The sequence below is a fragment of the Streptomyces melanogenes genome (assembly GCF_014649795.1).
Lineage (GTDB): Bacteria > Actinomycetota > Actinomycetes > Streptomycetales > Streptomycetaceae > Streptomyces > Streptomyces noboritoensis.
Genome location: NZ_BMTS01000042.1, coordinates 1 through 44,174, shown reverse-complemented (window position 1 = coordinate 44,174; position 44,174 = coordinate 1). Strand labels below are relative to the sequence as shown.

Below are 44,174 nucleotides of genomic sequence, written 5' to 3'. Positions count from 1 at the left end.
AGGTCGAAGAACAACTCGAACCAGCCCGCGCGGTGTTCCTCGGCCCCACTGCCCGTACCGTCGGCCGCCCCGGCGTCTGTCATGTCGCTCACCCGCCCACTGTGAGTATCGCGCCTGACGCAATGAACCGGGCACGCCGAACTCAGCAGGCGGAACGCTCAAGCGGGCCAATGCCCAACGCCCCTGAAACGGCCGTGCCCGACGGAGAAGGTGGCTGCGTGGGCGCAGAACCATTTTGCGGCTGTCTCGTTGAACCATCCGGTTCCCCTCATGGTCAAGGGGCCTCGCCGTCGCGAGGCCCCTTGACCATGCCCGTCGGCCCGCCCCTTTTCAGACGTTGGCGGCATGGGAAATCCGGGCCGGATCGGCTGGCAGCAAGCGGTCGTGCAACCGAACTTCGATGGCACAGGCTCAAGAATCGATGGCACAGGACAGATGGGATGCGACGGGATACCGGATGAGGGTGGTGAAGTCGGCCCGGGACGCGGTTCCGGTCTTTCGACCGGCCCGTTTCCCGGAGCCGCTTCCCGAACTGGGCATGCGACTTGGCACCGCACCCGGCTCTCCACAAGCTTCGAGGGGCTTGTGTCGGGGTCCCGGAGGAAGGCGGCCCGGACACGCAGGAGGCGGGTGTCGGCGACGCACCTTCAGACGCACCGCCGTACCACCGGATGGCAGGGAACCCCCGCCCTGTCATGGACGGGGGTCCGGACTCGACGGGTCAGCGCGCGATCATGTTGCGCATCTGCCGGACGTAGGGCCCGTCGTCGATCATCAGCCACACCGTCGCCTTCTCGCCCGGCTGGATCTTGCGGTCCAGTCCGAACTGGTACTTGGTCAGCTTCAGTGTCACGTGCTGTGTCTTGTTGTTGCACACGACCTGCTTGCTCGGCAGCCACTGGTTGGCGTCCGTGGCGGGCCTGCCGTTGACCATCGCGGACAGCCCGACGTTGATCTCGCGCTTCTTTCCCGGCTTGCACCGGTAGGCGAACTCCACCGTCGTCGGAGCGGTCAGCTTCGTGGCGGCGATGAACTCCGGCCCGGAGAACGCCTTCCCGGCGGCCGACGCCGGGAGTGCGGTGGCGGCAACGGCTGCGGTGGCCATCGCGGCGGAGACGGCGATCTTTCCTATCTGCATGGCTTCCCCCTCTTTCGTCGATCGGTCAGTCACGGCCCCTGCCGGGGCCGTGGTGCACGAGGAAACTGTACGGACCGAGGGTCCCCGGGCCGCGGCCGGTGTCCGCTGGTCGGCCCGCTCCCCGGGGCATCGCGCACCAGCAGGGCCGGACAGTCGGCCCAGCGGTAGCCGTTGAGGTGCCGCTGGGAGGCGGTCATGTCCCGCAGGGCGAAGGAAGAGGCCCCCGCCGTCTGGGGAGAGTCTGCCGGGTAGGAGCGCGCCGTGGCCAGGCCAGGCAGAAGGACAGATGTCCGGCGCCTCGGCGCCGGTGTCCTCGATGAAGAGAGCTCGACGAGCCGTGGTACCGGGCGACGGGCGGACCTCGACCGGCTCGGCATGAGGCGGCAACATTGCTCGGCCGTGACAGGATGAGGCCGGTGGCGCCCCGAACCCCACCTGGGCTGAGCCTTGGCGTCACGGCCACGCCCCAGGCTCGCCGTTTCCCGGTCGACGCGACGCGGGTGCGGTCCGCCTCCCATGGCCGCAGCGTTCAGCCGAGTTCGCGGTGCTCGGTGACGTAGTAGTCGGCCTCGTCGTCGATGGCGTTCTTCATCCAGTCGATGTGGCACTCTGCGGGGTGTCCGTCTGCGGCAAAGACCGCCGCGTGCGCGACATCGGCATGCTCCTTCACGGGCCGTACGCCATTTCGTGACGAGCTGACCGAGGGTCGGCAAGTGCTGGGGATCTGCCTGGCTGAGCGGACGCCCCCGGTCGTCGAGGTGGATTGCTTTGACGATCTTCGCGTTGTCGATGGTGAGCCGGAAGTTCCCGGTGCCAGGGCGTTCCCCCGACGTGGAGAACATACGGAAGGTATACCGGTCCGGCTCGGCCCACCCGGACGCCTGGACCGTGGGACTGTGCGCGGCCCGAGACGGAGCCCTGGCCGTGCAACCGGCGGCAGCGGCGAGACCGACCCAGGCAAGGAACAGGACGGACAAACGGTGGCGGGATGCTGTCACAGGGGGTTTCCAGGCGGCTGCAGGGCTGCTTCTTCGACGGTGGACGCTGGCATACGGTTCCCGCTCCCGCGCCTGTGGAGCCGGTCATTGCGACGACCGGCCCGGCCTGCGACGCCGACGCTGACCGCTCCACCTGCACCTGGAGGACGGACAAAGCGTGGGCTGGCACCTGCCGCCCCTTCTGCGTTCGACAGACCGACGCAGCAACCACATCGTCAACTCCGGGTTTTACTGACACCAGCACCCCCTCGGCTGACAGAGCTTCGGCAAAGTCGTCCAGGTAGGCCGCGTGGGTGTGTTGGGTGTGTTGGGTGTGCGGGGCGTCGGCAACGCTATCCAGAAGGACGGGAAGCGGCTCACGAAGCCCGAGGACCAGGCGGACTTCCTCATCCAGGCACGGCTCCGAGATACCTGGGGGCTACGTGTGCTTCTGTGCCGTCCGTTCCGCAGGTCGGGCAGACGTCACCCGGACCCGCCGAATGCCCGGGGCCATTCGGGCTGAAGTCTGGAGCCCGGGTCGGGGCTCGGGGCGGGCGTTCTGTCACCAGCCGGGCCGGCGGGTGCGTGTCCTGTAGTGGCGCTGACTCGTTGGTGGGGTAAGTGCATCTGCACCCCCACAGCAGCGGCTCCCGGGTCTCGCCATCCGGGAGCCGTTGTTGTGCCGTGGCTCCCGCGCCTGAAGCTCTTCCGGCGAAGGCACCATGGCGCCCTACCTCCACCATGCTCCGGTAGGAGTACGACGGGGCCACCACACAACAATCAGTGTCTTCCCAGCTCAGCCGTGCTGGCGGCCTTGGTCAGAGGGGTTTGGAGCCGGTATTGACCTTCATGGTCATATTTGGCGTGAACACGAGTTCACAGCCGCACAAGTAGTTGAGGGAGACGTTGTTCCCGTATTCCAGGGTGGTGTTGCGGGGTGCGTCGGGGAGGACTTCAAGGTTCACCTGCCACTGGACGGTTCCCCCTGCAGGGACGACCACGCCCTTGTAGTCGGAGGTGCACTGCAGGCCCGTCTCGGTCTCCGGTAGCCGCCGCCCGCAGGGCCGCACCCCACAGGCGAGTGCCCGGGGTGCGGCCCTGCGGGGGATGCCCAGCGGGACCCAGTCCAGCCGAGAGCGAGAGCACCTGGCGCTCACCGTGGACCAGGCCCGCGCGCGGGGCTCGCTGGCGGCGGTGGGCAAGGCGGGGGATCCGCGCTGGCCTGCCTTCGCCCGCCGCCATGATCTCGACCCCGGTCATGCTGTTCAGCAATCCAGCGGGCACGGTAAGTCTGGGCCGCACGCCGGTGGCGCTTCTGCAGGCCCTGATGAGAGATGAGCCCGGCCGGGGATCATGGAGTGGTCGTTCCGGCCGAAACCGTTCCCCCTGTGATGCTGTTGAGCTCGCAGTTCAGAGTGGTGCTGATCGGGCGTATCGGACGCTGCAGGGTACGTGTATGGCGCACTGGCCTGCGGAGACCGCAGTGGGACCCTGCGCCTCCAGTTCTGCGGGGCCGGTGTGCCGGCGACTCGTCAGGACGGCGACGTTCGCGTCGACAGCCCCTGGGGTGACGCGCCGCCCCGGCCGTGTCCTGGATCCCAACGGCATCAACTCACCGGATGACGCACGTTTCGGCCCGGCGCTCGGTCCTCGTCGTGCGTGATGCCAGCGGGCGTCGGCTGGCTCCCGTCGGCGCGGTATTCGCTGGGGGACATTCCGGTGGCTGTGCGGAAGGCGCGGGAGAAGGCGTCGGGTTGGGGGTAGCCCCGGCATGCGGCGATGGTGTGGCCCGTGAGGTGCTGCAGGCCCGCGGGAGCCGCAGGAGGTGCTTCGGGAACTGGAAGACGAGGTGGCGGGCGGGGGACTGACCGGCGTGGATGTCGAGCGGCTCGGAGCTGTCGCCGAAGCCCAGATCCCCGCGTCCGAGGAGGATTCATTGCCCGTACTGGTCGATACGTACCTCTCCGGCCATGGCGACGTTGACGCGGTACATCTCAGGGTCCGACTGGCGCACGTGCCGGGCTGTCCGCCGTACGCTCACGGAGGCGTAGGAGGAGAGGACGGAGACCTGTCCGGCGCCCAGGGGCGTCATCTCGACCCGCGCCTGGAAAGTGCCCGTCGCCAGGGAGGTGACGTGCTGGGGGATCTGCGCCACGGCCATGGCGCCGGCCCACGCCTCCGGCCGCTCGCCGATGGGCAACGCGGCCGTGTCGAGGACTGTCGAGCGCATCCCCACCTCCCGCACACGCCGGCAACGGCTTTCCAGAACAGGCAGTAAAAGGGGAGGCAGATCTGGAACAAAATTCGTGGCAACTAGCGTGGAAAGAAGAAGACTTGCGCAGAGCGAGAGGACCGTACGCGTGGCAGCACCGAAGGCGGTACACCGGAGATCCTTTTGGCGCAGAGCAACCTGGACCGAGTGCACCGACCACGACGAGGGCATCTTCGTGCCGGACCGCCCCCGCGACGTGCGGATGCTCGTGGAGCAGTACGTGGCCGGGGCCGAGTACAGCGTGGAGATGCTGGTCGACCGGGGCACCGCGCTGTTCGCCAACGTGACGGAGAAGACCCTCTTCCCCGGCGACCGCCCGGTCGAGATGGGGCACGTGGTACCCGCCGACATTCCGGCGGAGCTGCGCGACCTGCTCTTCGAGCAGACCCGGCAGGTACTGAAGGCGGTCGGCTTCGGCAGCGGCGTGGTCCACTGCGAGTGGATCGTCCGCGAGGGCACGGCGTACCTCGTCGAGTGCGCGGGCCGCTTCGCCGGCGACGGCATCATCGACCTGATCGACCGCGCGTACTCGGTGGACCTCGTCAGGCACTTCTGGACCCTGATGAAGGGCGAGCCGGTGCCCGGCCCTCTGCCCAGCGGCGCCACGAGGGCGGCGGCCGTTCGCTTCCTGCACGCCCGACCGGGCCTGGTCGAGGCGGTCGACGGCGTGGACCGGGCCCGGGAGGTACCCGGCGTGGTCTCCTGCAACGTGGTGGTCAAGGCGGGGGACCGGGTGCGCAGGCTGCGCAGCTCCAAGGAGCGGATCGGCGCCGCAACCGCCGTCGCCGCGACGGCGGGCGAGGCGCGCTCGCGGACCGAGGAGGCGCTCGCCGGGATCAGCGTCGTCACGGTGGCGGACAACTGATGACACAGGGCGGCGGGACCGGGCCGCACCCCGGCCCGCCACCCATCGAAACGAGGGCGGGATCGGCATGGCTGTGACAATCGACGAGGTGCGGGCCTACGCCCTCACCCTGCCTCGGACGTACGAGGCCCTCGTGCGGGACCGGGTCAAGCTCCGTGTCGGCCGGATCGTCTACCTGGCGTTCTCCCGGGACGAGACGGCCATGGGCTTCTCCTACCCCAAGGAGGAGCGTGCCGCGCTGGTGGCCTCGGACCCGGACAAGTTCGCGATGCCCTCTCCCAGGGACGAGCGCTTCAACTGGGTGCAGGTACGGCTGGCCGCCATCGACGCGGAGGAGATGCGGGAGATCGTCACCGAGGCGTGGCGGATGGTCGTCCCCAGGAGCGTGGCGGCGACCCACCTGGGAGCCGGTGCCGCGTCGGCCCTCCACCGGCCCACCCTCGCCGACCTGCGCGCGGCCGCCGACGTCTTCAACGGGTTCGCCGACATCGACCGGAGCTGGCACGGCCTTCACGAGGACACCCGCCCGGCCATCGACCTGGGCCGCGCCGACCACCGCGCCGTTCTGCTGCGCTGGCTCAACTCCTGGGGCTGCCGCATCCGCTACCCGCGAGAGGGCGAACCCGCCCTGTTCGACACCGGCATCGCGCGTTGGTGGGACGCTTGGGAGGGCGACCTGCCCTCGGGTACCCTCGCAGGCCTGAGCGACTCCTGTCTGGCGGCCTTCGGCCGCGCCTACGGGGAACTGGCGGCGATACCCGTCGCGGCGGGCCGGGTGGCACGCTCCCTCGGCCCGACCGCCGCCGCCAAGACCCTCTACGCCTTGCGGCCGGAAGCCGTCATGGCGTGGGACGCGGCGATCGCCGAACGGCTGCACGGCGCCCGCGACGCGGACACCTTCACCCGCCACCTCACCCTCGGCCGCGACTGGGCCCGAGGCGTCCTGAGCGAGACGGGCGCGGCCGAGGCGGCCCTCCCGGAACTCGTGGGGCGTCCGGGCATCCCCCTGTCGAAGATCCTGGACGAGTACCTGTACGTCCGCTTCTCCATGAAGAAGACGCTTCGCTGACAGGGGTGCGTTGCTCGGCACTGCGGAACCTCGCGATCAACACCCTCCGGGACACCGGCTGTCGCAACATCGCCGCCGCACCGCGGGAGATCTCCTGCACGCCGTTCACCCGCCCGCTCGACCTGCTCGGACTGCCTTGACCTGCAACGCAACCTCATGAACCAGACCTTGAATCAGCCCTGAGGCACAGGACGGTCCGATCGTCGAGGTGACCGCCACCCTTGCACAGCAAGAACAGTCACCAGCTGCGCTGGAAGTCCGGCAGGAACTGTAAAGGCTTCGGTGTAACTGGGCTGGTTTCTGGTCCAGTTGTGGGCCCCTGAGAGGCACCCGTCGAAGGCGATGTCGCAGGCCTGGAGGGCCCGCTTCGAGGAGCTCGGCGGATGACGGCGGCGGCGGAAGCGGTCGATGAATTCATCGACCTGGTGCGCGCCAACGAGGACATCGCGAACCATGCGGATGGCTGCACCCTGGAAATTGATCACTGCGGCGGAGAACGATCTCGGTCTGAAGTCCCCCCGTCGTACCGGAGACTCCTGGAGGAATTGGGAACCTGTGTCATCGGGGGAACCGGGTTCCTCGGCGTGTACCGGACCGAGGCGGGCCGGCGCTCGCGACCGGCGCGGCGGACGTGTTGTTTTGCACGGAGAACCCCTTGCGCGTCCACGGTCACGCGCGGGCCATGACGTGCGGCGCTTCGCTGTGACGTGCCCCATGGCGCGCAACCGCGTGCCCCGTCGCGCGTATGGCCAGATCTGGTCTACGGGCGGACACTCCCCACACGCGCCGCATCGAGACGGGACTGCTCCGCAACCGGCTGTCTGCAGTAGTCCGGACGTAGGTGGTCCGGGTGCTCGCTGCACCAATTGCGGTACGCGTCCTGGCTCATGCGTACGGCGCGGGAAGAGGCCCTTCTCGTAGGGAGGTCAGTGATGCGCTCTACATCGTCGGCCTCCACGAGCGCGCCGGTTGTCGCGGTTGCGACCGGGACGGTGTCAGGCGCGGGGCGCGGCCCTGACAAGGGCACACCTTCCGCATCGTCCCCCTCGTCCCAGGAGGTCCCGCCATGCGACCACTCGCCAGGATGGCCAAGGCCGTGGCCGTGGTGATGGTTGTCAGTAGTGCACTGGCTCCTTCGGGGGCGGGGGCGGTGTCGAGCAGCCCGGGATGCTCGGGTCCGACGGCGCCCGGGGGCGACTGGCCGATGTACGGGAAGGACTACGCCAACACGCGTACGCAGCAGGACGAGGGAGCACTGCCGCCGGTCAAGGCCGCCACCCTGATACCGCGCTGGGTCTACGCCACCGGTCACCCGTCACAGGTGGTGGGCTATGAGGACATCGCCGGCACACCGGCCGTCGCGCGAGGATGTGTGTACATCGGTGACGCCGCCGGCGACGTGGCCGCCGTGAACGCGGACACCGGCCGCCTGGTGTGGCGGACGCACATCGATTTGACCGTCGACGAGACGGGCGCCCGAGCAGGCGTCGTGGTCTCCACGATCGCCGTCGACCAGCGGCGGGTATTCGTGGCGGTGAACAAGTCCGGCGGCCCGTACGTACTGGCACTGGACGCACAGTCCGGGAGGCAGTTGTGGCAGAGTCCCGCGCTGGACTCGCAGCCCGGCGCTTACACCCACGCCAGCCCGATCGTGTACCAGGGAGCCATCTTCATGGGCTTCTCCGGCCCGGAGGGAGTACCCACCGCCCAGGGCGGGTTCACCATCCTGCGGGAGTCCAACGGCCAGCCGCTCAAGCACACTTACACCATACCGGCCGCCGACCAGCAGGCCGGTGATGCCGGCGGTGGGATCTGGAGCACTCCGGCAGTGGACACGGCGACCGGATACGCCTACGTCGGAACCGGCAACCCCTTCAGCAAGCAGCACGAAAACCTGCGGACCAACGCCATCCTCAAGATCGACCTGAGGCAGAGCAGGACGACCTTCGGCACTGTCATCGCCTCCTACAAGGGACTGATCGACCAGTACGTCCCGATCCTGCGCGACCTGGCGCGGCCGATCTGCATGCTGCTCCCGGAAAACCCCACGATCCCGCCCTTCCCGCCCTTCCTCCCCCCGTTCGAGGAAGCCCGCGACAGTGTGGGCTGCCTGCAGCAGGACCTCGACTTCGGCGCGGCACCCAACCTCATACGCGGCCCGGACGGCGCACTGCTCATCGGTGAGCTGCAGAAATCGGGGATCTACCACCTGGTCCGGGCGGACTCGATGACAGCCGAGCGCCGGATCCTGCTCGGCGTCAGTTGCCTGGTGTGCAACGGCGCCTCCACCGCCTACGACCCTGTGGCCCGCCGGGTGTACGCCGATGTGTCCCCCGGCACGCTGATGGTTGCCTTCCCACCCGACGCGAGCACGGCCACCTGGCTCTCGCCCGTCGGAGACGGCATCCACTACCAGCCGGTCGCCGCCGCGGACGGAGTCGTGTACACAGTCGACTCGATCGGATTCCTCGACGCCTACGACGCACGCACCGGCCTGCAGATCCTCCGCCGGCCCCTGGCCATCGACGGCGCGACGGACGCCGTCGCCGCGCTCGCCAGCAACGGAGTCTCCGTAGCCAACCACACCGTGTACGTCGCCGCCGGCAGCCGGATCATCGCCTACCGGCCGCACGGCTTCCTGTGACTGACACGTCAATGGATCCGCCGCTGGGCATGTCATGAATTGGGGTCTCCGAACCGTTCCGGGTTCGGCAGAGATGGTCTCTGCCGAACCCGGAACGGTTCAGTGGTGGCTATACCGGCTCAGGCATGGGTGTTATGGGTGTTCAAGAGTGAGGTCAAGGGACAAGCTCATGCGGGTGGGGGACCGGTCTTGACTCTGAGGGTCTCCGGATTCCCCTGGTTGCTGGAAACCACATAGCTCCCGCACCACTCGAGAAGGGCCCCCTGCCCGATGAGCGTGGTGTTGTACGGCGCGTCGGAGTCGACGGCGAGGTGTACTTGCCATTGTCGGGTCTCGCCCGTGGGGACAGGCACCCCCTTCCAGTCGGAGACGCATCTCAGGCGGATGTTGTTGAATTCCCGGACGCAGGACCACGGGCCGGGCGCGTCACCGATCGCGGTCACGGTGTCGTCCGTGAAGGTCGTGTGGGGCGGAGCCCACACGGACAGGTACAGCTGCTCGTCGCTCGGGATTTTGTCGGAGTCGTTCTTGAGTCCGAACGTCGCCGTGCCCGACGTCCCCGGCGCGATGACGGCGGTCGTGTCCACGGGGCAGTCGGCCCCTTGGCACGGGGGCGTCCTGACTCTCACAGACGCCGGGCCGGTAGCGTTCCACACCACCTGGCCGCCCGAGGGGTAGTAGAGACTGGCAAACCCGGGCACTGGCGTGTCGTCGTACGGCGCGTTGGAGTTGACCGTGATGTTCACCCGCCACTGCCACACCTCACCCGCAGGGACGATCACACCCTTGTAGTCGGAGGTGCAGTCCATCCAGGTGTTGCTGTATTTCAGCGTGCAGGACCAGGGGCCCGCCGCAGTGCCGATCGGGGTCACGGTGTTGTCCGCGAACACCGTGCCGTTCGGAGCTGTCACCGTCAGGTGCGTCGGCCCGTCGCTCGTGATGCTCGTTTCGGTGGTGTTCTTGATTCCGAACGTCACCGGACCCGTCTGCCCGGGCGCGATGACGGCGGTCGGGACCTCAGGATAGTCGATGCCCGGGCCCTGGTCCTTGGCCAGCGCCGGACCCGAACTCAGAGCCACCGCAGCACACGTCAGCAGGGCCGCAGCACACCACCCACCGGCGCGCCGGGCCCTCGCCCGGCGGATGACCGGCGGTCTCGCCAACCCCTGCACATTGGTCACGATCTACGTCCTCTATCCGTTGTCGTCAAGACGAAAGCGGCAGCAGCCGCCCTGTTACCCCCTCCGCTGCCACGGAAGAACCCCACAGCCGCGAAGACCAGCACTCGACCCGCCGGAAACATTCACCCCTCCCCGGACCGCCCCCTACCGTCAACCCACCGGCATGATGAGGAAATCACCCGATACCCCACCTTCCGTGAGCCAACTGGATGTCAATCCCCTCGCAGCGTGGACGGCTGGCCGACGGTGGAGACCGTGAGCGGGGAATGGCTGGCTGTACCCGGGAAAACGAGCCGCTCTCGTGTGGCGCGGGTCACGGGAACTGTGTCGTGGGTGCGGACAGGAACCGGATGTGAGGGGAAACAGACAGGGGGGATATTCATGCGTGGGTACGTAGGACGGGGTGACGGGCAGGTGTGTGCCGGCCTCGGCGAGGAGCATGCGCGGCCGCGCATCTCGGTTGGTGACCGGCGGCGCACGGAGGCGTTGCTGCTCGGTTTCGCCGTGGTGATCACGGTGGGGGGTTACGCGTATACCGGCTTGTCGATAGAGGGTCGGCTGCCGTCGGGACTGGCGGGGTTCGCGGTCAGCGTGGTGCTGCTGGCGCTGGTGCCGCATCTGGTGGTGCGGCGCTGGGCGTCTCGGGCGGATCCTTTGATCCTGCCGCTGGCGCTGCTGCTGACGGGCCTGGGGCTGGTGCTGCTGTACCGTCTGGACCTCACCTACGCCGCGAAGCCCTACCTCAAGATGGCGCAGGCGGGTGGCGGGCAGATGGTGTGGACGTGGATAGCGCTGGCTTCGTTCATCGGAGTCCTGCTGGTGCTGCGTGATCACCGCTGGCTGCAGCGGTACATGTACGTGACGATGGCTGCCGCACTGGTGCTGCTCATGGCACCGGCGTTCTTCGGCGCGGACCAGTTCGGGGCCAAGCGGTGGATCATGCTGGGGCCGCTGTCGGTGCAGCCCGGCGAGTTCGTGAAGATCATGATCGCGGTGTTCTTCGCGGGCTACCTCACCCTCAGCCGTGACGCGCTCGCCCTGGCCGGCCGGCGCGTATGGGGCGTACGGCTGCCGCCGGGCCGTCAGATGGCACCGATCGCCACGATCTGGGTGCTCAGCCTGCTGGTGCTGGTCTTCGAGCGGGACCTGGGCACCTCGCTGATCTTCTTCGGACTGTTCGTGGTCATGCTGTACCTGGCCACCGAGCGGACCAGCTGGGTGGTGTGCGGCCTGCTCATGGCCGTGGCCGGCGCCGGCGTGGTCGGCTCGATGGAACCGCACGTCCACGGCCGTGTGGCTGCCTGGCTGCACCCCATGGACGCCTTCACCGACGCGGGCAAGAAAGCCGGCCTCTCCCAGCAGCTCGGCCAGGCCCTGTTCAGCTTCGGCAGCGGCGGCCTCACCGGCACCGGCCTCGGCCAGGGCCACCCCGAACTCATCGGCTTCGCGGGCAACAGCGACTTCATCCTCACCACCGTCGGCGAAGAACTCGGCCTGACCGGAGTGATGGCGGTGCTGGTCCTGTACGGCCTGCTCGCCCAACGCGGCCTGCGTGCCGGCCTCCTGTCCCGCGACCCGTTCGGCAAGCTCCTCGCGGTCGGCCTGGCCAGCGCCCTGCTGCTCCAGGTGTTCGTCGTCGCCGGCGGCGTCATGGGCCTCATCCCGCTGACCGGCAAAGCCCTGCCCTTCCTCGCCAAAGGCGGCTCCTCCATGCTCGCCAACTGGCTCATGGTCGCGCTCCTGATCCGCATCAGCGACAGCGCGCAGCGAAGCCGGGAAGCGACGGCCCCGGCCCGCACCCCGACCAGACAGCACACCTACAGCACCCACAGCGCCGCCGACCCCCGGCAAACAACCGGAGTCCGGCCTTCGGCAGGTTGTGGTAGATATGCGGGCTGAACTGCGGAGATGGGTATGAGGAGCCCCCGAGGCCGATGTTCGCCGGGCGTGGAGAGGGCTGGGGAGCGGGCGGCGCGTCGGAAGGCTGGGCTGTCGGGTCGGCCGCACTGGGCCCGCATGCACGCCCTGGTCATGTAGTGGCTGCGGCTCAGGGTTCTTGGCACTGCCCGTCCTGGTCGGTCGGGTTGGAGCCTTGGCGGGTACGGCCTTGCGATGTGGCACAGGTCACCGGAACCGGCTCGGGGGCGCGGAGAGGAACGGGATGTGAGGAGAGACGGACTGAGAGGGATTCATGCGCGAGCGCATACGAGCGGGTGACAGGGAGGCGTTCGCCGAACTCTACGAGGAGCATGCGCGGGGGGTCTACAACCATGCCTACCGGCTGACGGGCGACTGGTCGACAGCGGAGGAGGTGATGTCCGAGACCTTCCTGGAGGCGTGGCGCACCCGGGAAAAGATAGAGCCGCACGGCGGGTCCCTGCGGCCGTGGCTGTGGGGCATCGCCACCAACAAGGCACGCAACGCCAACCGGAGCCTGCACCGCCGACTCGCCTTCCTGACCCGGCGGCCAGAGGCGGACAAGATCATGGACTTCGCGGACGAATCCGCCTCGCGCATTGACGGCAGCCGCGAACTGCACGCCGTACGCCAGGCGCTGAGGCTGCTGCGCCGCCCGGAGCGGGAGGTACTGGCCCTGTGCGTATGGTCCGACCTCGACTACTCCGAGGCCGGACAGGCCCTTGGCATCCCCGTGGGCACCGTGCGATCCCGCCTCTCCCGCGCCCGCGCCCGGCTGCGAAAGCTCACCGACGAACAGCTCACCGCACCGCCCGGCCACCCTCGGCATTCCCGGCGTATCCGGTCCGCCGGCACGACAGCACCCACGGCCGCCCCGTCGGCCCTGGCCGTCCAGGAAGAGGCCCGATGAAGACCCCCGACCGCCAGGAACTCGCCCGCCTGCTGCCCACCCCCACCGAGCGGGACCTGCCCGCCGGCCGCCACCGCCACCACAAGGAACTCCTGCTGGCTGCCATCGACAGCGACCGGCCCCGACCGCACCACCGGTGCTCGCGCCGTCGCCTGGTGCGCCCGCACATCATGCTGCCGCTGGCGGCGGCGGCCGTGGCAGCGGTCGTACTGCTCACGGCCCTGCCCGGGACCGGCAAGGACGGCTCCGTGCCCCCCGTCGAGGCAGCCGCCCCCGGCACCCCGCACGGGGCGGCAACGCTGTTCGACCGGCTCGCCACCGTGGCCCTCACGACCCGCACCGAGCCGGTACGGGACGACCAGTACGTCTACATCCGCAGCAAAGCCACCACCACAGCCCACATCAGACCGGTCAAGACGGGGCCGCTCCAGGAACGGGAAGACTGGGTGCCGCAGGACCCGCGCCCCACCGACGACAGGGGGGTGTACCGCACCGACGGGGAGTTCGTCCGGGGGGTTTTCCGCACCGACAGAAAGTTCGTCCCCATCCACGGGAAGACGACGGCGCCGGGCATCGACCGCCCCACCTACCGGTGGCTGGCCTCCCTGCCCACCGACCCCGACACCCTCTACCAGCGCATCCGCAAGGAGAACTTGCCGATGCGGGACGGCCTGGACTTCGACCAGACCGTCTTCGAATCCTTCGGTCAACTGCTCTCCAGGAACGTGATGCCACCTCGTACGGAAGCGGCCCTGTACAAAGCGGCATCGAGGATTCCCGGTGTGGAGGAGCGACCGGACGGCGTCGACGCGATCGGCCGCCACGGTCTGGTCATCACCCGCGAAGACCACCAGCTTGACCAACGCACCGAATGGATCTTCGACAAGACGACCCTGTCCTTCCTCGGCCGGCGCACCTACCTCACCAAGGACTGCGAAAAGGGGAAGAAGGGCACACTGGTCTGGGCCGACGCCATCCTGGAACGGACAGTCGTCGACCGGCCCCGCCAACTCCCCTGAATCCCTCCAGGATCAACGAGGCGGGTGACAGGAAGTGCACGTTGTTCCGATAAGGGCGAAACCCGAGCTGTGTGCCGGCCAGGGGCCGGTCGGTGTCGCGGGCACCAACGCGTCCAACGCCCGCTTCGGCATCGACGGGTCGCTGGACACCGGCTACGGCAGCACGGGGCCGGCCGGGAGCGGCCGCTCGTGCTGATCTCGACCTGCGGCTCGCCTCCGAGGATCGGGCGGTCGCAGGCTGTCCGGGACCTCCGCACCACCCCTGCCATTGGCTCCGACGTCGGTAACAACGCCAGAACCATGCTGGCGAGCGCCGTGTGGTCGTGAGTCCTGCGATGGCCTTGGCGAAGGCCTGAACGGATGGCGTGTTGCTGTTGCGGGGCCAGATGATGCCGTACTCGATGCGCGGGAAGGGGGGAAGGGCAGCCAGCGAGTGTCACTCGACTTTCGCTGTTCTCGTGTAGGTCATCCAGGGGTGTTGGCGCTGGCTGCGGCCCAGGCGTGTTGGATGGCTCGGATTTCGTCGGTGGTGGGCCGACCTGGGTCGGTTTCGGGAAACTGTCGACGATCACGGTTTCGGTTCGGGCCGCGATTCTGTGAGTCCTCAGGCCGCGATCGAAGCAGGATCCGAGTGCGGAGGAGGGGGAGCGAGGCCCGGCCGTATATCTGTCGCTTGATCGTCTTGATGCGGTTGACGTGGCCCTCGACGATGCTTGAGCCACACGCGAGGGCGAGGCCCGCGGTGACGGCATCGAGGTCGAGGTGCATAGCCCCTGCACGAAGGCGAGGATCGGGGCGGGGCGTCCCGTTCGGCCTCGCGTACCCACGCCGACGGTTGCTGGCCGCGACGGTGTTGGAGAAGCCCGTGGAAGGTGCGGGCGAGGTCGCAGGACCGGGGCGACGTCCGGGCAGGCCAGGCGTGTGGCCAGAAGTTCGTCCTCTTCGAGATGCGTCGGCGCGCCGCGGGGCATCATGATCCTTTCGGTGATCTTGCGTGGGCGGGCGACGGCGCCGCGGGTGGGCTCGACGTCGCCGGTCCGCGGTCCGGCGACGTAGGTGCGCACGGGTTGGTCGCTGCCCTGGTGGCCAAGTCCGCGGATCTCGCGGTAGAGGTCGGTCGGCCTGGTCGCGCCGCCGGTGAACCGCTCTCGTAGGTCCAGCGGTAGGGCTCGGCGGTGGTGTTGTGCTGGATCGCGAAGGGATATCCGCACCAGCCGAGGGGCGATACTGGAGTCATGTTGATCGTGGAAGCGGTGCTGGAGACATACGTGGCCGCCGACTTTGCTCTGTGGCCCTTTGACGACTCGCCCGCAGACCGTTTCCTGGCTCTGTCCGGCGATCTGTCGTCGCGTGAGGTCGGCACCGCCATGGCGGTCCTGACCAACTGCAATAAGGGACATCGCGAGCGCCGGGCCCGCGATCCGCAGGACAGCATGGAGCAGGTCCGCCGCCTGGTGACGGCCGAGCGGGTCGTCGCTCCCGGCGGTCTGCGGGTTCGGGATACCGCCACCGCGACTGTGGTATCACCTGGATGCTGCTGCGGTCTGGAGAACTGGCGGGACTGGCATGAACTGATGAACGGCGAAACGCCGTGGCTCGGCCACGACCCCACACCACGTGTCGAGCACCTCGGAGAGACCGCCCGGCTGTGGCCTGGCGGAGAGTGTTTCGATGGGCTCCCCATCGACCTGCCACTGACTCAGTTGCCGGAGCTCTTGGGCGGGGTCCAGGACCAGCTCGGTGGTTTCCTGACATCCGTCGAAGAGTGGGCTGCCCAGTATGCCGCGCCGCTTGCTGCCGTCGTGGTCGCGAAACTCGACGAGGACCTGTCCATCGCAGCCCCCTTCCGGCAAACCCAGGGCTGAGGTTCCCGCTCCCGAGAGCGTTTCCGTTGGCCGCTGTCATTGCATGCGCCCGCGACCCCGCAGCGTGCGTGTGCCCTGACGGAGCCCGCCAGATCGAGGACGTTGCCCTCGCGCTCGACAACAGGCTCCGTAAGACAGACGAGGGGACCGTCACCCGACACGATTCGGGCCGGCTGCCGCGAGATGCCCGGCCGGGCCCGGTGTCATGTGCTCCATGGCTTCAGGGCGCTCCAGGTGCCGTCGGCTGCGGCGAAGACCAGTTCGGAGTCCTCGAAGATCTCCTGCACGTTCTCGGGGTGCAGGCTGCCGAAGCGCTCGGCGCGCAGGTCGACCTGTGGCAGCTCGTCGGAGCGGGTGAACTGCGGAGGGTCTTGAAGCACCCAGGCGAAGCCGCAGCTCTCGTCGATCCGGAAGTGCCGCACACCCACCCGATCGCGTGGAACGATGATGCTGTGCGGTGTCGGCGCCGGATGTGCCTCAACTGCGTTGGTCGGCAGGTCCCCGAGAGGGTGCAACGCAGCCGGCCGGAGGGCGCGAGAACGTCTGGCTGGTTCCGCATTTCCTGGTGGTCACGGCGCTGGCGTTGAGCACGGCGATCGCCGTCTTCTGGGTCTCTGTGGACAGCACCCGGCGTGCCGGGGCCTTGGGTCCACCGGACCGTACCGCCCTCACTGGTGCTGCTCGCACCGGCGGTCATCATGTGGAACCATCTGGCCGTCTCCGGCACCCTTCCTGACCGTGCCCTGACAGACGCATGCCCCGGCGGTGTCCCGCCGTGGTGGCCGGGCTGGGTTCCGCTGAGATGAAGCGGTCGGGGTGTGACCGCGTTCTTGCCGGGAGCGAAAAGGCAGTCAGGTGTCGAACGCGGCGAGGACGGCTTTCCGGTGCGCGGTGAGGTCCGCGGCCCAGGCCCGGATCCAGTGCGCGTCGAGGGAATGGGACGGACAGGCCGACCGTCGCCACTTTGACAGCAGTCGGAGCGTCTGAGGAAAGAGGCGGTTCGGGGACGTCCCCGTGAGGTTGGCGGTCATATCTCCCTGATGCGGTGCCGCCACCACGCAGCCGCGTGCCGGGCGTCCACTGCAGGAGACCGGGGGTTGGGCAGGGTGCGGCGGAGGAATTCCTCGTCCAGCGGAGCGACGATTCCACGTAGCCCTGCCCGATTTCCACCCCCAACACCCCGCCAGGCCAGATCACTTGACGGTAGTCCCGTGATCCTTGACTTCGTGGCCTGATGATCTCCCCTTCGCTCGTCACACTGGCCAAGAGAACAGGCCAAGTGGTCTGGACAGCCAAGCAGCATCACGTGTCCGTCAGCGGGGACATCTCGTGTCCGCCTGCGGGGAGCCGATCAGACCGCCCGCAGGGAGCTTTGCGTTTCCGCCGTCAAAGCCGCTACTTCGTTGGCCTGTTGAACGCCATACGCTGCAAGTGGTCGTCCGGGCTGTAACGGCGCGCCTCGGGCATGCCGATCAGGTGGACCGGCGCACCCTTCACGGCCGGGGCCTGGTGCGCTGCGCCCAGGCCGTGATGGCCGGACCCGCGGCTCCGGCGGCGGTGAACAGGACGGCGAGCAGCAGCCAGCCGGCCTGCCCCCAGGTGATGCACGCCAGGGTCGCCGCGGAAGGGCCGAGGGCGAGACCTGCGGTGAGGGTGCTCTGGGACAGGCCGAGGTACTGGCCCTTGGCATGGTCGGGTGCGAGGGTCATGGTCAGCTCCATCTCCGCGGACACGGTGAGCAGTTCGGCGGCGATGGAGGCGATGACGCCGGTGGTCAGGACGACGACGGCGACCGTGGTGGGCAGGCCGGAGGCCAGCACGGCCAGCAGGCAGAACGTTCCGCTGAGCGCCCCGCCGACCGCCAGGGCTCGGCCGGCCTTGCGCGGGGTGTTGACCCGGCTGCCGACTGCGGTGAGCAGGAAGGCGATCGACAGGGCGTTGGCGATGCCGAAGGCGGCTATCAGCCAGAGCGGCGCGGTGGTCTCCTGGGCGATCCACAGCGGCAGAGCGACGGTGACGACGGCCTCGAAGAGTGTCAGGACTCCGTACGAGGCGCAGACGGCGAGGTAGGGGAGGTCGCGCAGGGCCTCCCAACGGGCGGCCCCGGGCCCGGCCTCCGGCTGGGTCCCGGTCTCCGCGGCGGTGGCGGGGGTGGGGGTGGGGCCGGGGAGCGGGACGGTGAACATCAGCAGGCCTTGGACCGCGGTCAGTACGCAGCAGAGGAGGATCGCGGCGAAGTAGACCCGCCGGGATCCGGTGGCGATCACCAGGCTGCCGGCCCCCATGCCCAGGACCATGGCCAGGTTGGAACGGGCGGAGACCTTGGCCCGGAAGGTGGCGGGGCGTGGCCCTCCGATCCGCGCCACGATCGCCTGGCGCATGGTGCCGGCCGACAGCTGGCAGGCGGAGGCGGCGAGCAGGACGGGGAGCAGGGTGGCGAACGAGTCGGCCAGGAGCAGGCACGTCTCGGTGGCGGCGAGCAGAAGGTAGGAGAGCGCGGCACCGATTTGCGGCGGGATGACGGTGTCGGCCAGGCGGCCGATCGGCGCGCCGATCAGCATCGCGCCCACACCGGCGAGGGTGAGGGCCAGTCCGATCCGGGAGGCGGACAGGTGGAGGAAGGTGCTGAAGTACAGGACGGTGAGGGTGGACAGCAGGCCGTAGCCGGCGTTGCCGGTCATCGCGGCGGCGACGACGATCCGCTGTGCGCGGGCGTCGGTTCGGTCCGCGTCCGCGGTCTCGCCGGGGCCGGGCAGGTGTATCGGACGCGAGGCGGTTTCAGTCATGCCCGCAGCCTGGGCGCACCGGCTCTACCGCGGCTCTGCACCGGGTCTGCTCCCGGGCCGCCCATGTGGCGCCGGACCCCGGAGCCGGTAGCGGAAGGGCCGGATACCGCCCTCTCCCGCTCGGCCGTGGACAGCGGACGGCCACGGCCCCAGGCCGGGGAATGAGCGACCTGGGGCCGTGCCGTGGTGGTGCGTGATCAGTCGATCACTGCTCCTGGTAGCGCTTCATGCGGACCCTCCTGATGTTCCTCTTGTTCCTGGGGGGCACGGACACCATCGGGGTCCGGATCACTCGTCACGGCGCCGGATCAGCGGGTGGTACGTCCCATCATGATGTGACCCTCCTTTCCTCTCCCGGGGCCGGATCCTGTTGTCGTCCGGCCTGTTGGGAGAAGACTGCCGAGCGGTGGTCTACCCGCTCTCTACATGTGATCTGCCGGTCCGCCCGCGGCCATCAGCGCGGTGAGCAGGTCCGCTTCGGACGTCATGCCGAGGTGGGAGTAGCCGGTCACCGCGAGGGTGAGGTGTTCGTGGGCCTTGCGGTGAGAGCCGCTGGCGGCGAGGGCCTTGCCCATCGCCTGGTGGGCGCGGGCCGTGATCAGTTCCTCGGCGCACCGGGTCGCGCCCTCGACGGCGGCGGCCGCGTGCCGCAGCGCCGCCCGCGCCAGTGCGTCGGCGCCGTTGCCGTCGGCGGCGGCCGCGTACGCTTCGGCGGCCCGGTAGTGGCACACCGTCTCGACGGCGCCGCTCCTGACGGCGGACGCCAGGGCCTGTGCCCGCTCATAGAGATGTGCCGCCTGCACGAACTGCCCGCTGTGATGCCGTGCATCCCCGGCGATGATGATCGCGTTGATCGCGGAATCCTGGTCGCCCGTCCGCTCGAACCAGGCGGCGAGCTCCAGGACCTGGCGGGCGAGGTCGCCGGTGTCGACGTGGCGTTCCTCGTCGCGCGCCTCGATCTGGAGGAGCACCAGGGTGTGCTGATGGATGAGGTCCTCGTTGCCCGTGCGTGCGGCGACCTCGATGGAGACCCGTGCATGGTGGCGGGCCTCGGCGAACTCCCTCAGCTGCAGATACGTGAGGGCGAGGCCGTAGTGGGCGAAGCTCGTCAGGTAGTGCGGCCGCAGTTTGTCGACCGCATCCTCCGCACCGGCCCCGGCGAAGCGGAGGGCCTCGGTGAACGCCGCGATGGCGCTGCGCGGCCGCGGTCCCACCACACGGACGGAGCCGGTGGCATGGCAGGCGATGGCATGGGTGAAGTCGCCGGAGTAGGCCCGGCCTCCGGGTGCCGTGGCCACGGCGAGGGCCTCAGCGGCGCCCGCGAGCACCGCCATGGGGGTGGCATCCGTCCACGCGGCGAGCACACCAACCGTCTCCACCGCGTGGACGACCGCTTCCCGGTCGCCTTGGGCCGCCGCCTGCTCGCAGATGGCCACGATGGCCGACAGTTCGGTGCGTATCCACGCACGGGCGGCCGCGCCGTCGTCGAGGCCACTCGCACCGGCGCTGACTGTCGGTGTCGCGCCGCGCGGCCCGATGGCCCGCATGACGGCGGGCGCCGCCGTGCGCAGGCAGGCGGCCACGGTGGCGTGGACGAAGTCGACGGCGCGGGTGAGGGCCGCGGCGTGGTCGCGGGCGTCGAGTTGTTCGCGGGCCTTGGCGCGGGCGTAGACACGGACGAGGTCGTGGAAGGCGTAGTGGCCGGGCTGGGGGGAGTTCAGCAGTGCCGTGTCCACGAGGTCTTCGAGGACCTGTTCGGCGGCGTGCTCGTCCAGGGCCAGTACCGCGGCGGCGGCCGACAGGCTCCAGGTGTGTGCTTTGGGCAGGGCGAGTATGAGGAAGGCGTGGGCCTGGTCGGGGGTGAGCTGACCGTACGACAGCTCGAAGGCCTGGGCGACGCGCAGGTCGCCGGTGCGCAGTTCGCCCAGCAGCCGCGCCTCGTCGGCCAGCCTGTCGACCATGGACCGCACGCTCCAGCCCGGCCGGTGGGCCAGGCGCGTCGCCACGACGCGCAGCGCCAGTGGCAGGTCCCCGCACGCAGCGGCGAGGGCCACGACGGCGTCCGGCTCGGCCGCCGCCCGCTCCGCACCGATGATCGCGGCGATGAGCTGTACGGACTCGGCGCGCGCCATCCGCTCCAGGGCGACAGCGGCGCTTACGCCGATGGTCGGGCGGGTGCGGGAGGTGACCAGGACCGCGCTGCGGGGAGAGCCCGGGAGCAGCGGGGTGATCTGGTTGGTGTCGGCGGCGTCGTCGAGGACGACCAGGACGCGCTTGTCGGCCAGCATCGTGCGGTACAGGACGGCCCGCTGGGCGGTGGCGTCAGGCAGCTGCTCCGGGGCAACGCCCAGGGCCAGGAGGAAGTCGGCCAGGACGTCGCCGGGGTCGGCGGGGGTGTCGGAGGCGCCGTGCAGCGATGCCCACAACTGCCCGTCGGGGAAGTCGCCGGCGACCGCGTGCGCGGTCACGGTCGCCAGGGTGGTCTTGCCGCTGCCGCCCATGCCCGTCACCATTCCGACGGCGTGGCCGGCCGACCGGAGCGCGTCGACGAGCCCGGCGACCTGGTCCTGGCGGCCCGTCAGATCTGCGGGTGGAGAGGGGAGTTGCTGGGGGGCGGCGGGTGAGAAGCTGGCGGGAGCAACAGAGAGGGCGGGTACAGCGGCGCCAAGGGTGACCGGGGCAGCGGCCGCGAACGGCGGTCCGGGGTCCTCACCGCGCAGAATCGCCTCGTGGACGCGGGCCAGATCCGGACCCGGGTCGACGCCGAGTTCGTGGATCAGAACACTGCGGGCCCGCCGGTAGACATCCAGTGCCTCGGCCTGTCGGCCGGAGCGGGTGAGCGCGATCATGAGGGTGGCGTACAGCCGCTCGTCGTAGGGCCGGGCCCTGGAGGCGGCGGTGATGTCGACGAGGGTGCGCTCGTGCCGGCCCAGCAGCAGTTGCTGGTCGAACCAGCCCTGGCGGGCGGCCTCGCGGTGCTCGGCCAGTGACTCCCGCTGCCGTTGGCACCAGGGCCCCGGCAGTCCGGCCAGGGCGGTCTCTCCCGTCCACAACGCGAGCGCCCCGCCGAGCCGTTCGGCCTCGGCCACCGGATCGCCCTCGGGCGGGGTGCCGGTGCGGCGCAGGAACTCGGTGGCGTCCACACAGGCCGGGTCGACGTCGAGCAGATAGCCGCCCGAGCTCCATACGACCGCGGTGGCGCCCAGGCTCTTGCGCAGCCGCAGCACGTAGTTGGTGACCATGTTCACGGCACTGGGCGGCGGGGTGTCCCCGAACATCCCGTCGATCAGGTCCTCGGTCCCCACACGCCGCCCCGCGCGGAAGGCGAGTGCCGCCAGCATGGCCATCTGCTGCGGCTGCATCGCCTTGACGACCGTCCCGCCCCGCGACACGACCGGCGGCCCGAGCAGCACAAAACTGTACATGTCCATAATCCCCCGTTGACTCCCCGAAACGTACGGCTCCGGTCCCCCTCACCGGAGCGCGCCAGCCTAGCCCTCGCATGGTCGGCCGCTGGGCGCTCGCTGCGGGAACTCCTTCCGCTGTTGAGGGCCGTAGAACTTTTGTTGATGGCGTGTTGACGCCCCTCGCAGGGCTAGTCGCTGGTCACACGGCGCCGCCAACCCCTGTACCGGTAGCGGCCGTAGAGCTTTTGTTGACGTGCCGTTGATGCCTCTCCCGTCATGCGCCCGCCGCCGCGCGCGGCGCGACGGCCGAGTTGGTGGACTTCACCACCGGTCTGAGGGACATGTGGGTGAGCCGAGGTGACTTCCAGCGGTCCGCTCCTCAAGATCGGCCGCCGGGAGGACATCCCGGCGGGTGGTCGCAGGACAGCAGACCGCGACCGTCTCATGTGCCACGGATCCGAGGGAGATGTCCGCGAGGGCTGCGCGTCGCACTGTCGGCGTGGCTGGTCCGGTTGACCTTCTGTTGATCCCGGGTTGATGCAGGACGGCGACTCTCTTCCCGTACACCGCGCACCGCGGATACAGGAGTCTCGCAGCCGTGCAACGGCAGTTGCCCCGTGTGGACAAGGAATTCCCACGCGACTGTACTGCCGCCCACCGGCTGCCCGCCGTACGGGACGGCACGGTCCCGGCCTTCGCCAGCTCCCACCGGGTCGGCAAGCTCCTGCATCCCTGCCGGAGGGGCACAGGAAAGGAGTCACCCGATGCCGCTGCTTCCGTACGACGATCAGGCAGGGACGCCCCAGGCGTCGTTGGACGGCCCGGGCGAAGCTCGTCACCGACGTCCAGGGCAGCAACGAGGCATCCGGCACCCGGATCCAGCCGTACCACTCCAACTGCACCAAGGGGCGCCGACGGCATCCCGGGCCCCAAGCAGTGGGCGGCCTTGAAGGTCCCGCGCGGCTGACGCCGGTGGGGCGGGGCCGTGCGGGTCTGCCCCGCTCTCGTGGGCGCCGCGCATCGTGGCGCCCACGACCGGATACCGCACCCCCTCCGATCTCCGGGCCCGCCTACCCCCCCCAGGCGGGCCCGGTCCTTCGCCCCGCCGCCTCGTCGACGGGCCTTCACCGACGCTGACCCGAGTCAACCCACGAAGAAAGGCATGGATCACACGATGCGTATCCGTCACGCGATGACCGCCACGGGCGTTGCCGCGCTCGCTCTGCTCAGCCAGGCCGTCGGCAGTGTGCACGCCGCTGACCCGGACGTCACGGTCACCAGGGCGGCGCACCTGCGCAACTGGGCCGAGTCCGGCGAGTACACCGGCTCTGTCCGCCCGGCGGCTGTCATAGCGGTCCCGGAAGGCCGGGACGTCGATGGCCAGATGCTGTCCCTGGAGTTCTGGAAGGGGGATCCCGGCCAGGACTTCGCCGTATACCAGCGTGGAGATGAGCTCGTGGTCTCGCACAACGGCTATGTGCTCGACCAGGACGTGACGAAGGGCAAGGTCCAGATCTGGCGCCCCTGGCAGGGGCAGGCCGGAATCGACCGCCTCGACGTCAACGCCAACCAGCGGTGGCGGGTCCTCGACAAGGACAAGACCGGCTGGAGCATGATCCAGAACGTCGCCACCGGCAAGTGCCTCAGGGCCAACGGCCTTCAGGCCGTTCTCTCCGCCGTCCCCTGTGACGGCAACGACGCGGCCCAGTGGTGGAACCAGTTCTGATCCGTACGGGCCGAGGACTCCATCGCACCCATCAAGCACGCCGTGCCGACAGGCACGCGGGAAAGGACCCTTTCAAGTGTCCAGTAGGAGAAGTGTGTTGGCGACGGGCGCCGTGCTCGTGACGCTGACGGCAACGGCTGCCGCAGGCAACGCGTCAGCGGCCGGTCCGGCCGCTGACGCGCACGGCGTGTCGCACACCGCCGTCGGCGCCCCGCCGGAGGGGCCCGGAGAGGGGGGCCACGGGGCGGGCAAGGGGCACCTCATCGAGGGTCCTTACGCGCGGACCGAGGCCAAGCAGCGTCAGGAGGCCTTGGAACAGGTCCTGTCGGGCAAGCTCAAGCCCCAGGCGCGCAACGGCTCCGAGGTCGTCCAGCTGGCCGACAAGAAGTACGTCGAGCTCGCCCGCGAGAAGACCGACAAGATCTTCACGATCCTGGTGGAGTTCGGCGACAAGGTCGACAGCACGACCATGTTCGACCCGGACGGTCCGGCCGGCCCCAAGCCGCCGGTCGTCAAGTACGGGGGCACCCCCGGCCCGCTGCACAACCGGATAGCCAAGCCCGACCGGGCCAAGAACAACAGCACGGCCTGGCAGAAGGACTACAACCAGAAGCACTTCCAGGACCTGTATTTCGGCACCGGCAAGAACGCCGACGGCACCCAGAAGCAGTCCCTGAAGACGTACTACGAGAAGACGTCCTCGGGCCGCTACTCGGTCGAGGGCGAGGTCTCCGACTGGGTGAAGGTCGACGGGAACGAGGCCCGTTACGGCTCCAACTACTGCGAGGCCAGCAACTGCCCCAACGTCGAGGACCTGGTGCGCGACGGCGTCAACGCCTGGGTTGCCGACCAGAGGGCCAAGGGTCGGACCACCGAGCAGATCAAGGCCCAACTGGCCCAGTACGACCAGTGGGACCGTACCGACCACGACAACGACGGCGACTTCAACGAGCCCGACGGCTACATCGACCACTTCCAGATCGTCCACGCGGGCGAGGACGAGTCGGCCGGCGGCGGCGTCCAGGGCACCAACGCCCTGTGGGCACACCGCGGTTACGCCTACGGGCACGACGACGGTGACACCGGCCCCACGGGATACAAGGCGGGCGGCACGCAGATCGGCGACACCGGTATCTGGGTCGGCGACTACACGATGCAGCCGGAGAACGGCGGCCTCGGCGTCTTCGCCCACGAGTACGGCCACGACCTCGGTCTGCCGGACCTCTACGACACCAACGACAAGGCAGTCGAGAACTCGGTCGGCTTCTGGTCCCTGATGTCGGCCGGCTCCTGGCTGGGCACCGGCAAGGACTCGATCGGCGACATGCCGGGCGACATGACCGCCTGGGACAAGCTCCAGCTGGGCTGGCTGAACTACGACACGGCCAAGGCCGCGACAAGGTCGACCCACACCCTGGGCGTCGCGGAGTACCACACCAAGCGCCCCCAGGCGCTGGTCGTCCAGCTTCCGAAGAAGACGGTCACCACCGGCATCGTGGCACCCCGGCAGGGCGCCGAGCAGTGGTGGAGCGGCTACGGCGACAACCTGTCCAACACCCTGACCCGCACGGTCGACCTGACGGGCAAGTCCACCGCCTCCCTGGAACTCGCCGCCTGGTGGAACATCGAGAAGGACTTCGACTACCTCTACACCCAGGTCTCCACCGACGGCGGCGCCAGCTGGAGGTCCATCGACGGCACCGCCGACGGCCGACCGATCACCCGCGACGGCGGCGACAAGCCCGCCCTGACCGGCGCCTCCGACACCTACCGGCAGCTGGTGTTCCCCCTCGACGCCTATGCCGGCCAGAAGATCGGCATCCGCTTCCGCTACAAGACGGACGGCGGCGTCGCGCCGATCGGCTTCGCCGCCGACACCATCGCCGTGAAGGCCGACGGCACCACGCTCTTCTCGGACGACGCCGAAGGCGACGACAACGGCTGGACCGCGCGCGGCTTCCGGCGGGTCGGCGCCTCCGTCACCGGCGACTTCCCGGTGTACTACATCGCCGAGAACCGCCAGTACGCCTCGTACGACAAGGCCCTCAAGACCGGCCCGTACAACTTCGGCGACCGGCCCCGGATGAACGACTGGGTCGAGCACTACTCCTACAGCCCGGGTCTGGTGCTGTGGCAGTGGGACACCTCGCAGCGCGACAACAACGTCAGTGAGCACCCGGGCAAGGGCCTGCTGCTGCCCGTCGACGCCCATGCCAAGCCGATGAAGTGGGCGGACGGCGTGCCGGTCTCGAACAAGGTCACGCCGTACGACGCGGCCTTCGGCCGGTACCCGGTGCCCGCGCTGACCCTGCACCGGGAGGGCGTGGCCACCACCTTCCCGGCGCAGGCGGGCGTCCCGGTCTTCGACGACCACCAGGGTGTCTACTACTACGCCGAGAACAAGCACGGAAGTGTCCAGGTGACGGACACCAACACCCGGATCGAGGTCGTCTCGCAGCCGAGGAACGGAGAGAAGATCACGGTTGAGGTGGGCCCCTCGGTGAAGTAGCCCCACCGCACACGCCATTGCCCACGACCGGCCGCCGCTCGGCAGAGCGGCGGCCGGTCGTGCTGCGGCCTCTCGCGGCCCGCGCCGCCGCTAGGTGGCGGGGGTGACGCTCCAGATCTGGGCGGGGCTGGACGTGCAGTCGCTGACGGTCGCCGGTTCGGCGGAACCCCGGGCGCTGAGGCAGCCGTTGGTCGCGGTGTTGATCAGACGGTAGGAGCTCGGGGCCCCCGGCGCGGCAGCGAAGACCCACAGTTGGTTGGCGAACGCGCCGTCGTCGATGCCCTGGCCGTCCGGCGTCGTGCCGGGCGCCCAGACCTGCACGGCGCGGGTTTGCATGTCCATGTCCAGCATCTTGCGGGTGGTGGACTGGTTGGTGAGGTAGAACCGCCCGTCCTTGATCCCGTTCAGTTCCCAGACCTCCGCCGGACTCGTCGGCACCTGCCAGGTGCTGACGAGGTTGCCGTTCCGGTCGGCGCCTTGGGTGTTGGACAGGGTCAGATCGCCGTTGCGCAGGACGGCGCGCTTGGGAAGACCGGTCGCCGGAGCGGGCGTCGGGGCGGGCGACGCGGTAGGGCCGGTGGGCTTGGGGGCCGGGGGGACGGGGACGGTGCGCGGCGGGGGCTGCCAGGGCAGCCCGTCCGCGGACGGGGAGTGGGGCGCCGCGGGGCTCCACGGGGGCGTGGCGAGGTCCCGCCGGTCCGTCTTCGGGGGGAGGGCGGAATCGGGCCGGGGGCGGGTGGTGGTGCCGGGCGTGGGGACGGCGGACGGTGAGGAGGTCGGTGCGGTCGGTGTGCCCCCGGGGGTTGCCGAAGGCATCCGCGGGCTGGGCAAGGGGATGCTGATACCAGGGGGCGCCGCCCGCAACGCGTCGTTGGAGGACTCCACGTGGAACGCGCGCGGCAGCAGCGCGGTGAGTATCACCGCCGCGGTGACGGCCGCGGCCCGGCGCCGGTGGACGCGCACGCGGCGCGCCCATGTCCTGACCCCGCTCCGCCGTGCCGCCTTCGGCGGGGCGGAGCGGGTCGGGGTGTGCGCCGATGCGGCCGGGGGTGTGTCCGCCTCCTGCTGTCCGGCGTGTTCCGGCGTGAGCGTGGCCGGGGCGGCCGAGGTGAGGTCCTGGAGCGCCTGGGCCATGGCGGCGGCGTCGGGCCAGCGTTCCTCGGGTGCCTTGGCCAGGGCGCGCCGGATGACGGCCTGGACCGGCTCGGGTATCTCCTCGGGCAGTGGAGGAGGGGCCTCGGTGAGGTGCTTGAGGGTGATCTCGAAGGCGGTGTCGCCGCTGAAGGGTACGGATCCGTTGAGCATTTCGTACAGCACGATGCCCACGGCGTAGACGTCCGCGGCCGGGGTGGCCTTGCCTCGCGCGGCCTGCTCGGGGGCCTGGTAGGGAGCGGTGCCCAGTTGCAGGCCGGAGGCGGTCAGGCGGGGGGAGAAGTCGGGTTTGGCGATGCCGAAGTCGGCGACCAGGATCCGGCCCGAGCGCAGCAGCAGGTTGGCGGGTTTGATGTCGCGGTGCACGATGCCCGCCTCGTGGGCGGCCTGCAGCGCGTCGAGGATCTGGCCGGTGAGGGTGAGGGCCTCGGCCACGTCGAGCGGTCCGGTGCGGGCCAGGTGCTGGTCGAGAGCGTGGCCCTCGACCAGTTCCATGACCAGGTAGGCGTGGGCGGTGTCGTCGGTCCGGGTGTGTCCGAAGTCGTAGACGGCGACGATGCCGGAGTGGTTCAGGCGCGCCATGGCCCGTGCCTCGTCGCGGAAGCGGTCGGTGAAAGCGGCGTCGTCCTCCAGGAACGGACGCAGGACCTTCACCGCGACGTGGCGCTCCAGTACGGTGTCCCAGGCCCGCCACACATCCCCCATCGATCCGCCGGCGAGCCGCTCGTCCAGCCGGTAGCGGTCACCAAGCGTGCTTCCCTGTCTCACATGTCCCCCATGGTCTTCATGGTCTTCCCGCCCGCGCGTGATGCCGCGGGGCGGTGGTGCGGCCGTTGGTCGGTTACCGATCCCCCCGGGCCGGTTTTTCGGTCGCACGATCTATTCTGATGGCCGACGATATTACGGATTGTGAGGACGGGGATGGCGTCCGGGCCCCCAACAACGCACCCAGTGCCCGATCTGCGGTTCTGTCTGCTCGGTCCGGTGCGCGCCTGGCAGGACGGGAGCGAGTTGCCGCTCGGTCCGCCGCAGCAGCGCGCCCTGCTCGCGGTACTGCTGCTGAACGACAGTCGGCCGGTCACGCTGGAGCGGCTGTCCGAGGCACTGTGGGGGGAGCAGCCGCCCGGCCGCGCGGTGGGCATCGTACGCACCTATGCCCACCGGCTGCGCCGTGTGGTGGGAGCGGACCGGCTGGAGACGCTGACCGGCGGCTACCGGCTGGTGCGGGGGGCGGCGCCGCTGGACACCACGCAGTGCGACGAGTTCGCCGCCGCCGCCGTCCGCCACCAGGCTGAGGGCCGGCTGCGGGAGGCACGCGCTGCGCTCGCCCAGGCCGTGGGCCTGTGGCAGGGAGACGCCTTGGGCGGACTGCCCGGTCCGTACGCCGAGCGCCAGCGCCTCCACTTCACCGAGCGCCGGCTCGACCTGATCGCCCGACGCGCCACCCTTGACCTCGCGCTGGGCCGACACCACGCCGTACTGGCGGAACTGGTCACCCTGGCGGCCGAGCACCCCCTGCGCGAGCAGTTCACCGAGCTGCTCATGCTCGCCCTGTACCGGGCGGGCCGCCAGTCGGACGCCCTGGACGCCTACACTGCCGCCCGGCGCCGGCTGGCGGACGAGATCGGCGTGGAGCCGGGGCCCGGTCTGCGGCTGCTGCACCAGCAGATCCTGCAGGCCGACCCCGCCCTCACCCCGCCCGCCGACTCAGCTTCCGACTCCGCCTCCGGCGACACCGCCCGCTCCGTGCCGCCGGGGCAGCTGCCGCGACACCTGACGCCCCGCCAGATCCCGTTCGGAGCCACCGACTTCACCGGGCGCCACGACCAGCTCCACCAGATCACCACGGCGCTGCGCGACCCCGGTGTCATGCCCGTCATCGCCCTGTCCGGACTCGGTGGCACGGGCAAGAGCGAACTCGCCATCCAGGCCGCCCACGCCACCTGCGCCGACTTCCCCGACGGACAGCTCTACGCCGACCTGACGGGCCACACCCCCCAACCCACCCCGCCCGAGGAGATCCTGGAGGGCTTCCTCCACGCACTGGGCCTGCCCTCCCAGGCCATCCCCTCCTCCACGGCCAGCCGCACCGCCCTGCTGCGCAGCGTTCTGGCGGACCGGCGCGTCCTGCTCCTGCTCGACAACGCCAAGGACACCGAGCAGCTCCTGCCGCTGCTGCCCGGCAGCCCCGGCAGCGCGGCCCTGGTCACCAGCCGCTCACGCCTGTTCTCGCTGCCCGCGATGCACACGTTCCATCTGGAGGCCCTCACCCCCGACGAGGCTCTCGTCCTGTTCGCGCGGATCGTCGGCGCCGAGCGCACCGGGGCCGAACCGGACGCCGCGCGGCTGCTTTTGGAGGCCTGCGGCCATCTGCCCCTGGCCGTACGCATCCTGGGCTCCCGGCTTGTCTCCCGGCCCGTCTGGAGCATCGCGAGCCTGTGCGACCGCCTCACCGACGAAAACCGCCGTCTGGCCGCCCTGCGCCACGGCACCCTCACCATCGAGGCGACCTTCCGGCTCAGCTACGACCAGCTCACCCCCGACCTGGCCCGCGCCTTCCGCCTGCTGGCCGTCCCCGACCTCACCGACCTGCCCCTCCCCGTCCTCGCAGCCGTCCTCGACGTCTCACCGGAGCAAGCCGAGCACCTCGCCGAAGCCCTCGTGGACGCCTCCCTCCTGGAGACCCCCGCCCCCGAGCGCTACCGCTACCACGACCTGGTCCGCGCCTTCGCCCGCACCCTCACCCACCCCGACGACCCCGCTCCCGGACAGATCCTCACCCGCCTGCTGACCGCCTACGGCAAGGCCGCCGACGCGACATGGGTCGACCCCGGCGCCGTCGCCGCCCTGATCCGCCAGCACACCCAGTGCACCGAACCGGGCCCGGCCCACGCACCCGCCGCCCGCCTCCTGCTCACCACCGCGCTCAGCCACCCCTCCAGCAACGCCGCCCTCGCCCTCGGCCGCGCCGCCAACCAGCTCCTGCCACGTGTCATCGGCCACGACAGCACGGCCGAAGCAGAGGTCCGGCTCGCCCTGGGCCGCCTGCTCGTCGAGATCGGCTCACCCACCCCCGCCCTCGCCGAACTCCTCCACACCCTGCGCCTGTGCGCCGCCCACGCCCTGCCCCCCGCCCTCCAGGCCCACACCCACACCACCCTGGGCATGTGCTTCCTCCACGTCCAGCGCTACCCGGACGCCGCCGACCACTTCCGCACCGCGGCCGCCCTCCATCAAGGCCTCGGCGACCGCTCCGCGGCCGTCCCCGAACTCCTGCGCCTGGCCACCGCACTCGCCCGCTCCGGCCGCCACACCGAAGCCCAGCACACCGCCGACACCGCCCGGACCATCAGCACCGCCCTCGCCGCCCCCGCCCTGAACGCCATGGTCGCCGACACCCTCGGCACCCTCGCCCACGAACAGGGCCACCACCGCCAGGCCATCCGCCACTACACCACCGCCCTCAGCCACCACCGGGCCACCAACCACCAGCGCACCGGCCGCACCCTGCTCGCCCTCGCCCAGACCCAGCGCGCCGCACACCATCCCGACGCCGCCGACACCGCACACCGCGCCGTCACCGCCCTCACCCACGACGGCGATCAGTACCGCACCGCCCTCGCCCTCACCGAACTCGGCCACGCCCTCCACCTCCACGACCCGTCCCGCGCCCGCGCATCGTGGCTCCAGGCCCAGCGCATCCTCTCCGCCATCGGCGCCCCCGAAGCCACCACCCTCCACCGCCTCACCGGCACCCCCCTTCCCACCCCACCCCCGGCGCCCTGGCCTTCCTGGACCCCCACCCCACCCCCCAACCCCGACGTGTCCCGGCCGTAGCCCCACCCGCGTGCCGTCTCGTGAGATGCCCGGCAGTTGGGTGCGGAGGCGGACGGCCGGGCTAGGCACCCAAAGCGATCTGGCCGCCGAGGGCCAGGACGAGGAGCTGGTCCGGCTGCGGGAGGAGAACAAGCGGCTGCGCAGGGCGGAAGGCCGAGTGACAGCTGGAGCGCGAGATCCTGCGCCGAGCAGCCGCGCATTGTGGACGGGAGCTGAAGTGGGTCCCCGTGAAGCTCCTGCAACACGACTCGTGCAGATCAACATGAAAGCCCAGGACGACTCGGCGCTCGGCTGGTTCTGGGCGGACGCCCTCGGCTGGGGGTCGGCGGCGAAACGCCCGGCGTCACCGACCTCGAACCCGTCGGCTTCGCCTACCCCGCCCCCGCGGCCGTCTGCATCGATCTCATAGCCCGCCCGGAACCCAAGACGATGAAGAACCGGGTGCACCTCGATCTGGCCACCACCTCGACCGCCCACCAGGCAGAGCTGGTCGCGCGTCTGAAGGATCTCGGCGCGACGCTCGCCGATGTGGGTCGGGCGACGTCCCCTGGACGGTCATGGCCGACCCGGAGGGCAACGAGTTCTGCCTCCTCGCCCCTCGCTGACCTGCGGAAACGGCTCCGGCCGGTTTCGGGTCAGCGGCGGAGACCGCGTGGCGTCAGCGCATGCCACCGGAGAGGGGGGGGGACGGTGTCCTCGGTGAATCAGCGCGCACCGTTGGACGGCAGGAAGGCCACGTACGGGCCCCGTCGGCGCCGGTGCCCGTACGGCCCGGCGCCGACGGCGGCGTTCCGTGCTGGCCTTCGGCCGCCCCGGACAGTCCGCCCCGACTCTGCAGCCAGCTGTCCAGGGTGGCCGCCCACGTGACGCCCGTCAGCAGGTCAGGTGCCGCATGGCTGGGAAGATCCATCGAGCAGGTGCGGGGTGACTCCCGACCAGGGGTGGCCGCTATTGAGGCTGCGGCTCGCCACTACGGGACGCCAAGCCGGCGTTTGCGCACGACTCGTAGGAGTAGCGAGCGTTGCGGTGCCATTCTTCTCGGGTGGCTCGGGTGGCTGTCACCTTGGTGTCGGGGTTTCTTTGTCACGGGAGAGTAGGGTGATCGACCATCACCAAGCTGTGACCTGCGGGTTCGTGGAACTCCGGGATTTGAACCAGCCCTGGCGCGCACGTAGACATCTCGTTGACCGTCAATTGATCAGCGGTCCATAGGTTTTTTCTCGTCGGAGACGATCGATTCCGCCCCAGGGCGGACGTCATCAATGGAACGAGAGAGCCCGCACTATGAAGATCACCACCCGCCTGGCCCTTGGTACCGCCGCGCTCGCTGCCGCCGCCGCTGCCGTCATCATCCCGTCCGCGGCCGCCAGTGCGGACACCAACACCACCGCCATCAACAGCGGCGTGTGCAACGCCTTCCAGCAGGGCATGGACCCGCTCACCTGCGCGCGTGAGGACTGATCCTGCCCCGGGCAGGCCTGGCGCACGGCAGTGCCCTGGACCGGGCGACGACCGCATCGGTCGTCGCCCTCGTCGAGCCGCCGGCCGCCGCGGCCATCGGCGTCGCCCAGCTCGGGCCGGCGGCTGAACACGGCCGTCGTCCTCGGCACCGTGCTGTTGCCCTTCCCCTCCACCGCGGAACGACCCGAAGGATCCCGCGGAGAGTCACATCCTGAACCGAAACGGAGTATCCATACCGTGAGCACCAACGATCTCGACCAAGGCATATCCGACCTGGCCCAGATCAAGAAGCAGTACGTCGAGCAGCGTTCGGTCTTTGTCCCTGGCGAGCGCATGGCCGGCTTACTAAAGAGGCTCGGCGCCACAGACGCCGACCTGGCCCAGCTTCAGCGGGTGAGCGACGATCCCACCCTCCCCTTCCGCAAGTCGAAGAACGGCCGCTTCCACTTCGACGTGGAGAACGGGACGGTCGACCGGGGCGAGTTCCAGCCGTTCGTGCTGTCGGCCGGCGAGGACTTCGTACGTCATGACTCCGGTCAGACGCGCGAGTTCGCGGAGATCGGTGACAACCTCCAGCTGAACCGAGCCTTCCAGGCACTGCTGATGTTCAAGGCGTTCATGGTCCAGGACGTGGAGATCGCGCACCGCCCGAAGCTGGACTACGACTACCCCGGATGGGTGTGCACCCTGTTCAATCTGCGGACCGTCACCACGCCCGAACTCGTCGGTGAACCCGCCCTCGAGGGGGTGCACAGCGACGGCGTGGACCACACAATGACCACCCTGCTCGGCAGCGAGAACATGACCGCCGACAGCGCGATCACCTTCCTCCACGACATGCGGCAGAACAACGCAGTCCGCTGGGACGAGGTCGACCCGGAGCTCGTCATGGGCCACTACCAGCACCGCCACTTCCTCGACACCATGCTGGTCGTCGACCACGAGCGAAAGCACAGCCTCTCCCCGGTGGTTGCCGCTGACCAACTGCGGGCGTCTACCCGGGATATGCTGATCTTCTTCACGCGGAAGCCTGCCATGGAGGGCCACATCTCCCACCCTTACGACTCCCTCACCAGCCATTCCTCCCTGCCGATGTCGGCCGGACTGCTTCCCTCGGTACAGGTCTGATGGCGGCGGACGGGATCACGATCACCGACTTCCTGGACATCGACATCCGTGCGGGCCGGATCGTCCGCGCCGAGCGGTTCCCGCGCGCCCGTCGCCCCGCGTACAAACTGTGGATCGACTTCGGTGATCTGGGTGTACGGAAGTCCAGCGCCCAGATCACCGATGTGTACGCGCTCGACGACCTCGAGGGCCGTCTCGTGATGGCCGTGGTGAACCTCCCGCCCCGGCAGGTCGCGGACTTCATGTCCGAGGTCCTCGTCCTCGGAGTGCCGGACGAGGACGGCGGCAACGTGATCCTGATCGGCCCGGACCGGGAGGTCAAGCCGGGATCACGGCTGCTCTGACTCGAAGCAGCAGGATGCTGGCCGGACGACTGGGCCGAGGACGCTGCGGGGGAGCGGCCTGTCCCCGAGCTTGATCCTTGACCGCTGTCTCGGCCGCGTACGCGGAGGGTGCTCAGGCATTCGGGGGACACCGCCAAGGTCCGCTCCGGACACGGGCCGGCAGCGTGGCGGCCTTCCGCAGCCTCGCGATCAACCAGAACGCGCTGCTGGTCGCGTTGGTAGGCGGGATCGGTGAGGAGGAGACCGGTGGCCTTGCGCGGGGAGAAGGCGGCGTGGTCGGCCTCGACGCGGCCTTGGTCGATGTAGCGAAGCAGCAGGTTCGCGCTTGCGGGGCAGCCCGTCTTCCTGATCTCGTGCAGGAGGTGGGTGACGGGGACGGCCGGATTCACCGCCCGCCATGAGGGTGACACCGGCGTCGGCGCAGGTGCTCGCGGTAGGGATCGACCAGCGTGGGCCGACGGGCACAGTCGAGCAGGCCGACGCCCGAGTCCAGGAGCTGGTGCACCTGGTGCCGGCGTTCACGGGTGGTCGCGGCCCGTCTGCCCTCGGACACCGGTGGGTTGGTCTTCGCCCAGTAGGCGCTGTGCGTGGTGACCGCGTCAGGAGTCGGAGAGGGGCGGGGGGCGGTGAAGCCCCGGCGGCACCCCGCCCCCCGCCTTTCTCCTGCCTGGTTTCCTGCCGGGAACACGCACGTCGTTTCCGGTGACGCCCCGTCGAAGGCCTCGTTGATCCCCTCTGCAGGGGTACGCGCCGAAGCCGCACCGCGTGCCTCGCGGTCCGGGCCCGCCGTCTGGTGGCGGGGCGTGCGGCCGGTGCGTCCAGGAGTGCGGCGCCGACCCGTTCGCGGCGTCGGCTTCACAGGGCTGGCAGGGAGACGTGCATGCCGCATGCGGTTGTCCTCGGAGGAAGCATCGCCGGGTTGTTGGCGGCCCGGGTCCTGGGCGATGTCGCCCGGGTGACGGTGGTGGAGGCCGACGATCCGGGCGGGGCCGACGGTGTCCGCAGGGGTGTTCCGCAGGGCGCGCATGTGCACGGGCTGCTGACCCCGGGGTGGGCGCTGGCCGAACGCTGGTATCCCGGGCTGAAGGGGGATCTCGCCGCCGATGGCGCGGTCTTGGGGTCCGGAAGTGGGATCCAGTTCTATCTGGACGGCGTACGCAAGGTGCCGAGCCCCCGGGACGAGGGCGTCGGCGTGACGCGCGGCCTGCTGGAGGCGCACGTGCGGCGGCGGACCTTGGCGGACGGCCGGGTGGCGGTGCTGCGCGGCCGGGCCGTCGGCCTGGTCTTCGAGGGCGGCCGCGTCGCCGGTGTCCGCTACCGGGATGCGGCCGCGACCGGGGTGCGGGACGAAGGTGGGGGTGTGGGGGTGCGGACGCTCGCCGCCGACCTGGTGGTGGATGCCACCGGCCGCTCCAGCCGCCTCGGGTCCTGGCTGGTGGAAGCCGGATGGCCCGCCCCGCCCGTGGAGCGCACCCGCATCGACCTCCATTACGCGACCGCCCGCTTCCGCCGTGGCGACGAGGCGCCGGGGGTCATGGGGGCGTGCGCGACGCCACCGGCCGCCGGGTCCGTCACCCGCCGCAGGTTTGCGGGCTTGGCGGCGGTCGAAGGAGACCAGTGGCTGCTCACCGTCGGTGACCACGGAGCGCGGCCGCCGACGGACCCCGACGGCTTCCGCCGCGCCTGCGAGGAGTTGAAGGCACCGCCGTTCCAGGCCGTCGCACGGCAGTGCGAGATGCTCGGCGGGATCGAGACGTTCACGCTCGCGCACACGGTGAAGCGGGACTTCGCGGCGGTGGAACGGCTGCCCGGCGGTCTGGTGGCCGTCGGCGACTCCGTCGCCTCGTTCAACCCGGTCTACGCGCAGGGCATCACGGCGGCCGCCTTCCACGCGTCCTGCCTGGCCCGCCACCTCGCGTCGGGCGCCGACGTACATGCGTCGGCCGCCCCGTACTTCAAGCACGTCGCGGCCGTCACCGACGCCGCGTGGGAGGTCTCCACGCTGGCCGTGGTCCAGCCCGACCTGGTGGGCCCCCACCGGCTGCGGTCCCGGGCGACCCGGCGCCTGGTCGACCTCCTGACGCGTGCCGCGTTCACGGACACCTGGGTGAACGAGCGGTTCACCGACGTCGTACACATGCGGGCTCATCCGTCCTCGCTCAAAAGGCCCCGCCTGTGGTGGGGTGTGGCCCGCGCCCTCGCCGACCAGCGGCGCGGGGGTGGGCGGGGGTGGGCGGCGCGGGACGCCGCCGTTGTCGCCGCCGACACCGTTGCCGAGCCCGGCGTGCCGTGCGTCGGTCCGAGTACGGCTGCCGGGACGGGCCTGCGTTGACCGGACCGTTCGCCACTCGAAGAGCGGAGGCGACAGTGACTCGGTGTCAGAGCCGTCGTTGACCGGGGAATGAACCACACAGCTTCCCGACGGGCACACCTGTGCTGCCCCGGCGAGGCCGTGCCCGCCGCCGCGGCGAATTCTGCGGGCGACCGGCGGTCACGGCCCGTTCGGGGGAGTGACCCGCGCTGTGCGCAGACGCGACCGCGAGCCGTCGGGTCGCCCAGCTGCCCCCGCGGGCCCGGGACGCACCGCCGCGCAGGGTACCCGGCGCCGGGCACCGGCTCCCCATGACGGCTCCCGGCATCGCCCCCGGCAGCGGGGCGGACGACCCCGGGCGGGTGCCGTCCGCCGTGGCGCACGGCCTGATCGCGTGCGACGCCGACGCACCCGGGCCGGGCGCCGAAGCGCCCGGGGCGCCTCCGTCCCGCCCGCCGGCGCACGACGTCGGCGCCGCGATCGCGGTACGGCTGCGCCGTGCGGCCCAGCGCGTCGACGAGCACGTCGCCCAGTTGTACCCGGCCGGGCCCGCCGCGGACGCCGCCGAGTGGCTGCTGCCCGGAACCCTCCACGACCACCTCGCGCCGGGCGCACGCGCACACCTCGCCCGGCGGCTCCACCAGGCGCTGGCCGCTCCCGTACGCCACCTGGTCGAGGCGGGCGGCCAGCGGTGGCGACCGGGCCTGGTCGCCACGGTCATCGACCTGCTGGGCGGGGACAGCGCACGCTACGGTCCCCTGCTCGCCGCCATGGAGATCGCGCACACCGGTTCCCTGATGGTCGACGACATCCAGGACAGCTCCGCGGTGCGGCGCGGCGTCCCGGCCGCCCACGAGACCTTCGGGATCCCGACGGCCCTCAACGCCGGTACGAACGCGTACTTCGCCCTCGACCGAGCCATCCGCATGACCGTCACACACGACGCGGCGCTGAGCGGCCGCCTGCGGGAGGTGTACTTCGCGGCGCTGCGCGCGGCGCACGCCGGGCAGGCGCTGGACATCCAGGGCCACCGCGCCGAGATGGACCACGCGGTGTCCACCGGTGACCCGGGACACGTACTCGACCTGGTGCGCCTGACGCACCGTCTGAAGTCCGGGGCCCTGCTGGCCGCCGGGTTCGAGATGGCCGCCCTGCTCACCGGCGCCGACGACCGGCGGCGGTGTGCCCTCGCCGCGTTCGGTTCGGTGGTGGGGACCACGTACCAGATCACCGACGACGTCGCCGACCTGCGCGGCGTCACCCGCGCGGGAGTGGTGACCAAGCGGGTCGCCGAGGACGCGCGCAACGGAAAGGTGACCATGCCGCTCGCCCACGCCGTCGCCCGGCTGCCCCAGCCGCAGTTGAAGGAGGTGTGGCAGCTCGTCCGCGGTCAGGCCGCCCGCGAGGGCGACCTGACCGCGGTGCGCCGCACCCTGATCGGCTGCGGAGCGGCGGCGGCCTGCGAGCAGGAGGCCGACGCCCTCCTGGAGGAGGCCTGGCAGGACCTGGAACCGGAACTGCCGCATTCCCCCGGCACCCCGGTGCTGTACGAGATGGCCCGGCACACGGTCCGCCGCAATCGGATCGCCTGAGCTTGGCTCGTCAGCGCCATGTAGACACGTCAACGCGGCGGTCTCCGACGGGGTGGGCCGAGGGCCCACACGGCCTTGCGGATGCGGGGGTTCACGCTCTCGATCGCGTCGGTCGAGCAGATCACCTTGCGGATTTTGACGTCGAAGGAGAGGAAGGGCACCTCTCGGCCCAGGCGTCGGATCCACGATGGCAGCAAACCCCCGGCCCCGACCCGTCTTCGCTCTCACAGGGGGCACACGGTGGCAGTGTGACGCCCCGGCGAACGCGTCCCGCTGGGCGTCCCGTTGCAGCACACTCATGTCCACGGCCTTCGTGATGGTCCCGCGTGTTTCTTGATCCGGAACACAGGATCAGGCGAAGGCCGCCCTGACGTGCAGCGATTGCCCATCCGGGCGAACGCGTACGAAACTCGTTCGGCAGTGGTGGGTTAAAGATCAACCTTAGTCCCGGAAGGCGGGATTGGTCCACTTGGTGGGGGAGGACTGGATGTCGTTCCACATCTCCGTCCACCACTGCCGGCCGCTCTTGCCCGTGATCGTCGTCAGCACCCGGTCTCCGTCGGCATCAAAGTATTGCCGACGCACCTCGTTGTTGATCTTCTGGATGACCGCCTCGCCCAACGGGTGCTTGTGGGCGATGTAGTTGAGCATGTAGGCAGTGGGGTCGTAGCCCCTGTTGTAGTCGGCGCCACGTATCTGGGCGAGACCGGGCTTCTCCTTCACGTTGTAGACGTACTTGCGGAGGTAGTCAGCCTGCCCCTCGTTCAGCCACCCTCCGTTGGCCGCGTCCTGCACCTGGTGGGTGAGTTCATGGACGAGCACACCGACATCGCCCGGGTTGTTCATGACGTGGCTGGGGCGGATCACGAGCGACTTCTCGTTGTTGTACCGGCCGTTGGGTTCGAACGCGGCCAAGACGGCAGGGCTCTTGAAGGCGTCGAATCCGGCGTCGAAGACGACGTGGATGTTGGGCTTCACCCGGTAGGCGCCACCGGTCATGAACTGCTGGATCTTCGCGTACTGGTCCTGGAGCAGGCCCGTGTTCCTGTCGATCCAGGAACGCAGGGCGGCGGGGTCGTAGCCGCCTGTGTCGACCATCTGCACGGTGACGGGGACGGCGGGGCCGGGGGCGGGAGCCGTGGTCTTGTCGAGGTTCCACTGCTGGGCCGTGTCGGCGGTATCGCAGGGGCGCACCGCGGTGCGCAGGTCGGGGAGGCGGGTCAGACAGGTGTCGCCGCCGGTGCGGTCGGTGCTGTGGAGCAGCCAGGCGCGGCTGTTGGGGAGGTTCTGCAGCCACCACTGCTGGTTGGGCCTGCCGATGTAGTTCCAGGCGCCGACGGAGTTGTCGCCCAGGTCGCGGTCGACGGCGTTGTTCGTGTGGGGGACCTTGACGGTCCAGTTCCCGTTGCCGGTATCGGTGACGGCCCAGGTCTGCTCGGTCAGGTTCTCGTTCCAGTCCTTGACGCGCACCCCCGCACCGTTCTGCGGGCTGTCCCACTGCAGGGCACCGCCGGCGTGGCTGGAGATCCGGTAGGTGCCGCCCGATTCGGGCAAGGGTTCGGCGGCATGGGCGGTGGAGGCGGCGAGACCACCGGTGAGTGTGGTGGCACAGGCCAGCATGGTGACCGTGGCGGCTCGGTGTCGTCTACGCATGAAGGGGCCTTTCGGGTGGAGGATGGCTTGTGACTGATGCGGAGGGCGGCGGTAGGGGCGGGCGGCGGCGAAATGGGCATCGCACCGAGCGGCGACCAGGGGGAGGAGGCAGGGACCTGCAGGCAATGGCCTCCCTCGCCGTCGCGGCGGTGCCCTACGTCGGCCTGGCGGCTACTGGAGCTTCCACTGCATGGAGTCCAGGCCGTCGGCGGTGGCGCAGGAGGAGACGGTCAGCTGGCCCTCACCCGTGGGGGCGCCCAGGCACAGGTCGCCCCGCTTGCTGCGGATGCTGTACCAGCCGGGGCGGTTGGGGGTGGCGCGGAACTTCCAGAGCTGGTTGTCGCTTCCGCCGCCGTTGATCTGGTGGGACCAGGCGGTGCCGTTGGAGTAGTTGTAGTCCAGCACCCGGGCGTTGGCGCCGGTGAAGCCGCGGCGCTCGGTGTAGCGGTTCTCGATGAGGAAGTAGCCGTTGCCCTTGTCCCACAGGTGCCACTGCTGGTTCTCGGTCTGGGTGGCGTGGTAGCTGTAGACGGCGGTGCCGTTGTCGGTCTTGTACTCGTACAGGTCCGCGACGCTGTTGTTGTAGTTGGTCAGCGTCGTGACCTTGTCGTGGGCGGGCTGGCCGCTGCTGCCGCCCTCCAGGTTGCGGAAGACGGCGTACGCGGCGTCGCGCCAGACCGCGGCGGCGGGGTCGTCGCCGAGGCTGCCGGAGAAGTTGCCGATCTGGACGGAGGAGCTGCTGTCGAAGGTGTCGCCGTTCAGGAGCGGCCCGCCGCTCGCGCCGCCGGACAGGTCGCTGTCACCGGTGCAGGGGCCACCTCTGCCCAGGATCTGCGGCGGGTTGTCCGGACCCCAGTAGGGCTGCTTCACGCAGGTATGGAATTGCTTGCTGCTGTCGGGTATGCCCGCGAGCACGACCTGGTTGGGCAGGGAACTGATGCTGAACTGGTAGCCGGAAGCACCGACGGTTTCCTCGACGTGGGCGCCGTTGCGAGTGTTCAGCGTCAGGAACGCGGAGTCGTTGTTCTGCGGCGCGTTGGTGAAGTTCCCGACCACACCGACGTCACGGAAGGTCCATGTGCCGTAGGGGGCGTGCTCGCCGTTGGCGTCCTTGTAGTAGCCGGGGGTGAACTCGTACTTCGCCTTGGTGTTGATGCGGCCCTGATCGTCGTGGATGATGCAGTGCCGCGCGGTGGCGATCATGTCCTTGCTGCCGCTGGTGACCACGTTGCCGGTGCACACGTTCCACCACCACCTGTCCGGGTTCTTCTCGTCGGGCCAGGACATGCGGATACGGCCGGTGGTGGCCCGCAGCTTGATCTCACCCATGGATCCGGCCGCAAGCAGGCTCTTCGCTTTTCGCGCGGGGGAGGTTGCGGGCGCCTTCACGGCCTTCCCACCGAGCGCGCCGGCCTTCGGCCGTGTGGCCTTCGGCGTCCAGTCCGGCAGTTCACCCTTGAACGGGCGCAGGGTGCCCTTGCTGTCGTGCTCGGCCCAGAAAGCCCGCTGCTGGGCATCGGTGGAGGTGGCGGAGGCATACACGCCACCGTCCGTACTACGCAGCGCGGGCGCGGCCGGACCGGTGGCTTGCGCTGCGGCGGTGGGCAGGGCGGCGGTCAGACTCACGGCCGCGAACGCCAGGGTGAGAACACGTCTGCGCAAGGGATTCTCCGTTTCCGTGCGTGGTTGATGTGAGATGCGCGTGTGGCAGGAGCGGTGGTCCGGGGCGCACGCGCCAGGTACCGATGCCGGTTCGGCGACCCATAGGCAGCCGGTGTCCGGCATTCGTGAGGGAGACACGGGGAAAGCCCGGCGCCCTTCCCCGTAGGTGTATGGCTCCCACACCTGCGATGCGCGGTGCATGGGTAGAGTCGCCTCCGGGCATCAACCGGAGATCAACGGAAGGTCAACGGTTCCCAGCACTCCACTACTTGCCGCACCGCTTCCACGGGGCGCAGCACCCGGTGCCGGTGGGCGCGTGGCGGTGCGTACGCACTCGGGGGAGCGCCTGGCGCCCTGGGGCGAACCCGCACAGGGGCCATGGCCTTCATCGTGATCGCTCCCGGTTTCCGCCGAGACGTGGCCGGCAACGGCCCCTGCACGTGCTGAACTCCGGAGCGGTGCCGACAGGATCCGCCCGCGTCGGATCTTCGCTCCTTCCGATCGGCGTGCAAGGAGCTGGGAGTTGGGGCTTGAAGCTGCCGTAGCGGAAGCCTCTAGCGTGGTGAGCAGGGCCGGAGGTTCCGGCCCGGTGAAACCCGTGGGGGCGGCGATGGCCTGGCCGATCGCGGAGGTCGCCCGGATGTCGGGTGTGACGGCCCGGACGTTACGGCACTACGCCGACATCGGCCTGCTGATGCCGGCCTGGATCGGGGCCAACGGCCACCGCTATTACGAGGAGCGCCAGTTGCTGCGGCTGCAGCAGGTCCTCGTGCTGCGGGCGCTGGGTCTGGGCCTGCCGGAGATCGGCCGGGTCCTGGCCGCGCAGGTCGACGAGGTGGAGGCCCTGCGGGGACATCACCATCAGCTGCTTGCCGAGCGCGACCGCCTGGATGCCCTGGCCGGCACTGTCGCCCACACGATCACCGAACTGGAGCAGTCCAGGAAGGACGGCACAGAAATGATCACCATCAGTCGGCCGGAGAACCTGTTCGAGGGCTTCCGGCCCGCCCAGTGCATGAAGGTCCTGCACGGCTTCCCCGAGTTGGTCGGGGCCGTCGAGCGGCACGCCTCGGCGTTGAGCCGGACCGAGGCCGAGGCCGAGGAGCGTGAGCGCACGGCGCAGATGGTCCGGCTGGCGGAGCTGATGGCCGCTGGTCTGCCCGCTGCCGCCGACGCGGTGCAGGCCGAGATCGACACCCAGTACCGGACGCTGGCCCGCAGCCGGGCAGCCACCGCCGAGGAGTACCGCGCGATCGGGCGCTGCTGCGTGGAGAACGAGCACTGGCGCGTGGTGTACGAGTCGATCGCGCCGGGCCTGGCCGAGTACCAGTGGGACGCCATCGAGGCGTACGCCGCAACTCGGCTGAGCTGAGCCGGGATGGGGCCGCCGCCACCGGGGGTGCGACGGCCCTACCGGGCCGGGCCACTTGCCCATTCCGTCGACAAAGGGGTCCATCGCTTGTGTCTACCTGCCCACCTGCACGGACTACGCGCAAAGTGAAGTTCCACCCTCGGCCTGGACAGCCTGATACTGGGACGACAGGTCCCGGAGGAAGCAGTTCCAGGTAGTGAGCAAGAAGAGCGAACGCTCTCCGGCAGTTGTACGGCGAAGCCGGGTGCTGCGGCGACAGTGAACCGTCCCGGTGGTCCTTACGGGGGGAGGAGCCACCGGGACGGTGTCTGAGGGGGTGGTGGCCCGACGCTGTCAGGCCGCCGCCAGTTGTTCCGCCCAAGCCGCCAGTGCCGCGAAACCCTGCTGGGTCTCGGAGCCCTGAGGGGCCGTGTGCACGATGATCGTCTGCTCCGGGGCGGCTGTGAGCTGCAAGGCCTGCCAGTCCAAGGTGAGCTCACCGGCAACCCGGTGGCGTATGCGCTTGCGGCCAGAGGTCACTCCCTGAACGCTGTGGCGGCTCCACCAGCGCCGGAAGTCATGGTCGTGCGCGGAGAGTTCGTCAATCAGCGTGTGCAGCTGAGGGTCTTCCGGGTAACGGGTGGCGTCCATGCGCAGCCGCTCGACGAAGCCGCTGGCCACATCGGACCAGTCGATATAGAGCTCGCGGATCCTCGGCTCCAGGAAAACCATGCGGGCCAGGTTGCGGCGGTCGGGCTCGATTTTGGAGAAGTCCGTGAACAGTGCGGCACCCATGGCGTTCCAGCCGATCACGTCCATGCGCCGGCCCAGCACTACTGCCGGCACGCAGGCCATGCTGTCGATGAGGGTCTGCGTCGCAGGTGTGATGGTGTCGGCCGGAGAAGTGACTCTGGGCTGGGCGTGCGTGCGCGCGCAGCGCTGCAGGTACTCCCGCTCGGCTGCAGAGAGTCCGAGTGCCTGGGCGATGCTGCTGAGCACCGCGTCGGAGGCATGCGTCATACGGCCCTGCTCAAGGCGGGTGTAGTAGTCGACGCTGACGTCGGCCAGCTGAGCCACTTCCTCACGCCGCAGTCCGGGAACCCGCCGGATCCGGCCCGTATCGGGCAAACCGACGTCCTGGGGAGACACCGTCGCCCTCTTGGCCTTGAGGAACTGTCCCAGTGCTAGATGACCTTGCGCTATGGAACCCATGGGGTCGATTATGCGCCATGGGTCGTATGGATCCAGCCGCACGGGGCCCGGTCGGCGGGGTGGGACCAAATGCCCGGTCATGTCAGTCCTTGATCTCGCAGATCAGCGCGCCCGAGGTGACCGACGCGCCGACCTCCGCCGACAGGCCCTTGATCGTGCCGGAGCGGTGGGCGTTGAGGGGCTGTT

Annotated in this window: 32 protein-coding genes and 2 pseudogenes; 20 read left to right on the top strand and 14 right to left on the bottom strand. The window is 69.9% G+C overall.

Annotated features, from left to right (window positions below; all coding sequences use genetic code 11):
* Window positions 1–721: 721 nt before the first annotated feature.
* The 4 genes from IE252_RS40385 to IE252_RS40365 all read right to left on the bottom strand — a co-directional run bounded on the left by IE252_RS40385 (window position 722) and on the right by IE252_RS40365 (window position 4,345).
* Window positions 722–1,138 (bottom strand): hypothetical protein, encoded by a 417-nt coding sequence (locus IE252_RS40385; protein ID WP_190094492.1) that lies wholly within the window; start codon window positions 1,136–1,138, stop codon window positions 722–724.
* 529 nt (window positions 1,139–1,667) lie between these two features.
* Entirely contained in the window at window positions 1,668–1,808 is a 141-nt protein-coding gene (locus IE252_RS40380) for a hypothetical protein (RefSeq protein WP_190094491.1), read from the bottom strand.
* A 1,125-nt stretch (window positions 1,809–2,933) separates the two neighbouring features.
* Window positions 2,934–3,317, bottom strand: a complete 384-nt coding sequence (locus IE252_RS40375; protein WP_190094490.1) for a hypothetical protein — start codon at window positions 3,315–3,317, stop codon at window positions 2,934–2,936.
* Window positions 3,318–4,048: 731 nt separating this feature from the next.
* Complete coding sequence (locus IE252_RS40365) at window positions 4,049–4,345, bottom strand: AraC-like ligand-binding domain-containing protein (RefSeq protein ID WP_190094488.1); 297 nt, start codon at window positions 4,343–4,345, stop codon at window positions 4,049–4,051.
* Between the two features lie 130 nt (window positions 4,346–4,475).
* Here IE252_RS40365 and IE252_RS40360 point away from each other — a divergent pair, with 130 nt between their 5' ends.
* From IE252_RS40360 to IE252_RS40350, 4 genes are all read left to right on the top strand, one after another.
* The gene (locus IE252_RS40360) at window positions 4,476–5,252 is read left to right on the top strand and encodes an ATP-grasp domain-containing protein (protein WP_229849116.1); all 777 of its coding nucleotides are present in this window, start codon (window positions 4,476–4,478) and stop codon (window positions 5,250–5,252) included.
* Between the two features lie 67 nt (window positions 5,253–5,319).
* Window positions 5,320–6,321 carry an MmcQ/YjbR family DNA-binding protein gene (locus IE252_RS40355; protein ID WP_190094487.1) on the top strand — a complete coding sequence of 334 codons (1,002 nt, stop codon included), beginning with the start codon at window positions 5,320–5,322 and terminating at the stop codon, window positions 6,319–6,321.
* Between the two features lie 5 nt (window positions 6,322–6,326).
* Window positions 6,327–6,461 (top strand): hypothetical protein, encoded by a 135-nt coding sequence (locus IE252_RS44085; protein WP_268248470.1) that lies wholly within the window; start codon window positions 6,327–6,329, stop codon window positions 6,459–6,461.
* A gap of 926 nt (window positions 6,462–7,387) precedes the next feature.
* Window positions 7,388–8,965 (top strand): outer membrane protein assembly factor BamB family protein, encoded by a 1,578-nt coding sequence (locus tag IE252_RS40350; RefSeq protein WP_190094486.1) that lies wholly within the window; start codon window positions 7,388–7,390, stop codon window positions 8,963–8,965.
* Window positions 8,966–9,132: 167 nt separating this feature from the next.
* Here IE252_RS40350 and IE252_RS40345 read toward each other — a convergent pair whose 3' ends face one another.
* Window positions 9,133–10,044 carry a COG1361 family protein gene (locus IE252_RS40345; protein ID WP_190094485.1) on the bottom strand — a complete coding sequence of 304 codons (912 nt, stop codon included), beginning with the start codon at window positions 10,042–10,044 and terminating at the stop codon, window positions 9,133–9,135.
* A 483-nt stretch (window positions 10,045–10,527) separates the two neighbouring features.
* On the opposite strand from IE252_RS40345, the gene IE252_RS40340 reads away from it, so the two are divergent.
* The 5 genes from IE252_RS40340 (at window position 10,528) to IE252_RS40320 (ending at window position 15,857) form a co-directional block, all read left to right on the top strand.
* Window positions 10,528–12,045 carry an FtsW/RodA/SpoVE family cell cycle protein gene (locus IE252_RS40340; RefSeq protein ID WP_190094484.1) on the top strand — a complete coding sequence of 506 codons (1,518 nt, stop codon included), beginning with the start codon at window positions 10,528–10,530 and terminating at the stop codon, window positions 12,043–12,045.
* 292 nt (window positions 12,046–12,337) lie between these two features.
* Window positions 12,338–12,973: an RNA polymerase sigma factor gene (locus tag IE252_RS40335; protein WP_190094483.1), complete on the top strand. Its 636-nt coding sequence runs from the start codon at window positions 12,338–12,340 to the stop codon at window positions 12,971–12,973.
* Window positions 12,970–13,992 carry a CU044_5270 family protein gene (locus IE252_RS40330; protein ID WP_190094482.1) on the top strand — a complete coding sequence of 341 codons (1,023 nt, stop codon included), beginning with the start codon at window positions 12,970–12,972 and terminating at the stop codon, window positions 13,990–13,992. Before IE252_RS40335 ends, IE252_RS40330 begins: the two co-directional genes overlap by 4 nt.
* A 34-nt stretch (window positions 13,993–14,026) precedes the next feature.
* The gene (locus tag IE252_RS40325; protein ID WP_190094481.1) at window positions 14,027–14,188 is read left to right on the top strand and encodes a hypothetical protein; all 162 of its coding nucleotides are present in this window, start codon (window positions 14,027–14,029) and stop codon (window positions 14,186–14,188) included.
* Window positions 14,189–15,227: 1,039 nt separating this feature from the next.
* Window positions 15,228–15,857, top strand: coding sequence for a hypothetical protein (locus tag IE252_RS40320; RefSeq protein WP_190094480.1), 630 nt, complete (start codon window positions 15,228–15,230; stop codon window positions 15,855–15,857).
* 203 nt (window positions 15,858–16,060) lie between these two features.
* Here the strand turns inward: IE252_RS40320 and IE252_RS40315 are convergent, their stop codons facing one another.
* The 3 genes from IE252_RS40315 to IE252_RS40305 all read right to left on the bottom strand — a co-directional run bounded on the left by IE252_RS40315 (window position 16,061) and on the right by IE252_RS40305 (window position 22,068).
* Complete coding sequence (locus IE252_RS40315; protein ID WP_190094479.1) at window positions 16,061–16,279, bottom strand: hypothetical protein; 219 nt, start codon at window positions 16,277–16,279, stop codon at window positions 16,061–16,063.
* A 1,071-nt stretch (window positions 16,280–17,350) separates the two neighbouring features.
* Complete coding sequence (locus tag IE252_RS40310; RefSeq protein ID WP_190094478.1) at window positions 17,351–18,643, bottom strand: MFS transporter; 1,293 nt, start codon at window positions 18,641–18,643, stop codon at window positions 17,351–17,353.
* 422 nt (window positions 18,644–19,065) lie between these two features.
* Window positions 19,066–22,068, bottom strand: coding sequence for an AfsR/SARP family transcriptional regulator (locus tag IE252_RS40305; protein ID WP_190094477.1), 3,003 nt, complete (start codon window positions 22,066–22,068; stop codon window positions 19,066–19,068).
* A 1,156-nt stretch (window positions 22,069–23,224) separates the two neighbouring features.
* Between IE252_RS40305 and IE252_RS40300 the strand changes: the two genes are divergently transcribed.
* Both IE252_RS40300 and IE252_RS40295 read left to right on the top strand, forming a co-directional pair.
* Window positions 23,225–23,776 (top strand): RICIN domain-containing protein, encoded by a 552-nt coding sequence (locus tag IE252_RS40300; RefSeq protein ID WP_190094476.1) that lies wholly within the window; start codon window positions 23,225–23,227, stop codon window positions 23,774–23,776.
* Between the two features lie 76 nt (window positions 23,777–23,852).
* Entirely contained in the window at window positions 23,853–26,285 is a 2,433-nt protein-coding gene (locus IE252_RS40295; RefSeq protein WP_373298691.1) for an immune inhibitor A domain-containing protein, read from the top strand.
* Window positions 26,286–26,375: 90 nt separating this feature from the next.
* On the opposite strand, the gene IE252_RS40290 is transcribed toward IE252_RS40295, so the two are convergent.
* Complete coding sequence (locus IE252_RS40290; protein ID WP_190094475.1) at window positions 26,376–28,205, bottom strand: serine/threonine protein kinase; 1,830 nt, start codon at window positions 28,203–28,205, stop codon at window positions 26,376–26,378.
* Window positions 28,206–28,388: 183 nt separating this feature from the next.
* Between IE252_RS40290 and IE252_RS44080 the strand changes: the two genes are divergently transcribed.
* From IE252_RS44080 to IE252_RS44465, 6 genes and pseudogenes are all read left to right on the top strand, one after another.
* A complete protein-coding gene (locus tag IE252_RS44080) occupies window positions 28,389–31,274 on the top strand; it encodes an AfsR/SARP family transcriptional regulator (RefSeq protein ID WP_190094474.1) in 2,886 nt (961 codons plus the stop codon).
* 262 nt (window positions 31,275–31,536) lie between these two features.
* A pseudogene (locus IE252_RS40280) lies at window positions 31,537–31,876 on the top strand (VOC family protein); the annotation flags it as partial.
* Between the two features lie 682 nt (window positions 31,877–32,558).
* Window positions 32,559–32,735, top strand: a complete 177-nt coding sequence (locus tag IE252_RS40275; protein ID WP_190094473.1) for a hypothetical protein — start codon at window positions 32,559–32,561, stop codon at window positions 32,733–32,735.
* 237 nt (window positions 32,736–32,972) lie between these two features.
* Window positions 32,973–33,863: a 2OG-Fe dioxygenase family protein gene (locus IE252_RS40270; RefSeq protein WP_229849115.1), complete on the top strand. Its 891-nt coding sequence runs from the start codon at window positions 32,973–32,975 to the stop codon at window positions 33,861–33,863.
* Window positions 33,863–34,207 carry a tRNA-binding protein gene (locus IE252_RS40265; protein WP_190094472.1) on the top strand — a complete coding sequence of 115 codons (345 nt, stop codon included), beginning with the start codon at window positions 33,863–33,865 and terminating at the stop codon, window positions 34,205–34,207. The genes IE252_RS40270 and IE252_RS40265 overlap by 1 nt, the downstream gene beginning before the upstream one ends.
* Before the next feature lie 164 nt (window positions 34,208–34,371).
* Window positions 34,372–34,608, top strand: a complete 237-nt coding sequence (locus tag IE252_RS44465; RefSeq protein ID WP_190094471.1) for a hypothetical protein — start codon at window positions 34,372–34,374, stop codon at window positions 34,606–34,608.
* Here the strand turns inward: IE252_RS44465 and IE252_RS44460 are convergent.
* Window positions 34,593–34,760, bottom strand: coding sequence for a hypothetical protein (locus IE252_RS44460; RefSeq protein ID WP_373298690.1), 168 nt, complete (start codon window positions 34,758–34,760; stop codon window positions 34,593–34,595). The two genes, IE252_RS44465 and IE252_RS44460, sit on opposite strands and share 16 nt — an antisense overlap.
* Window positions 34,761–35,087: 327 nt before the next feature.
* On the opposite strand from IE252_RS44460, the gene IE252_RS40255 reads away from it, so the two are divergent.
* Together IE252_RS40255 and IE252_RS40250 are read left to right on the top strand one after the other, a co-directional pair.
* Window positions 35,088–36,539, top strand: a complete 1,452-nt coding sequence (locus tag IE252_RS40255; RefSeq protein ID WP_190094470.1) for an NAD(P)/FAD-dependent oxidoreductase — start codon at window positions 35,088–35,090, stop codon at window positions 36,537–36,539.
* Window positions 36,540–36,829: 290 nt separating this feature from the next.
* Window positions 36,830–38,110: a polyprenyl synthetase family protein gene (locus tag IE252_RS40250; RefSeq protein ID WP_190094469.1), complete on the top strand. Its 1,281-nt coding sequence runs from the start codon at window positions 36,830–36,832 to the stop codon at window positions 38,108–38,110.
* Between the two features lie 18 nt (window positions 38,111–38,128).
* On the opposite strand, the pseudogene IE252_RS40245 reads toward IE252_RS40250, so the two are convergent.
* The 3 genes and pseudogenes from IE252_RS40245 to IE252_RS40235 all read right to left on the bottom strand — a co-directional run.
* Window positions 38,129–38,271: pseudogene (locus tag IE252_RS40245) on the bottom strand (transposase); the annotation flags it as partial.
* A 280-nt stretch (window positions 38,272–38,551) separates the two neighbouring features.
* Window positions 38,552–39,763 carry a basic secretory protein-like protein gene (locus tag IE252_RS40240; protein WP_190094468.1) on the bottom strand — a complete coding sequence of 404 codons (1,212 nt, stop codon included), beginning with the start codon at window positions 39,761–39,763 and terminating at the stop codon, window positions 38,552–38,554.
* Between the two features lie 171 nt (window positions 39,764–39,934).
* Window positions 39,935–41,425, bottom strand: coding sequence for an RICIN domain-containing protein (locus tag IE252_RS40235; protein ID WP_190094467.1), 1,491 nt, complete (start codon window positions 41,423–41,425; stop codon window positions 39,935–39,937).
* A 610-nt stretch (window positions 41,426–42,035) separates the two neighbouring features.
* On the opposite strand from IE252_RS40235, the gene IE252_RS40230 reads away from it, so the two are divergent.
* Window positions 42,036–42,797, top strand: a complete 762-nt coding sequence (locus tag IE252_RS40230) for a MerR family transcriptional regulator (RefSeq protein ID WP_190094493.1) — start codon at window positions 42,036–42,038, stop codon at window positions 42,795–42,797.
* A gap of 333 nt (window positions 42,798–43,130) precedes the next feature.
* Here the strand turns inward: IE252_RS40230 and IE252_RS40225 are convergent, their stop codons facing one another.
* On the bottom strand, window positions 43,131–43,988 hold the full coding sequence (locus IE252_RS40225; protein WP_190094466.1) for a helix-turn-helix transcriptional regulator: 858 nt from the start codon (window positions 43,986–43,988) through the stop codon (window positions 43,131–43,133).
* Window positions 43,989–44,174 lie beyond the last annotated feature (186 nt).

Bases quoted from the DNA above. Each gene is read 5' to 3' on its own strand.
- IE252_RS40385 (WP_190094492.1), bottom strand. From the start codon at position 1,138: ATGCAGATAGGAAAGATCGCCGTCTCCGCCGCGATGGCCACCGCAGCC.
- IE252_RS40365 (WP_190094488.1), bottom strand. From the start codon at position 4,345: ATGCGCTCGACAGTCCTCGACACGGCCGCGTTGCCCATCGGCGAGCGG.
- IE252_RS40355 (WP_190094487.1), top strand. From the start codon at position 5,320: ATGGCTGTGACAATCGACGAGGTGCGGGCCTACGCCCTCACCCTGCCT.
- IE252_RS40350 (WP_190094486.1), top strand. From the start codon at position 7,388: ATGCGACCACTCGCCAGGATGGCCAAGGCCGTGGCCGTGGTGATGGTT.
- IE252_RS40340 (WP_190094484.1), top strand. From the start codon at position 10,528: ATGCGTGGGTACGTAGGACGGGGTGACGGGCAGGTGTGTGCCGGCCTC.
- IE252_RS40335 (WP_190094483.1), top strand. From the start codon at position 12,338: ATGCGCGAGCGCATACGAGCGGGTGACAGGGAGGCGTTCGCCGAACTC.
- IE252_RS40330 (WP_190094482.1), top strand. From the start codon at position 12,970: ATGAAGACCCCCGACCGCCAGGAACTCGCCCGCCTGCTGCCCACCCCC.
- IE252_RS40320 (WP_190094480.1), top strand. From the start codon at position 15,228: ATGTTGATCGTGGAAGCGGTGCTGGAGACATACGTGGCCGCCGACTTT.
- IE252_RS40310 (WP_190094478.1), bottom strand. From the start codon at position 18,643: ATGACTGAAACCGCCTCGCGTCCGATACACCTGCCCGGCCCCGGCGAG.
- IE252_RS40305 (WP_190094477.1), bottom strand. From the start codon at position 22,068: ATGTACAGTTTTGTGCTGCTCGGGCCGCCGGTCGTGTCGCGGGGCGGG.
- IE252_RS40300 (WP_190094476.1), top strand. From the start codon at position 23,225: ATGCGTATCCGTCACGCGATGACCGCCACGGGCGTTGCCGCGCTCGCT.
- IE252_RS40275 (WP_190094473.1), top strand. From the start codon at position 32,559: ATGAAGATCACCACCCGCCTGGCCCTTGGTACCGCCGCGCTCGCTGCC.
- IE252_RS40265 (WP_190094472.1), top strand. From the start codon at position 33,863: ATGGCGGCGGACGGGATCACGATCACCGACTTCCTGGACATCGACATC.
- IE252_RS40255 (WP_190094470.1), top strand. From the start codon at position 35,088: ATGCCGCATGCGGTTGTCCTCGGAGGAAGCATCGCCGGGTTGTTGGCG.
- IE252_RS40250 (WP_190094469.1), top strand. From the start codon at position 36,830: ATGACGGCTCCCGGCATCGCCCCCGGCAGCGGGGCGGACGACCCCGGG.
- IE252_RS40240 (WP_190094468.1), bottom strand. From the start codon at position 39,763: ATGCGTAGACGACACCGAGCCGCCACGGTCACCATGCTGGCCTGTGCC.
- IE252_RS40230 (WP_190094493.1), top strand. From the start codon at position 42,036: ATGGCCTGGCCGATCGCGGAGGTCGCCCGGATGTCGGGTGTGACGGCC.
- IE252_RS40225 (WP_190094466.1), bottom strand. From the start codon at position 43,988: ATGGGTTCCATAGCGCAAGGTCATCTAGCACTGGGACAGTTCCTCAAG.